The 57,671-nt window shown below is 62.2% G+C and carries 48 protein-coding genes and 2 pseudogenes (1 of these 50 running past the window's edge); 29 read left to right on the top strand and 21 right to left on the bottom strand.

The window, feature by feature from the left end; genetic code table 11:
* The 3 genes from EP237_RS05670 to EP237_RS05660 form a co-directional block, all read left to right on the top strand.
* Positions 1 to 111, top strand: partial view of a peptidylprolyl isomerase gene (locus EP237_RS05670; protein ID WP_127559008.1) — the end only. Its footprint begins 438 nt before the window's first position; 111 of the gene's 549 nt are visible here — the last part of the coding sequence; its start codon lies beyond the left edge, outside the window; it ends in the stop codon at positions 109 to 111.
* A gap of 312 nt (positions 112 to 423) precedes the next feature.
* The gene (locus tag EP237_RS05665) at positions 424 to 1,383 is read left to right on the top strand and encodes a DUF3179 domain-containing protein (RefSeq protein WP_127559006.1); all 960 of its coding nucleotides are present in this window, start codon (positions 424 to 426) and stop codon (positions 1,381 to 1,383) included.
* Between the two features lie 113 nt (positions 1,384 to 1,496).
* The gene (locus EP237_RS05660) at positions 1,497 to 3,320 is read left to right on the top strand and encodes an ABC-F family ATP-binding cassette domain-containing protein (RefSeq protein WP_127559004.1); all 1,824 of its coding nucleotides are present in this window, start codon (positions 1,497 to 1,499) and stop codon (positions 3,318 to 3,320) included.
* Positions 3,321 to 3,501: 181 nt separating this feature from the next.
* Here the strand turns inward: EP237_RS05660 and EP237_RS05655 are convergent, their stop codons facing one another.
* The 3 genes from EP237_RS05655 to EP237_RS05645 are packed head-to-tail and all read right to left on the bottom strand — an operon-like array spanning position 3,502 to position 5,160.
* Positions 3,502 to 3,942, bottom strand: coding sequence for a DMT family transporter (locus tag EP237_RS05655; protein WP_127559002.1), 441 nt, complete (start codon positions 3,940 to 3,942; stop codon positions 3,502 to 3,504).
* Positions 3,943 to 4,002: 60 nt separating this feature from the next.
* A complete protein-coding gene (locus tag EP237_RS05650; protein WP_127559000.1) occupies positions 4,003 to 4,686 on the bottom strand; it encodes a hypothetical protein in 684 nt (227 codons plus the stop codon).
* A gap of 54 nt (positions 4,687 to 4,740) precedes the next feature.
* Positions 4,741 to 5,160 carry a PaaI family thioesterase gene (locus EP237_RS05645; RefSeq protein WP_127558998.1) on the bottom strand — a complete coding sequence of 140 codons (420 nt, stop codon included), beginning with the start codon at positions 5,158 to 5,160 and terminating at the stop codon, positions 4,741 to 4,743.
* A gap of 218 nt (positions 5,161 to 5,378) precedes the next feature.
* Here EP237_RS05645 and EP237_RS05640 point away from each other — a divergent pair, with 218 nt between their 5' ends.
* Positions 5,379 to 5,654 (top strand): hypothetical protein, encoded by a 276-nt coding sequence (locus EP237_RS05640; protein WP_127558995.1) that lies wholly within the window; start codon positions 5,379 to 5,381, stop codon positions 5,652 to 5,654.
* A 62-nt stretch (positions 5,655 to 5,716) separates the two neighbouring features.
* Here EP237_RS05640 and EP237_RS05635 read toward each other — a convergent pair whose 3' ends face one another.
* The 4 genes from EP237_RS05635 to parE form a co-directional block, all read right to left on the bottom strand.
* Positions 5,717 to 6,253 (bottom strand): hypothetical protein, encoded by a 537-nt coding sequence (locus EP237_RS05635; RefSeq protein ID WP_127558993.1) that lies wholly within the window; start codon positions 6,251 to 6,253, stop codon positions 5,717 to 5,719.
* 35 nt (positions 6,254 to 6,288) lie between these two features.
* On the bottom strand, positions 6,289 to 6,987 hold the full coding sequence (locus EP237_RS05630; protein WP_127558991.1) for a DUF5765 domain-containing protein: 699 nt from the start codon (positions 6,985 to 6,987) through the stop codon (positions 6,289 to 6,291).
* Between the two features lie 397 nt (positions 6,988 to 7,384).
* Positions 7,385 to 8,074, bottom strand: a complete 690-nt coding sequence (locus tag EP237_RS05625) for a hypothetical protein (protein WP_127558989.1) — start codon at positions 8,072 to 8,074, stop codon at positions 7,385 to 7,387.
* On the bottom strand, positions 8,067 to 10,028 hold the full coding sequence (gene parE, locus EP237_RS05620; RefSeq protein WP_127558986.1) for a DNA topoisomerase IV subunit B: 1,962 nt from the start codon (positions 10,026 to 10,028) through the stop codon (positions 8,067 to 8,069). Before parE ends, EP237_RS05625 begins: the two co-directional genes overlap by 8 nt.
* 216 nt (positions 10,029 to 10,244) lie before the next feature.
* Here parE and ppk2 point away from each other — a divergent pair, with 216 nt between their 5' ends.
* A complete protein-coding gene (gene ppk2, locus EP237_RS05615) occupies positions 10,245 to 11,183 on the top strand; it encodes a polyphosphate kinase 2 (protein ID WP_127558984.1) in 939 nt (312 codons plus the stop codon).
* A gap of 76 nt (positions 11,184 to 11,259) precedes the next feature.
* Here the strand turns inward: ppk2 and EP237_RS05610 are convergent, their stop codons facing one another.
* A complete protein-coding gene (locus EP237_RS05610; RefSeq protein WP_127558982.1) occupies positions 11,260 to 11,706 on the bottom strand; it encodes a hypothetical protein in 447 nt (148 codons plus the stop codon).
* Positions 11,707 to 11,898: 192 nt separating this feature from the next.
* Between EP237_RS05610 and EP237_RS05605 the strand changes: the two genes are divergently transcribed.
* The gene (locus EP237_RS05605) at positions 11,899 to 13,281 is read left to right on the top strand and encodes an MATE family efflux transporter (RefSeq protein WP_127558980.1); all 1,383 of its coding nucleotides are present in this window, start codon (positions 11,899 to 11,901) and stop codon (positions 13,279 to 13,281) included.
* A gap of 21 nt (positions 13,282 to 13,302) precedes the next feature.
* On the opposite strand, the gene EP237_RS05600 is transcribed toward EP237_RS05605, so the two are convergent.
* The gene (locus EP237_RS05600) at positions 13,303 to 14,688 is read right to left on the bottom strand and encodes a M20/M25/M40 family metallo-hydrolase (RefSeq protein ID WP_127558978.1); all 1,386 of its coding nucleotides are present in this window, start codon (positions 14,686 to 14,688) and stop codon (positions 13,303 to 13,305) included.
* 140 nt (positions 14,689 to 14,828) lie between these two features.
* On the opposite strand from EP237_RS05600, the gene EP237_RS05595 reads away from it, so the two are divergent.
* The 4 genes from EP237_RS05595 (at position 14,829) to ispG (ending at position 19,372) form a co-directional block, all read left to right on the top strand.
* Positions 14,829 to 15,413, top strand: coding sequence for a 5-aminolevulic acid synthase (locus EP237_RS05595; protein WP_127558976.1), 585 nt, complete (start codon positions 14,829 to 14,831; stop codon positions 15,411 to 15,413).
* Positions 15,414 to 15,598: 185 nt separating this feature from the next.
* Entirely contained in the window at positions 15,599 to 16,822 is a 1,224-nt protein-coding gene (gene hemA, locus EP237_RS05590) for a 5-aminolevulinate synthase (protein WP_127558974.1), read from the top strand.
* A gap of 162 nt (positions 16,823 to 16,984) precedes the next feature.
* A complete protein-coding gene (locus tag EP237_RS05585; protein WP_240661526.1) occupies positions 16,985 to 18,169 on the top strand; it encodes a RodZ domain-containing protein in 1,185 nt (394 codons plus the stop codon).
* A 78-nt stretch (positions 18,170 to 18,247) separates the two neighbouring features.
* The gene (gene ispG / locus EP237_RS05580; protein WP_127558970.1) at positions 18,248 to 19,372 is read left to right on the top strand and encodes a flavodoxin-dependent (E)-4-hydroxy-3-methylbut-2-enyl-diphosphate synthase; all 1,125 of its coding nucleotides are present in this window, start codon (positions 18,248 to 18,250) and stop codon (positions 19,370 to 19,372) included.
* A 207-nt stretch (positions 19,373 to 19,579) separates the two neighbouring features.
* Here the strand turns inward: ispG and EP237_RS05575 are convergent, their stop codons facing one another.
* Positions 19,580 to 20,614 (bottom strand): amidohydrolase family protein, encoded by a 1,035-nt coding sequence (locus tag EP237_RS05575; protein WP_127558968.1) that lies wholly within the window; start codon positions 20,612 to 20,614, stop codon positions 19,580 to 19,582.
* A gap of 188 nt (positions 20,615 to 20,802) precedes the next feature.
* Between EP237_RS05575 and EP237_RS05570 the strand changes: the two genes are divergently transcribed.
* From EP237_RS05570 to EP237_RS05555, 4 genes are all read left to right on the top strand, one after another.
* Positions 20,803 to 22,215 carry an FAD-binding oxidoreductase gene (locus tag EP237_RS05570; protein ID WP_127558966.1) on the top strand — a complete coding sequence of 471 codons (1,413 nt, stop codon included), beginning with the start codon at positions 20,803 to 20,805 and terminating at the stop codon, positions 22,213 to 22,215.
* The gene (locus EP237_RS05565) at positions 22,208 to 22,921 is read left to right on the top strand and encodes a VIT1/CCC1 transporter family protein (protein WP_127558964.1); all 714 of its coding nucleotides are present in this window, start codon (positions 22,208 to 22,210) and stop codon (positions 22,919 to 22,921) included. The genes EP237_RS05570 and EP237_RS05565 overlap by 8 nt, the downstream gene beginning before the upstream one ends.
* 83 nt (positions 22,922 to 23,004) lie before the next feature.
* Entirely contained in the window at positions 23,005 to 24,810 is a 1,806-nt protein-coding gene (gene edd, locus EP237_RS05560) for a phosphogluconate dehydratase (protein WP_127558962.1), read from the top strand.
* A gap of 76 nt (positions 24,811 to 24,886) precedes the next feature.
* Positions 24,887 to 25,528 carry a bifunctional 4-hydroxy-2-oxoglutarate aldolase/2-dehydro-3-deoxy-phosphogluconate aldolase gene (locus tag EP237_RS05555; RefSeq protein WP_127558960.1) on the top strand — a complete coding sequence of 214 codons (642 nt, stop codon included), beginning with the start codon at positions 24,887 to 24,889 and terminating at the stop codon, positions 25,526 to 25,528.
* Between the two features lie 6 nt (positions 25,529 to 25,534).
* Here EP237_RS05555 and EP237_RS05550 read toward each other — a convergent pair whose 3' ends face one another.
* Genes EP237_RS05550 through EP237_RS05540 form a run of 3 tightly spaced genes read right to left on the bottom strand, consistent with a single transcriptional unit; the run spans position 25,535 to position 29,254 of the window.
* On the bottom strand, positions 25,535 to 26,920 hold the full coding sequence (locus EP237_RS05550) for a pyridoxal phosphate-dependent decarboxylase family protein (RefSeq protein WP_127558958.1): 1,386 nt from the start codon (positions 26,918 to 26,920) through the stop codon (positions 25,535 to 25,537).
* A 35-nt stretch (positions 26,921 to 26,955) separates the two neighbouring features.
* Complete coding sequence (locus tag EP237_RS05545; protein WP_127558956.1) at positions 26,956 to 28,020, bottom strand: bifunctional transcriptional activator/DNA repair enzyme AdaA; 1,065 nt, start codon at positions 28,018 to 28,020, stop codon at positions 26,956 to 26,958.
* A gap of 49 nt (positions 28,021 to 28,069) precedes the next feature.
* Complete coding sequence (locus tag EP237_RS05540) at positions 28,070 to 29,254, bottom strand: pyridoxal phosphate-dependent aminotransferase (protein WP_127559397.1); 1,185 nt, start codon at positions 29,252 to 29,254, stop codon at positions 28,070 to 28,072.
* Positions 29,255 to 29,518: 264 nt separating this feature from the next.
* On the opposite strand from EP237_RS05540, the gene cysS reads away from it, so the two are divergent.
* From cysS to EP237_RS05500, 8 genes are all read left to right on the top strand, one after another.
* Complete coding sequence (gene cysS, locus EP237_RS05535) at positions 29,519 to 30,988, top strand: cysteine--tRNA ligase (RefSeq protein ID WP_127558954.1); 1,470 nt, start codon at positions 29,519 to 29,521, stop codon at positions 30,986 to 30,988.
* A gap of 67 nt (positions 30,989 to 31,055) precedes the next feature.
* Positions 31,056 to 32,678: a citramalate synthase gene (gene cimA / locus EP237_RS05530; protein WP_127558952.1), complete on the top strand. Its 1,623-nt coding sequence runs from the start codon at positions 31,056 to 31,058 to the stop codon at positions 32,676 to 32,678.
* Positions 32,675 to 33,445, top strand: a complete 771-nt coding sequence (locus tag EP237_RS05525) for a phytoene/squalene synthase family protein (RefSeq protein WP_127558950.1) — start codon at positions 32,675 to 32,677, stop codon at positions 33,443 to 33,445. The genes cimA and EP237_RS05525 overlap by 4 nt, the downstream gene beginning before the upstream one ends.
* 56 nt (positions 33,446 to 33,501) lie before the next feature.
* Positions 33,502 to 34,467 carry a GAF domain-containing protein gene (locus EP237_RS05520; RefSeq protein WP_206052253.1) on the top strand — a complete coding sequence of 322 codons (966 nt, stop codon included), beginning with the start codon at positions 33,502 to 33,504 and terminating at the stop codon, positions 34,465 to 34,467.
* A gap of 122 nt (positions 34,468 to 34,589) precedes the next feature.
* On the top strand, positions 34,590 to 36,110 hold the full coding sequence (gene exaC, locus EP237_RS05515) for an acetaldehyde dehydrogenase ExaC (RefSeq protein WP_127558948.1): 1,521 nt from the start codon (positions 34,590 to 34,592) through the stop codon (positions 36,108 to 36,110).
* 489 nt (positions 36,111 to 36,599) lie between these two features.
* Positions 36,600 to 37,769 (top strand): MerR family transcriptional regulator, encoded by a 1,170-nt coding sequence (locus EP237_RS05510; RefSeq protein ID WP_127558946.1) that lies wholly within the window; start codon positions 36,600 to 36,602, stop codon positions 37,767 to 37,769.
* Between the two features lie 29 nt (positions 37,770 to 37,798).
* Positions 37,799 to 38,338 (top strand): GNAT family N-acetyltransferase, encoded by a 540-nt coding sequence (locus tag EP237_RS05505; RefSeq protein WP_127558944.1) that lies wholly within the window; start codon positions 37,799 to 37,801, stop codon positions 38,336 to 38,338.
* 244 nt (positions 38,339 to 38,582) lie between these two features.
* Positions 38,583 to 39,614, top strand: a complete 1,032-nt coding sequence (locus tag EP237_RS05500; protein WP_127558942.1) for a GlxA family transcriptional regulator — start codon at positions 38,583 to 38,585, stop codon at positions 39,612 to 39,614.
* Here EP237_RS05500 and EP237_RS05495 read toward each other — a convergent pair.
* The 8 genes and pseudogenes from EP237_RS05495 to EP237_RS05460 form a co-directional block, all read right to left on the bottom strand.
* A complete protein-coding gene (locus tag EP237_RS05495; protein WP_127558940.1) occupies positions 39,592 to 40,524 on the bottom strand; it encodes a 3-hydroxyacyl-CoA dehydrogenase NAD-binding domain-containing protein in 933 nt (310 codons plus the stop codon). The genes EP237_RS05500 and EP237_RS05495 overlap by 23 nt on opposite strands.
* Complete coding sequence (locus EP237_RS05490; RefSeq protein WP_127558938.1) at positions 40,524 to 41,258, bottom strand: SDR family NAD(P)-dependent oxidoreductase; 735 nt, start codon at positions 41,256 to 41,258, stop codon at positions 40,524 to 40,526. Before EP237_RS05490 ends, EP237_RS05495 begins: the two co-directional genes overlap by 1 nt.
* Entirely contained in the window at positions 41,258 to 41,512 is a 255-nt protein-coding gene (locus EP237_RS05485) for a hypothetical protein (RefSeq protein WP_127558936.1), read from the bottom strand. The genes EP237_RS05490 and EP237_RS05485 overlap by 1 nt, the downstream gene beginning before the upstream one ends.
* Positions 41,513 to 41,522: 10 nt before the next feature.
* A complete protein-coding gene (gene kce / locus EP237_RS05480) occupies positions 41,523 to 42,455 on the bottom strand; it encodes a 3,5-dioxohexanoate:acetyl-CoA acetone transferase (protein ID WP_127558935.1) in 933 nt (310 codons plus the stop codon).
* On the bottom strand, positions 42,455 to 43,249 hold the full coding sequence (locus EP237_RS05475) for an SDR family NAD(P)-dependent oxidoreductase (protein ID WP_127558933.1): 795 nt from the start codon (positions 43,247 to 43,249) through the stop codon (positions 42,455 to 42,457). The genes kce and EP237_RS05475 overlap by 1 nt, the downstream gene beginning before the upstream one ends.
* A 135-nt stretch (positions 43,250 to 43,384) precedes the next feature.
* Positions 43,385 to 44,506 carry an aromatic ring-hydroxylating oxygenase subunit alpha gene (locus EP237_RS05470; protein WP_127558931.1) on the bottom strand — a complete coding sequence of 374 codons (1,122 nt, stop codon included), beginning with the start codon at positions 44,504 to 44,506 and terminating at the stop codon, positions 43,385 to 43,387.
* A gap of 359 nt (positions 44,507 to 44,865) precedes the next feature.
* Positions 44,866 to 45,795, bottom strand: coding sequence for a 4Fe-4S dicluster domain-containing protein (locus EP237_RS05465; protein WP_240661522.1), 930 nt, complete (start codon positions 45,793 to 45,795; stop codon positions 44,866 to 44,868).
* A gap of 174 nt (positions 45,796 to 45,969) precedes the next feature.
* Positions 45,970 to 46,239: pseudogene (locus EP237_RS05460) on the bottom strand (integrase core domain-containing protein); the annotation flags it as partial.
* Positions 46,240 to 46,389: 150 nt separating this feature from the next.
* On the opposite strand from EP237_RS05460, the gene EP237_RS05455 reads away from it, so the two are divergent.
* The 7 genes and pseudogenes from EP237_RS05455 to EP237_RS05425 form a co-directional block, all read left to right on the top strand.
* Positions 46,390 to 47,982, top strand: coding sequence for an alpha-amylase family glycosyl hydrolase (locus EP237_RS05455; RefSeq protein WP_127558927.1), 1,593 nt, complete (start codon positions 46,390 to 46,392; stop codon positions 47,980 to 47,982).
* Between the two features lie 11 nt (positions 47,983 to 47,993).
* The gene (glgB, locus tag EP237_RS05450; protein WP_240661520.1) at positions 47,994 to 50,186 is read left to right on the top strand and encodes a 1,4-alpha-glucan branching protein GlgB; all 2,193 of its coding nucleotides are present in this window, start codon (positions 47,994 to 47,996) and stop codon (positions 50,184 to 50,186) included.
* A gap of 12 nt (positions 50,187 to 50,198) precedes the next feature.
* On the top strand, positions 50,199 to 51,458 hold the full coding sequence (gene glgC / locus EP237_RS05445) for a glucose-1-phosphate adenylyltransferase (protein ID WP_127558923.1): 1,260 nt from the start codon (positions 50,199 to 50,201) through the stop codon (positions 51,456 to 51,458).
* Positions 51,455 to 52,879 carry a glycogen synthase GlgA gene (gene glgA, locus EP237_RS05440; protein ID WP_127558921.1) on the top strand — a complete coding sequence of 475 codons (1,425 nt, stop codon included), beginning with the start codon at positions 51,455 to 51,457 and terminating at the stop codon, positions 52,877 to 52,879. Before glgC ends, glgA begins: the two co-directional genes overlap by 4 nt.
* On the top strand, positions 52,876 to 55,008 hold the full coding sequence (glgX, locus tag EP237_RS05435) for a glycogen debranching protein GlgX (RefSeq protein ID WP_127558919.1): 2,133 nt from the start codon (positions 52,876 to 52,878) through the stop codon (positions 55,006 to 55,008). The genes glgA and glgX overlap by 4 nt, the downstream gene beginning before the upstream one ends.
* The gene (locus EP237_RS05430; RefSeq protein WP_127558917.1) at positions 55,005 to 56,636 is read left to right on the top strand and encodes an alpha-D-glucose phosphate-specific phosphoglucomutase; all 1,632 of its coding nucleotides are present in this window, start codon (positions 55,005 to 55,007) and stop codon (positions 56,634 to 56,636) included. Before glgX ends, EP237_RS05430 begins: the two co-directional genes overlap by 4 nt.
* Positions 56,637 to 56,727: 91 nt before the next feature.
* Positions 56,728 to 57,574: pseudogene (locus EP237_RS05425) on the top strand (IS5 family transposase); the annotation flags it as partial.
* Between the last annotated feature and the right edge of the window lie 97 nt (positions 57,575 to 57,671).

Genomic DNA, 57,671 nt, shown 5'->3' with positions numbered 1-57,671 from the left:
CAGGTGATCGAAGGGATGGAGATCGTGGACGCCATCAAGCGCGGCACGGGTCGCAATGGCGCGGTGATCGGCCAGCCGGATTACATCACCGCAATGCGCGTGACCGACTGATCGCAGCACATGACTGCGCGTTGCGGGCCTCTGCCATCCCGGTGGAGGCCCGTTTCTTTTTGACAGGGCCCGCGCTGGCAGGATGAGAGCAAGGAGCCTGTGCGGCCCTCGGCTGACGCGGATCTGGATGACCACATTCGGGTCGGGGCCGGAACACGGCCGCAAAGCCACGCCGAAAGGGATGCCGGTCCTTTCGGCGGATCGGACCCGCGATCTGTCCGCAATTGAGTGCTCACCCGCCATAACCATTGCGTGAGCGGGGCTGTCCAGCGTCGTCCATCTCTGCCAGCCTGCCCGGCAGGAGGATCCCCCATGCGCCTGATCACCGTACTGCTCGCCCTCTGCTTCGCCTTGCCCGCCGCCGCCAATCCCGACCTCTGGCGTGGTGAATGGCCCAATACCGATTTCACCCGGACATCCGTGTCCTTCGAGGAAATCCTATCCGGCGGCCCGCCCCGCGACGGGATCCCGGCGATTGACGATCCCGATTTCATCCCCGTCAGCGAGGAAACCCGCCTACGCCCGACGGAGCCGGTGATTGCTGTCGAATTTGATGGCGTCCCCCCGCGCGCCTACCCGATCCGCTACCTGACCTGGCATGAGATCGTGAACGACGTGGTGGGCGATATTCCCATCGCCGTCACCTTCTGCCCGCTCTGCAATTCCGCCATCACTTTCGATCGTCGCGTGGGCGGGGATGTGCTCACCTTCGGTGTCTCTGGCAAGTTGCGACACTCGGACATGATCATGTTCGACCGGGAAACCGAAAGCTGGTGGCAGCAAGCCATCGGCGTGGGGATTGTTGGCGATCATATGGGCTCCGAACTGACGACCCTGCCCACATGGATGGAAAGCTGGGAGGATTTCCAGGCCCGCAACCCCGAGGGCCTGGTGATGGACGAACCGGACGCCCCGCGCCCCTATGGGCAGAACCCCTATGTCCGCTACGACAGCTCGGTCCAGCCGTTTCTCTATAATGGTGAGATGCCGCCTCATGACATCCCGCCGCTCATGCGCGTCGTCCGTGTCGGAGACCGGGCCTGGCCGATGACGCGCCTGGCCGCTGAGGGTGAGATCACCGAGGCAGGTGTCACCATCAGCTGGACATCCGGCCAGTCCTCGGCGCTCGACTCGCGCGATATCGGCGACGGTCGTGACGTGGGCAATATCCGGGTGCGCGACGGGCAGGGCAGGGATGTGGCGCACGACCTGATGTTCGCCTTCGCCTTTCACGCCTTCTGGCCCGAGGGAGACTGGATGCTGGGCGAGTGAGGCGGGGCGGGACAAGGCGCTTCGAAGCGCCTTTTGACAAGCGGCTTCGAAGCCGCTTCCCCCCGGCCTCACTCCCTGCTTGACCTCCCGTCCCGGCAGCGCTAGCGGAGGCCATGGCACGCGCACCCCTTCTCCAGCTCAATGACATCTCGCTGACCTTCGGGGGCGACCCTGTGTTCGACGACCTGTCGCTTGTCGTCCATGAAGGCGACCGGGTGGCCCTGGTGGGCCGCAACGGATCGGGCAAATCGACGCTGATGAAGGTCATGGCGGGACTGGTCGAGGCCGATACCGGCAGCCGCATCCTGCCCCCCGGAATATCCGTGGGTTACATGGAACAGGACCCCGATTTCGCGGGCTTCGCGACGCTTGGCGACTATGCCACCAGCGGGCTGGACCCCGCCGACTCGTGGAAGGTGGAGGCCGCTGCCGAGGGGCTGAAACTGCGCCTCGATGCCGCCCCCGATGCGGCCTCCGGCGGTGAACGCCGCCGCGCCGCCCTGGCCAAGCTGCTGGCGGAAGCCCCGGAACTGATGCTGCTGGACGAGCCCACCAACCATCTCGATATCGAGGCGATTGGCTGGCTGGAAACCCAATTGAAGGACACCCGCGCGGGCTTCGTCCTGATCTCGCATGACCGGGCATTCCTCAATGCCCTGTCGCGCGCGACGCTCTGGATCGACCGGGGGCAGGTGCGGCGCAATGAACAGGGCTTTGCCAGTTTCGAGGATTGGCGCGACAAGGTCTGGGAAGAAGAAGACCAATACCGCCACAAGCTCAACCGCAAGATCAAATCCGAGGCCCGTTGGGCCGTGGAAGGCATCAGCGCCCGGCGCAAGCGCAATATGGGCCGGGTCAGGGCGCTTGGCGACCTGCGCGCCGAACGCGCCGGCATGATCCGCCGTCAGGGCACCGCCGCCATGGCGCTGGAGGAAGGCACCAAATCCGGCAAGCGGGTGGTCGAGGCGCAGAGCATCTCCAAATCCTTCGACGGCAAGACCATCTTCAAACCCTTCGACCTGCGCATCCTGCGCGGCGACAGGGTGGCCTTTGTCGGCCCCAATGGGGTGGGCAAGACGACGCTGCTGAATGTCCTGACCGGACGGCTCGCGCCCGATACCGGCAGCGTCACCCATGGCACCAATCTGGACATGGCGGTCTTCGACCAGACCCGCGCGGCGCTCGATCCGAATGCGACCCTGTGGGATGCGCTGGCGCTCGATCCCTCGATGGCCGTCTCGGGTGCGTCCGATCAGGTGATGGTGCGCGGCAGCCCGCGCCATGTGGTGGGCTATCTCAAGGATTTCCTCTTCGACGAACGGCAAGCCCGGGCGCCGGTCCGGTCGCTGTCGGGCGGCGAAAAGGCGCGACTTCTGCTGGCGCGGCTGATGGCGCGGGAATCGAACCTTCTGGTGCTGGACGAACCCACCAACGATCTGGACGTAGAGACGCTCGACCTGTTGCAGGATCTTCTGGGCGATTACCCCGGCACGGTGCTGTTGGTCAGCCACGACCGGGACTTCATCGACCGGGTGGCCTCGACCACCATCGCGATGGAAGGCGACGGGCTGGCCACGGTCTATGCGGGCGGCTGGTCCGACTACCGCGCGCAGCGAGCCGAGACCACGCCCGCGCAGGAGCCGGATAAACCGGGGAGACCGAAAGCACCCGCAAGCGCGCCCAGGGAAAAGCCTGCTGGCAAGACCAGGGGCGGATTGTCCTACACGGAATCGCACCGCCTGAAGGAACTGCCCGGCCTGATCGAGCGGCTGGAAGCGGAGATTGCCAAGCTGGAAGAGCTGATGTCGGATCCCGAGCTGTTCACCCGAGAGCCGGTGAAGTTCCGCAAGGCCAGTGAGGCCCTGAGCGAACGGCAGGCCAAGCTGTCAGACGCGGAAGAGGAATGGCTGATGCTGGAGGACAAGGCCGACGGCTAGGCGCGTCCGAGCCACCGGTCCGGGCCATCGGCGCAGGAATTTTCTTGGAAGAAAATTGGGGGCGCTGCCCCCGTCGCTTCGCTCCTCCCCCGAGGTATTTTTGCCAAGATGAAAGCAGCGTTTCGTCTGCACGCCCGGTGTACGGGGGGTGCACAGGGGGTGTACGGGGGGCACCCCCCTCTTATCGCGCCGCCATCTGGGTTAGGGCGACGCCTGCCGCCATCACCAGAATCCCGCCCGCGCGAATAAGGGTGAGCGGCGATTGCGCCGCTCCGAACAGGCCGAAATGGTCGATCATCGCGGCCGAGACAAGCTGGCCCAGAAGCACGAAGAAGACCGCGTTGCCAATGCCGAAATGGGGGGCCACATAGGTGATGGACAGCACGTAGAAGGCCACCAGAAGCCCCGCAAGAAACAGGTGCCAGGGCTGGCCTGACAATCGGGTCAGTGCCTGTGGCCCGGTCACCAGCATGACCACGCAAGTGGCTGAAACCGCAACGATAAACAGGATGAAGGCGGCTGCGGCGGGGGATCCGATATTGGCCCCGAGCCGGGCGTTGAGCGCGGCCAGAACCGGAATGCCGATGCCTGCGGCAAGCATGATCAGCGCGTGTTGGGTCATGTTTCTGCTCTCCTTCATCCGGCGCGCAGGCTGCGGCGGATCGGGAGGATGTGCAAGGGGCTATGAGCAGATGCCGGGCAGTTCCGCGTCTTCCCATGGCAGCCGGATGTCGGGGCGGCTGATGCGGTCATTGATGGGTGTAAGGTTCAGATAAGGCTGAAGAATCTCTTCCAGTCTTTGGGTCCGCGCGCCGCCCGGATCCAGCGCCCGGCAACAGACATATTCCTCGACCAGGCTGGCTTGCTGTTCATATCCATAGCTGAGGAAATCGGGCGTTTCCGATGGCACATCAAAGAGATAGGGATCATCGCTGACCCAATGTTCCGACGCGCCGCGCAGCGGGTGGTAGCCGGTCACTGCGCGCTGCTGCCATTGCCAGATATGGGTCATCTCATGGGCAAAGAACATTGCCGCCACCAGCCGCAGCTCGTCCGGGTAGCCCGCCAGATAGTCGTCCAGATAATAGTCCGGCGTGACCCAGATGCGCCTGAATGTGGCGATTCCGGCCGCGCGGCTTTGGACGGTAAGTCCTTCTGGCGGCGGAAAAATCCGTTCCCGGCAGGTGACGCGCGGGCGCACGGGGCGGGTATGGCTGCGCAGGCCCACGAGGGGCATTTCAACGATGCGGATCGGCGCCGGATCAAGCCCTGGCTGAAGCTCTGCCATGAAGGCGCGTTCCGCCTCGGTCAGCGGGCGACCACAGGCGGTCAGCAGAAGGAGAAGGGCGATGGTCCAGCGCAGCATGATCCCAGCCTAGCCGATCTGCGGGCCGTCGTCAGCACGGGGTTAAACGCGCGGTCACACCACGTAAAAGGTGGCTTGCGCGCGCGCCACGGCTTTGCCGGAGGGTTCGGCCACCATTTCCGCCTCGACAAAGGCCATGCTCTTGCCCGCCCGCACGATATCGGCTCGGCAGACGATCCAGTCGCCCACGCCCGGACGCAGGAACTGGCAGGTGAAATTCGTAGTGGCGACCGGGCGGAAAGACCCGAAGAACCCCGCCGTGGCCAGGACCATTGTCGTATCCGCCATCGTCATCAGGGCCTGGCCCGAGATGATCCCGCCAACCCGCGCCAGCCGGTCGCTATTGGGCATGCGCGAAATCGTGTGCGATTCGGTCACCTCGGTCACGTCCAGTGCCAGATCGCGCACCCAATCGGCGAAATGTTCGGTCAGAAAGCGGTTCAGATCGTCGGCGGTCAGGGCAGGGGCGGTCATGGCGCAGGGCCTTTCTTGTGTCGTGCATTACAAGGCTAAGCCCAAGGAAATGCAGGGGCAATCCTAGATCGGTTATCCGATAGCGCAAAGCTGTTCTTGGCTGACGGTGTGGCGATTTTGGATGACGGGGCCGGGTCTGTCAGGGTTGTCCTGTCGGCCCCTCCCATCCCGGCAAAACCTGATCCACCCAACCCAACTTGACCCAAGGAATTTGACCCATGAAGAAACCTGTTATGACCCTCCTCGCCGCGGCCCTGTCACTCGCCGCCATTGCCCCCGCCGCTTCGGCTGACATCATCGTGCTCGGCTCGCCGCTCCATGTGATCGAGGATGACGCAAAGCTGACGCCGCTGCCCGAGCCGCGCCCGCTGCCCTTCCCCTTCCCGGTGGTGCTGCCGATGCCGCGCCCGTTCCCGCTGCCGGACACCTGCCTGAGCTGCCCGCCCATGCCGCTGGATTACACCCCGATCTCGCGCATGGTGATCCTGCGCTGATCGGACAGTCCTGACTTTGTCATGCAACACCCCGGGGCTGCCACGCGCGCCCCGGGGGTATTTCAGTCGATATCCCTGAGCCCGATGGACCGCCTGAGCGCGTTCATCGCCTGCATATAGGCCTCGTCGATCTGGTAGTCCGTGGGCAACTCGTCGGGGGCGAACATCGCCTCCCAGGCTTCGTCCCACTCATAGCCCGCATGCACCCGCCGGTCCCCCAACTCATGGGCCACCACCGCGCGGATCTTGGCGTCTTCGCCCTGGCCCGTGAAGGTATGGAAACAGAGCTGCATGAACTCGAAATGCCGCTGGTAGAAATCCTCGGACAGCAGGTGGCGGTAGATATTCACCTCCCGATCCAGCCGCCGCTTGGTGGCGATCATGTCGGGGGGAGAGATGTCCTTCCAATAGCCCACCAGCCGCCGGAAACAGTAGATCCGGTTCATATCGGGCGCGATGCGGTCATAGATCTCCAGCCGTTTGGCCAGGATGGGCCGGTTCTGCCACAGCGCCTTGTCGATGGAGGCAAGCCGCCAGACAAGCGCCGCCGCCAGACCGGCGAAGGCAAGGGTAAACAGAACCTGCAACCACGGGGCCATGGCATCCTCCCTGTCGCCACGCTAGCAGATGCGGGTCATCCCGTCACCGTCCGGCGCACCCATGGGGTCATCGAGATCAGCACCAACCCGACCGAGAACAGGCACCAGATCGCGGGCATCTCATTTGGCGACTGCGCCAGCGTTGCGGCCAGGATCGGGCCGAGAAGCGCGTGGACCAGAGCGAACCGCCACGCGCCGTAAATCAGCGGGAAGACGAACACCGCGATCATGTAGTCCGGGAAGGGGATCCAGTGTCGGAACACATCGCCCCCGAACCGTCCTGCGAAATCCGACAGGGGCATGTCCCAGGCCAGATGCCACGCGCCCGACAGGGTGCACCATTGCGGCCCGCACAGCGTCGTGCCCGGAACGCATGCGCCCACCCACGCCATCGGCACCATCCGCATCAGCAAGAGGAGAGAGACCACCGCCGTCAGCCCCATGATGGTCCGCCACATGCGGGCCGACACACCGCCGACCAATGCCATGCCGAAGGCGTTGATGAACAGGGGTTGCAGCGCGATATGGACGTAGGACAGCAGCGCCGAGGCCTGATTGCCCGGCAATTCGCATTGGTCGATGGTCTGGTAGCCCCAGAATTGCAGCGCCTCCATCGAGGCAAAAAAGGCCAGCGTGATCGGAATCGCGGGCGGATCGCCGCGTTTCCAGGTGACGACCGTGGCAACGGCGCCGACGCCCACCATGGCCAGACTGGCCCCCTCGCTCCAACACATCGGCTGTCCCCCCGCTTGTGTGAGTCAACTGTTGCGGGTTGCGGGGGATGGGTCAAGGGATGTGATGGGCGGTCATGAAGTGCTGATCCCTGTCATCCCCGCGAAAGCGGGTATCTCAGGACGCACGCGCGAGTTGCGAGAGGTCCCCGCCTGCGCGGGGATGACAAGCGCACCGCTCAACCGGAGTACCCCGGCGCGGAATCAAGGCGAAGCCGCCGCGCCATCGCCGACGCGCCCCCGGCGGAGGCGATTTTGTTGGGTCTGGGAGAGACGGAGAGGGAGCACGGACTTGGCAGCCTTAAAGCGCGAGTCACAAAGCCCCGGATCGCCCCCGCGCGCGTCGTCGATGGCGCTTGGGGAGGCGAAGGGCGGGCAGAATTGCTCACCTAACGCTTGCTCAAAGCAGTTCAATAAAATCTTCAAAAATATCTCGCACCACAGCTTGAAAAACATCGAGTGAAGGAATGAAGATTAATAGGAAACCAAGTACCGAAAACACGAGGGTGACAACTCTCGTTTTCTGATAGGTGTTCATTTCGTTCAGAAACCATTCGTAAGCTATTTCGCGAAACAAGTCTTCATCTTCTTTCCGAAAGAGCTCTTCCTTGGTGCTGTAGTAACCTGATCGAAGCGTGTGCGGATAGCCTCGCTCGATGTTTTTTCTTTGGGCGCTAAGGAATAGAGTTCTTGGAGTCCAATCACGGTCGAATACGCTTTGTTCCATCGAAAAAAGCTCGGCAATAGTGTAGCTCGAAATGACGTGATTGGCGAAACTGAACTCGTCTTTGGCGTTTCGCAAAGCGGAAGGTTGAAATACTCGAAATAAAGAATTCGACACAAGAATCAGCACGCTTCCCAGGAATACTAGTTGAAGCTTGGTTTTGGCGGGCAGTACAAAATCTGAAACTTCTACATTCCTTGAGCCAGACAAGAAGCTGAACTCTATGTTCGCGATAATAGTATCGTTAAAAAGTATTAGGTAGCCAATCACCGGAATCGCAGCGATTAATTTGCTGAGGTTGCTATTTGATATCGGTTCAATAAAGTTCCAGAGCAGCCATTTCGGATCGCCCCTTGGTTCAAACATCCAACTCCTCCACAAACTGCGCATTCTCCTGGATAAACTGGAAGCGCAGTTCCGGTTTCTTGCCCATCAGGCGTTCCACCAGGTCTCCGGTTTCGCCGGGGAACTCGTCATCGATGGACACGCGGATCAGTTTGCGCTGCTCGGGGTCCATCGTGGTTTCCTTCAGGTCCTTGGCGTCCATCTCACCCAGGCCTTTGAAGCGGGACACGTCGATCTTGCCCTTGCCGCCGAGCCCCTTGGCCTGCCATTCGTCCCGTTCCGCCTCATCCAGACAATAGACGCGGCGGGAGCCTTGCGTCAGGCGATAGAGCGGCGGGCAGGCCAGATAGAGATGCCCCTGGTCGATCATTGGCCGCATCTGGGTGAAGAAGAAGGTCATCAAGAGCGAGGCGATATGGGCACCGTCCACATCCGCGTCGGTCATGATGATGATCTTGTCATAGCGCAGGTCGTCGATGTTGAACTTGGTCCCGATCCCCACGCCCATGGCCTGACAGAGATCGTTGATCTCCGCATTGGTGGTGATCTTGGAGCCTGCCGCCCCCAGAACGTTGAGGATTTTCCCACGCAGGGGCAGCAGCGCCTGTGTCTTGCGGTTGCGCGCCATCTTGGCGGAGCCACCGGCCGAGTCGCCCTCGACGATGAAAAGCTCCGTCCCTGCGCGGTTGGTGGCGGAACAATCCACCAGCTTGCCGGGCAGGCGCAGGCGTTTGGTGGCGGATTTCCGTTGCGTTTCCTTTTCCTGACGGCGGCGCAGACGTTCCTCCGCGCGCAGCACAAGGAAATCGAGGATCGCACCGGCGGCTTTGGTGTCGGCGGCCAGCCAGTTGTCGAAATGGTCGCGCACGGCGTTTTCAACGAGCCTTTGCGCCTCGCTTGTTGCCAGCCGGTCCTTGGTCTGGCCCACGAATTCCGGCTCCCGGATGAAGCAGGAGACCAGCGCGCAGCCCCCGGTGATCAGGTCATCGCGGGTGATCTGCGCGGCCTTCTTGTTGCCGACCAGTTCCCCATAGGCGCGGATGCCTTTCAGCACGGCGGCCCAGAACCCGGCCTCATGCGTGCCGCCCTCGGGCGTGGGGACGGTGTTACAGTAGGACTGGATGAACCCGTCGCGCGACGGCGTCCAGTTGATCGCCCATTCCACCTTGCCCGGCGTGTTGAACCGTTCCTTGAAATCGACCATGCCCGCGAAGGGCTGATCGGCATAGGTGGAGGCGGCCCCGAGCGTTTCCTTGAGGTAGTCGGCCAGACCGCCGGGGAAGTGGAAAGTGGCCTCCAGCGGCGTATCCCCGTCCTCGATGGCGGATTTCCAGCGGATTTCGACGCCAGAGAAGAGATAGGCCTTGGAGCGGACCATTTTCAGCAGCCGCGCGGGTTTGAACCGGTGGCTGCCGAAGATCTGGGCGTCGGGGTGGAAGGTCACCGTGGTGCCGCGCCGGTTGGGGGCGGCGCCGATGGCCTGCACGGGGCCTTGCGGGATGCCGCGCGAAAACTCCTGCGCGAACAATTCGCGGTTGCGCGCGACCTCGACCCGCAGATGATCAGAGAGGGCGTTCACGACCGATGCGCCGACCCCGTGCAACCCGCCCGAAGTTTCATAGCTGTCGCCCGAGAATTTGCCGCCCGCGTGAAGGGTGCAGAGGATTACCTCGAGGGCGGACTTGTCGGGGAATTTGGGGTGCGGGTCCACCGGCATGCCGCGACCGTTGTCGCGGATGGTGATGGAGTAGTCGCTATGCAGCTCCACCTCGATGCGGCTGGCATGACCGGCCACGGCCTCGTCCATCGAGTTGTCGAGGATTTCGGCCACAAGGTGATGCAAGGCTCGCTCATCGGTGCCGCCGATATACATGCCGGGGCGTTTGCGGACAGGCTCCAAACCCTCCAGAATCTCGATCGAAGAGGCGTCATAGCCCCCATTGTCCACCGCAGGGGAAAGAAGATCGTCGGCCATGCCCATCTGCTCTTTGCTTTGTGCTTTTGATTGGCTGGCAGGGTATCGCAGGGGCAGGGCAGCCGACAAGGGGCAACGCAGGATTTTGTGGGGCCGCTGGCGCGGGCCACTATCCACGGGTTTTCCGATGTTTTGTGTCAGATTCTTGACACCGATCAAGGCAACTTGCCGCGATCTGTGGCAGACGGTGCGCAGGACAATCAGAAGGAGACCGCAATGACCGCACCCGCCGCCACCGATGCCCAGGCCGAAACTGTTGAGACAAGCCAGCCGAACGGTGCCGACAAGGGCTTTCCCACGGTGACCACGGATGACATCCGCCATGCGTTTGAAACCGGCGAATACCCGTATTCCGACAAGCTGCCGCGCAAGGCCTACGAGACCGAGAAAGCGCGCATTCAGGCGGAGCTTCTGAAAGTTCAGCTTTGGGCGCAGGACACGGGGCAGAAATTCGTGATCCTGTTCGAGGGTCGGGACGCAGCGGGCAAGGGCGGCACGATCAAGCGGTTCACCGAACATCTCAACCCGCGTTTCGCGCGTGTCGTGGCGTTGAACAAGCCCACGGATGAGGAACGCGGCCAGTGGTTCTTCCAGCGCTATATCGACCATCTGCCAACGGCCGGTGAAATGGTGTTCTATGATCGCAGCTGGTATAACCGCGCGGGCGTGGAACGGGTCATGGGCTTCTGCGAGCCGCATGAATATCTTGAATTCATGCGCCAGACCCCGGATCTGGAACGGATGCTGGTGCGCTCGGGCATCCGGCTTTACAAATACTGGTTCTCGGTCACTCAGGAAGAACAGCGCGCCCGGTTTGCCAGCCGCGAAACCGACCCGTTGAAACAGTGGAAGCTGAGCCCGATCGACAAGGCGAGCCTTGGAAAATGGGATGCCTATACCGAGGCGAAGGAGGCGATGTTCTTCTACACCGACACCGCCGATGCGCCCTGGACGATCATCAAGTCGAACGACAAGAAGCGCGCGCGCCTGAATACAATGCGCCACTTCCTGTCGACGCTGGATTATCCGGGCAAGGATCATGACATCGCGAAGGCGCCCGATCCGCTGATCGTGGGCCATGCCAGCCATGTGATACATGCCTCGGACCATATCCTTGGGGCGTCCCTGCACCCCGACCAGCGGCGCAATCGCTGACCGAAAAAACGGCGCCCGTTGGGGGCGCCGTTTCTTTCAGACCAGACCGATCCGGGGCAGACAGATGGAGCGTGGCCTAGTAGGTCGAAACCAGATTGACGTCGTCCGCGCTGATGATATTGCGCTGCACGCCGACGCTGGCCATGGCGACGAGCAGGGCAATATCCTCATCTGACAGATCGCCATCGTTATAAGCCAGAATGCCTTCCTCGATTCCGGTGAGGATCGTGGCATTGGTCATGGCGTTCGCAATGTCGAACATGCTTTCCGCGCCGTCTTCGTCGATCACGCCGGCATCGTAGAGCGCGTTGAAATGTGCGGCATGGAACACGACGAACGCATCGCTGACCTGCTGCGTCCGAAGTTGAGCTTCCAGATCCGAGGCGAGAGAGGAAATCCCGTCCTCGATCATCGCCGTCGCAGCCAGCGCCATACCGGCAACCGCAGCGGTCAGAACCGTCCAGTCCACCGAAACGGCCCCACTTTCGGACGTCAGGAAATTATGCCAACTTTCGTGTTGCATTCTTGTCATTTCTGCTCGCTGTTTACGCAGATGCTTATCTCGTCAAAAAATGTGGCGTGAATGTGGCACAGAGGGGGGTGAGCTGAGCAACAATGCGGTTCCAATCTGGAAACGCGCACCCATTTTCTTGGGTATTTTCAAACAATTACAAAGCCGCTTGTCAAGGGGCCTTGTCGCAGAAGAGTACCAGCAATGACACCTTTCCGCCATCACCTCGGGGCTGTTTTTTTGCTTGGTCTTCCCCTGGCAGGCAGCCATCTTGCCCAATTATCCATCGGAATTACCGACACGGTCATGTTGGGCTGGTACGGGGTCAGCGAACTGGCCGCGCAGTCCCTGGCGTCCTCGTATTTCTTCGTGATCTTCCTTCTCGGGTCCGGGTTCGGCATCGCGGTCATGCCGATGGTGGCCGCCGCGATCGCCAATGAAGACAGGACACAGGTGCGCCGGGTCACGCGCATGGGGCTGTGGCTGTCCTGTCTCATCGGATGTGCCTCGATGCCACTGTTCTGGTTCAGCGGCCCGATCTTCGTGGCCCTCGGGCAGGACCCGGACCTGTCGCAGCTGATGCAGGATTATCTGCGCATCGCGGGCTGGTCGATGCCGCTGTTCCTGGTCGCTGTGGTGTTCAAAAGCCACCTGTCAGCGCTTGGTCACACCCAGATCGTGCTGTGGGCGACATTGGCCGGAACCGTGGTGAATATCGGGTTCAACTGGCTGCTCATCTTCGGCAATCTCGGCGCGCCGGAACTGGGAATTCAGGGCGCGGCCATCGCGTCGCTTGGCACGAATGCGTTGATTCTGGTGTTGCTCGGCGCCTATGCGGCGCTGGCGCGGGACTTGCGTGACTATACCATCCTGGCCCGGCTCTGGAGGCCGGACTGGGGCGCGTTTGGCGAGGTGTTTCGCCTCGGGATGCCGATCGGGCTGACGATGCTGGCCGAAAGCGGTCTGTTTACGGCAAGCGCCATCATGATGGGCTGGATCGGGGAAGAGGCGCTGGCCGCCCATGGCATCGCCGTGTCCATCGCGGCAGCGACCTTCATGGTGCATCTGGGCCTGAGTTCTGCCGCCACGGTGCGCGCGGGCTATGCCTGGGGCCGCAAGGACCTGCCCAATCTGCGCATGGGGGCACTGGCCGCGCTGGTGCTGTCGCTTGGCATGGTGGCGATCACCATTGCGGCCTTCCTCGGCATTCCGGAGCTGCTGATCGGCCTGTTCCTCGATCCGGCAGAACCGAACCGGGCAGCCCTGATCGCCACCGGCACGGTGCTGCTGGCCACGGCGGCGCTGTTTCAGCTGGCCGATGCGGTGCAGGTCATGGCGCTTGGCTTTCTGCGCGGGGTGCAGGACACGAAGCGTCCCATGATCTACGCGGTGGTCAGCTATTGGGGCATCGGCGTACCGTCGAGCTACGTGCTCGGCTTTCCGCTTGGATTGGAGGGGGTTGGCATCTGGCTTGGCCTGGCCCTTGGGCTGTCGGTGGCGGCGGTTCTGATGATGACCCGGTTCTGGACGGGGCCTGCGCGGTCTGCCCTTGCCTTCGTGCCGGACACGCCCCCGCCCGACGCCTGAGCACCGGGCAGGGGCAGGGGGTCAGCGCGTCAGCGCATGCAGGATACGCGCCCAAGACCGGATGCCCTTGTGAAAGCTGTCGAGGTCATATTTTTCGTTCGGGGAATGGATCGCGTCATCGTCATTGGCGAACCCGGTCAGGAGCGCATCCATGCCGAGCACGTCCTTGAAGAACCCGGCAATCGGGATCGAGCCGCCCATGCCGATGAAAACCGCCTCGCGCCCCCATTCATCGGACAGCGCCTGCCGGGCCTTTTCGAACTCGGGCCGGTTCACATTCATGACCGGCGCGGGGGAGCCTTCGAGATCCTGGTTCCACTCCACGCTCAGATCGGGGCCAAGCCGGTCGGCCACATGTTTGCGGATCTTCACGCGCAACGCATCGGGGTCCATGTCGCCCACCAGACGGCAGGTGATCTTGCAATGCGCCTTGGAGGGTATCACGGTCTTGGTCCCGGCCCCCTGATAGCCGCCCCACATGCCGTTCACCTCCAACGTCGGGCGCGCCCATTGCTTTTCGAGGCAGGAATAGCCCTGTTCGTAATGGGACACGGTATAGCCTGCCTCGGACAGATAGTCCGCCTCGTCGAAGCCCGACATGTTCCACTGGCGCAGGATATCCTCGGGCACCTCATGGACGCCCTCATAGAATCCCTCGACCGCGACGGCCCCGGTCTCGGGATCATAGAAACTGTCTACGATCCGGGCCATTTCCCGCAGCGGGTTGAGGCCGGGTCCGCCGTAATGGCCCGAATGCAGGTCGATGCGCGGGCCGGTCAGGGTGAACTCATCCTTCACCATCCCGCGCAGCTGCGTGGGGATCGACGGCACGCCGGGGGCGACCATAGACGTGTCGCAGATCAGCGCGATATCGGCGGTCAGCTCGGCCGCGTTTTCCTGCATGAAGGGCACCAGCGAGGGCGAGCCCGATTCCTCCTCCCCCTCGAAGAAGAGCGTGATCTTGCCCGGCAGGCTGCCATGCACCGCTTTCCACGCGCGGCAGGCCTCGACAAAGGTCATCAGCTGCCCCTTGTCGTCAGACGCCCCGCGCCCTCGGATCACCTTGCCTTTGGGGGTGTCCTCGATCGAGGGCTCAAAGGGCGGCGTGTTCCACAGGTTTAGCGGATCGACCGGCTGCACGTCGTAGTGGCCGTAGAACAGCAGATGCGGGCCATCCGCGTCGGCATTGACATGCGCCACAACCATGGGGCGGCCCGGTGTCGCCCGCTTGGTGGCGTCAAAGCCCAGACCTTTCAGGTCCTCGACCAGCCAGTCGGCGGCCCGGTCGCATTCATCATTGTAGGCGGGATCGGTCGAGATGGAGGGGATTCGCAGAAGCTCCATCAATCGGTCGGTGGCTTCCTCAAGATTTTCGTCAATACGGGCAAGAACGGCGTCGAGCGACATGGGGGGTCCTTTCACATTCGCGTGTTGAGGCGGAGCCTATCAGCCAGCACGTCCCTGTCCAGATGTTGCCGAAGGGCAGGGGACACGGTATTCCCTGTTAAGGTTTCAGACATCCGGCCCAAAGAGAGCGGAGTTTTTTCATGCGCGCGACATCCTTTCTTCGATCCTCGGGCCTGGCCCTGGCCCTGGCGGCCATCGGTCTGCCTGCGCTTGCACAGGAGCTGCCCAACCTGCGCGAAGCGCGTCGTCTGGTCTTTGCCGAACGCGGCGCGGTCGAGGTGGAGGTGATCGACCATGACAGCTTGTCGGACACCGACCGGGCCATCCTGCAATCGCCGCAACTGTCCGGCGCGGTCAGCTATTACGGGGCGATCGCCATTGCGCCAGGCATGGGGCTTGCTTCCGAGGCGACGGTTGCCGCTGCCAATTTCCATGACGAAGAGAATGCGCGCCGTGTCGCACTGGACGGCTGCGAAGCGCAGCGCAGCTCCGGCCCCGCCTGCATCGTCGTGCTGGTCGTGCGCCCGGAAGGCTGGGAACCGGGCCGCAGCCTGCAACTGAATACCGAGGCCACCGCCGCCCTGCGCGGGGACTATCGCCGGCTTGGCCGATCCCGCGCCATGGCCATTTCCGAGGCAACCGGCCAATGGGGAATCGGTGCAGACGAGGAAACAGCCGTCGCCAATTGTGGACAGGACGACTGTCGCGTCGTGGTTTTGAACTGATCTTACGGCTGGTCCGTTGATCCATGTCAAAGTAACCTGCGCGTCAATTTGTAACTTGCGAGGGGAGGGCCTCAGGGCCTAGATCACCCAAATCTTCGGGCATTCAAGGAAACGCATCCGTCCGAAGCCTTGCCAGCCGTGTCTTTCGGGCCCCCGCGAACGGGTCCGGAAAAAGGAGACCGCCAGTGAACTACGATGCCGCGCTTGATGCCGCCCTGAACCGTCTGCACGAAGAAGGGCGTTACCGCACCTTCATCGATATCGAGCGTCGCCGCGGTCAGTTCCCCCATGCAGTCTGGAAAAAGCCCGACGGAACCGAGCAGGACATCACCGTCTGGTGCGGCAATGATTACCTTGGCATGGGCCAGCATCCGGTCGTGCTGGAGGCAATGCACAAGGCGCTGGAAGACACCGGCGCGGGCTCCGGCGGCACCCGGAACATTTCGGGCACCACGGTCTATCACAAGGAGCTGGAGGCGGAGCTGTCCGACCTTCACCAGAAGGAAGCGGCGCTGCTCTTCACCTCGGCCTATATCGCCAATGACGCAACGCTCAGCACGCTGCCGAAGCTGTTTCCGGGCCTGATCATCTATTCCGATGCACTGAACCATGCCTCGATGATCGAGGGCGTGCGCCGCAATGGCGGGGCAAAGCGCATCTTCCGCCACAATGACGTGGCCCATCTGCGCGAGTTGCTGGAAGCCGATGACCCCGAGGCACCGAAGCTGATTGCCTTCGAGTCGATCTATTCCATGGATGGCGATTTCGGCCCTATCGGGGAAATCTGCGATCTGGCAGCCGAATTCGGCGCGCTGACCTATCTCGATGAGGTTCACGCGGTCGGCATGTACGGCCCCCGTGGGGCCGGCGTGGCAGAGCGTGACAACCTGATGCACCGCATCGACATCATCAACGGCACCCTTGGCAAGGCCTTTGGCGTGCATGGCGGCTATATCGCGGCCAGCGAAAAAATGTGTGACGCCGTAAGATCTTACGCGCCGGGATTCATTTTCACCACCTCTTTGCCGCCGGTCGTGGCAGCGGGGGCTGCGGCTTCGGTCCGGCATCTGAAAACAGATCAGGCACTGCGCGATCTGCATCAGGAACGCGCCAAGGTGCTGAAACTGCGTCTGAAGGGCATGGGCCTGCCGATCATCGACCATGGCACCCATATCGTGCCGGTCATGGTGGGTGATCCGGTCCACACCAAGAAGATCTCGGACATGCTGCTGTCGGATTACGGAATCTACGTGCAGCCGATCAACTTCCCGACCGTTCCGCGCGGGACGGAACGTCTGCGCTTCACCCCGTCGCCGGTGCATGATCCCAAGATGCTGGATGGCCTGGTTTGGGCAATGGACGCGCTGTGGAACCACTGTGCGCTGAATCGTGCCGAAATGAGTGCCTGACGCAAGTTCCGCAGGTGCAAAATAACCTCATGTTGTGTTAACACGCTCCTAAGACCGGCGATTTTGGGGAATCACCGGGATGGAATGGGGATGTCTTCGGTCGGTAGATCGGAAAACCGTCAAAGACCGTAGTCGAAACGCGGGGCACAGGGCCGCATGGGCATGAACACAGACACGTCGAAGGATGGCAGCTTGCCATTTGACGAGCTTGATACGCTTGACGTGCCTCTGGGTGACCTGATGCGCGGGGAACGCGCGACGCTCGGCAAATCCCTTCTGGATGTGGAACGAGAGCTGAAGATCAAGGCCTCTCACATCGCCGCCATCGAAAATGCCGATCTCTCCGTCTTCGCGACCAAGGGCTTCGTGGCCGGTTACGTGCGATCCTACGCGCGCTATCTGGGCATGGACCCGGAATGGACCTTCCGCCGCTTCAGTGCCGAGGCCGGGTTCCACGGCGTTCACGGTGATTCCGCGGCACAGGCCCGTGGGGCAAAGCGCGCCTTCGGCGATGCCCCCAAGCGCCTGAATCCCAATGATGTGATGTCCACCGCCCGCGTGTCTTTCGCCCCCGAACGCGAAAGCATGTTCAGCCGCCTCGAACCGGGCGCGCTTGGCTCTGCCGCTGTTCTGATCGCGCTTGTCGGCGTCATCGGCTACGGCGCATGGTCGGTGCTGACGGAAATCCAGCGGGTGCAGTTCGTTCCCGTGGACGAGGCCCCGCAGACCGTCGCGGCGCTTGACCCGGTCGAAGCAGCGGGCGTCATGTCGATGGCGCAAACGGAACTGCCCGATGCCACCACGCCGCGCCTGCCCACGGTCGACCCCATTGACCGGCTATATCGCCCGCAGGCGCTGGACACCCCCGTCCTGACCCCACGGGACGAGGCGATTGCCACGCTGGACCCCGATACGGTTGGCGAATTCGCTCAAGTCCCCGGCCTTGCCCGGCCAAATGCGCCCGAAGACAGCTTTGAACTGGCTGGTGCCGTTCAGGTGACCGAAGCGCCGACGGCCGATGAGGTCGTGCTCTTTGCCGTGCGTCCGTCCTGGATTCGAGTCAGCTCTGCCTCCGGCACCGTCCTGTTCGAGGGCACGCTCGATGCGGGTGACAGCTATACCCTGCCCGAAGGGGCCGATCTGCCGACCCTGCGGGCGGGTAATTCCGGCTCGCTCTATTTCGCGGTGAATGGCGTCACGCTCGGCCCTGCCGGTCCCGGCACCTCCATCGCGCGGGACGTTGTGCTGACCGCCGATGCGCTGTCAGATAACTATGTGATGGCCGATGCGGCCGCCGATCCCGACCTGCCGCGCGTGGCGGCCCTGGTTCTGTCTGACGACAACTGACGCACCCCCGTTGCCGTGCCCGGGCACAGGGGCTATCTGACAGGCAGAAGCGTTTGATCAGGCCATAGGCAGACTGACATGTCCCACAATCCCATTCGCCCCTGGCGCAATATCGACCGCCGCCACAGCCGCCGCATCATGGTGGGCAATGTGCCTGTGGGGGGCGGTGCCCCGATATCCGTTCAGACGATGACCAACACACTGACCACCGATGTGGCGGGCACCATCGCACAGGTGCAGGCCTGCGCCGAGGCGGGGGCCGATATCGTGCGCGTGTCGGTGCCCGATCAGGCGTCGTCCAAAGCATTGAAAGAGATCGTGGCGGAAAGCCCGGTGCCGATCGTGGCCGATATCCATTTCCACTACAAACGCGGGATCGAGGCGGCAGAGGCGGGCGCGGCCTGTCTGCGGATCAACCCCGGCAATATTGGCGATGCCAGTCGCGTGGCCGAGGTCGTGAACGCCGCCCGCGACCATGGCTGTTCCATCCGCATCGGCGTGAATGCCGGGTCGCTGGAAAAGCACCTGCTCGACAAGTACGGAGAGCCGTGCCCCGACGCGATGATCGAAAGCGGGCTTGATCACATCCGTATCCTGCAGGATCACGATTTCCACGAGTTCAAGATCAGCGTGAAGGCGTCGGATGTCTTCATGGCCGCCGCCGCCTACCAGGGTTTGGCCGAGGCCACGGACGCGCCCATTCACCTTGGCATCACCGAGGCGGGCGGTCTGACGACGGGCACCGTGAAATCCGCGATCGGCCTTGGCAACCTTCTGTGGATGGGCATCGGCGACACGCTGCGCGTGAGCCTTTCGGCCGATCCGGTCGAAGAGGTGAAGGTGGGCTACGAGATCCTCAAGGCGCTCGGGCTTCGGCACCGGGGGGTCAACATCATCTCCTGCCCGTCCTGCGCGCGGCAGGGTTTTGATGTGATCAAGACGGTGGAACTGCTGGAGGACCGGCTCGCGCATATCAAGACGCCGATGAGCCTCTCTGTGATTGGCTGCGTGGTGAACGGGCCCGGTGAGGCGCTGCTGACCGATGTGGGGTTCACCGGCGGCGGGGCCGGGTCGGGCATGGTCTATCTCGATGGCAAGCAGGCCCATAAGCTCGCCAATGACGGCATGGTCGATCACATCGTCGAACAGGTGGAACGCAAGGCCGCCCAGATTGAAGCCGCCCGCGCCGACGCGGCGGAATGACCTGCGCTTAACCTTTTCTTCGTCTCTTCCTGTCAGGCTGTGCCGGACTCCGGTCAGCCCCTGCCGCGATGTTTGGGTGCGGTGCGACAGGGGCTTTCCTTCAGTGCCTTCGGCAGTCGGATCGCTTGGGCACGTGAAGAAGAGTACGGTAAGAATTCTTGCGAAAGGGTTAACGGTGCCTGCGTGCTATTGGCGCGCAGCGAGAGATCACTCCGCAGCCATTGGTATGGGGTTGCCCGGTTGTCCGAAACGCGCCGCCAGACCCCGCGTCGCAAAACACAAGCGCCCCTTTGCGATTGTGGCCACAACCGCGCGGGTGGTTTCATCGACGATCACCAGATCGGCCCGTTTACCATGTTCGAGCGTGCCGCGGTCGGCCAGACCGATGATCTCAGCCGGTTTGGACGAGATCAGCGCCCATGCGGCTGGAAGGTCTTTCAGCGCGCCATTGGCCAGAACCCAGGCTGCTTCTGCCATTGCATGGGGCGCGCCATTTGACACAAGCGCATCGCAAAGCCCCTGCGCCACCAGCCGGGCTGTTCCGGCTGCGTCACCAATGCCGGCGGCGGGGCAAAGGTCCGCGGCGGAGGCAAGCACGCAATCGCCCATGGCATGCGCAGTGGCCGCCGCGGCCCGGTTGCGTGGCAGTTCGGCAATCCGTGCCCCGAGCATCCGGTAGTATTCCCGTGTTTCGGCATCGGTATCGCCAAGGCTGCCATAGGGAATGCCTAGCGAGTCGAGACATTCCGCCATCTTACAGAGATCGCGGGGAAAGCTGGGGGCGCCGGAGTCTGCCGTCGTGATCCGGGCGCGGGACGTGAACGAGGCAAGGTCCAGACGTTGCTCTTCCAGCTGCCGCAGCCGGTCCGGGCTGAGACGCGCATCCGGCGTCAGGATCAGCTTGGCCCTCAGGTCGATTCCACCGCGAATGGCGGCCAGCCTGTCCAGAACCTGCCCGATCAGCGGTTCGGGGTCGGACGAAACGGTCAGCCAGGCCGTTGTGATGCCATGTGCGGCCAGACGAGACTTGATTGCGGGCAATGCACCGATCCGCAACGGTCCGGGCAGGGCCAGATGCAAGTCGACGATGCCGGGCAGCACCAGGTATCCGCTCAGGTCGACCTCGGGCAGGGGGCCCTTGGTGATCCGTCCGCGCGCAAGCCCGAGCGACCGGCGCTGAAGCTGGCCACTACGCAAGATCCGGGCGCCGGTCAGGCGCAGGGGCGGCAGGTAGAGAGACATTGTGAAGACCGCTCAAGCCAAGGTTTTCAGCAAAACTAGGCCCGATCTGTATCGCCCGGATGACAACAACCCGGAAAAACACGGGTAACAGGCGGAATTACCGCCCGCAGCGACCATGGCGGCAATTGCACCGACGTGACGAGGGGCCTAGGGTCTGCCCGTTGGGTGCTGATGGGAAGGTGGTCGCCATGGCCGAACTGATGGAAATGCCGCGCAATGACGAGGGAATCGGAACGGCTGTGGCGCTTTTGAAGCAACGCTTCGCAGAGCGGTTGGAAACTGGCCAATCCATCCGGGACCAGCATGGCCACACCACGACATGGATCGAGACCCAGCCCCCCGATGCGGTCGTTTTCGTGGAAAGCACGGAGGAGGTGCAAGAGGTGGTGCGCATCTGCGCCGATCACCGCGTGCCGATCATCCCCTTTGGCACCGGCACGTCTCTGGAGGGTCATGTGAACGCCCCTGCCGGTGGCATCAGCGTGGATTTCAGCCGCATGGACAAGATCCTTGCCGTGCATCCCGAAGATATGGACGTCGTCATTCAGCCCGGCGTGACCCGCGAGGCGCTGAACACCTATTTGCGCGACACGGGGCTGTTCTTCCCGGTCGATCCGGGCGCCAATGCCTCGCTCGGTGGCATGGCCGCGACACGCGCCTCCGGCACCAACGCGGTGCGCTACGGCACGATGAAGGACAACGTGCTGGCCCTGAAGGCGGTGCTGCCCTCGGGAGAGATTGTCAAGACCGGCAACCGCGCCCGCAAAAGCAGCGCCGGATATGACCTGACGCGGCTGATCGTGGGCTCGGAAGGCACGCTTGGGCTGATCACCGAATTGACGCTGAAACTGCAGGGCATCCCCGAGGCGATCTCGGCGGCCACCTGTTCCTTCGCGACCGTCGAGGACGCCTGCAATGCGGTGATCATGACGATCCAGATGGGCCTGCCGGTTGCCCGGATCGAGCTTCTGGACGCGCTGTCCGTCAAGGGGGTGAACGCCTATTCCAAGCTCGATCTGCCGGAACAGCCGCTGCTGTTGCTGGAGTTCCACGGATCTGAAAACTCCGTGAAGGAACAGGCGCAAACCTTTGGCGACATTGCAGAAGATTTCGGCAGCCAGGGCTTTGCCTTCACCACGAAACCGGAGGATCGCAATCGGCTCTGGCAGGCGCGCCACGATGCCTATTGGGCGTCGCTGGCGCTGCGTCCGGGGGCCAAGGGCATTTCCACCGATTGCTGTGTGCCCGTGTCCCGCCTTGCAGAATGCGTGACCGCCGCACAGGCCAAGGCCGACGAATTGGGCCTGATCGCCCCGGTCGTGGGCCATGTGGGCGACGGCAATTTCCACACCCTGCCGCTGATCATGATGGATGACGCCGAAGAGGTCGCCCGCGCGCGCGCCTTCGTCAGTTGGCTGAACGATTTGGCGATTTCCATGGATGGCACCTGTACCGGCGAACACGGGATCGGGCAGGGCAAGGCGAAATACCTGATGGGGGAACTGGGCGAAGGCGCCCTGACCATGATGGCGGCAGTAAAGCGCGGCGTCGACCCGTTCAACATCTTCAACCCCGGAAAGATCCTTTTGTCCGATGTCTGATCTCACTGACCAACCCTCCGCCCACGAAGAACCGCATCTGTCCTTCCGCACCGGCTGGCTGCGTGCCGCCGTGATGGGGGCCAATGACGGGATCCTGTCCACCGCCTCGTTGATTGCCGGTGTTGCCGCCGGTGGCGGCGACCGGGTGGCGATTGTGCTGGCCGGAACAGCAGGGCTGATGGCGGGCGCGATGAGCATGGCGGCAGGGGAATATGTCTCGGTCTCCAGCCAGGCCGATACCGAGGCCGCCGACACGGAGCGCGAAAAATACGAACTGGAGCACAACCCGGACTCCGAGCTGGAAGAGCTGGTCGCGATCTATGAATTCCGTGGCCTGTCGCCCGATCTGGCCCGCAAGGTCGCGGTGGAACTGACCGAGAAGGATGCGCTCGCCGCCCATTTGCGCGACGAGATCGGCATCACCGACCTGTCGCCGCCCGCCCCGGTTCAGGCCGCTGTCGTATCGGCCCTGACCTTCGCCGTCGGAGCCGCCGCGCCGTTGTTGGTGGCCATGTTCGCGCCGCTGACGGGTCTGGTCTGGTCCGTGGGCCTTGCCACGATTGTGGCTTTGGCCGCCCTCGGGGCCCTGGGGGCGCAGGCGGGCGGGGCACCCAGGACACGGGCTGCCATGCGCGTCGTCATCTGGGGCGTTCTGGCCATGGCCGCCACCTCGGCCATCGGGGCGCTCGTGGGGACAACGCTCTAGCGGGTCCGGTTCCAAATTCGGGACTGGTAATGTTAGCGCTAACGGATTATAGAATGCCGTAACACGCAGCCAAGGAGTCTCCGATGTCGCTCAATGCCCGGATTGCAGAGGTCACGGACCGGATCATCGCCCGGTCGGCGGACAGCCGCAGAACCTATCTTGACCGGATGCGCCGCGCCGCCGATCAGGGCCCGGCGCGCGCACACCTGACTTGTGGAAATCAGGCCCATGCCTATGCGGCCATGGGGCAAGATCAGGGGGCGCTTGCCGAAGGGCGTGCGCCCAATATCGGAATCGTGACCGCCTATAACGACATGCTCTCGGCCCATCAGCCGTTTGAACGGTTTCCGGCGCTGATCAAGCACGCCGCCCGCGCCCGTGGCGCAACGGCACAAGTCGCGGGCGGCGTTCCCGCCATGTGTGACGGTGTGACTCAAGGCCAGCCGGGGATGGAGTTGAGCCTCTTCTCGCGCGACGTCATTGCGCTCGCTGCCGGTGTGGCGCTGTCGCATAACTGTTTTGATGCGGCCATGTATCTGGGGGTCTGCGACAAGATCGTGCCCGGCCTGATCATTGCCGCCGCCACATTCGGCCATATCCCGGCGGTTTTCGTGCCGGCGGGTCCGATGACCAGCGGCCTTCCCAACGACGAAAAATCCCGGGTGCGCCAGCAGTTTGCCACCGGTGAAGTGGGCCGCGACAAGCTGATGGAAGCCGAGATGGCCTCCTATCACGGGCCGGGCACCTGCACCTTCTACGGCACCGCCAACAGCAATCAGATGCTGATGGAATTCATGGGCCTGCACCTGCCGGGATCGTCCTTCGTCAACCCCAACACGCCGCTTCGCGATGCGCTGACCATTGCGGCGACCGAACGGGCGATCGGCATCACCGCGCTTGGCAACGACTACCGTCCGGCGGGCGAGGTGCTGGACGAGAAGGCCTTCGTGAATGGCATGGTCGGGCTGATGGCGACGGGCGGCTCCACCAACCTTGTTCTGCACCTGCCCGCCATGGCGCGGGCGGCGGGCATCGTGCTGGAACCCGCCGATTTCGCCGATATCTCTGCCGTCACCCCGTTGATGGCGCGCGTCTACCCCAATGGGCTGGCGGATGTGAACCATTTCCACGCGGCGGGCGGGCTTGGCTACATGATCGGTGAATTGCTGGATGCGGGACTGTTGCACGAAGATGCGGTAACCGTTGCGGGCGATGGCCTGTCACGCTACCGGCAGGAGCCGAAACTGCAAGAAGACAAGGTGATCTGGACCGACGGTGCCGGAACCAGCCTGAACGAGAAGATCCTGCGCCCCGCATCCGATCCCTTCCAGGGCACTGGCGGTCTGGCGGAACTGACAGGCAATCTCGGGCAGGGAATCATGAAAGTCTCTGCCGTGGCGCCCGAGCGCCATGTGATCGAGGCTCCTGCGGCAATCTTTCACGAGCAGGGCGATGTGAAAAAAGCCTTTCAGGCCGGTCAGTTGAACCGCAACGTTATCGTTGTCGTCCGGTTTCAGGGACCGCGCGCCAACGGGATGCCGGAACTGCACAGCCTGACCCCGGTCCTGTCGGTGTTGCAGGATCGCGGCCACAAGGTGGCGCTGGTCACCGATGGCCGCATGTCCGGCGCATCCGGTAAGGTGCCCTCGGCCATTCATGTCTCCCCCGAGGCACTGGATGGCGGGCTGATGGCGCGGATTCAGGATGGCGATCTGATCCGGGTCGATGCCGTCAAGGGAACGCTCGACGTCCTGACCGAAGGCGTCGCAGACCGCACCCCTGTCACCCCTGATCTGTCGGCCAACAGCCATGGCATCGGCCGCGAATTGTTCGAGGTCTTCCGCCGCACCGCAGGCCCCGCGACCTCGGGGGCGGGCGTGGTCGTCTGATCTTCTTCTTGGCCCAAATACTCCCGCCGAAGGCGTCCTGACCCCGCCACCGGCACCGATCCGAAGGACATAAGCGATGACCCCGCAACAAGCCTCTCTTCATGCCCGCGAGATCGCGGCGCTTGCACCGATCATCCCCGTACTGGTCGTCGATGACGTAGCCCACGCCCGGCCGCTTGCCGAGGCTCTCGTCGCGGGCGGGCTGCCGGCGCTGGAGGTGACCCTGCGCACCCCCGCCGCGCTCGACGTGATCCGCGAGATGGCCAAAGTGCCCGGCGGGGTCGTGGGGGCAGGCACGCTGCTGACGCCCGAAGATGTGCAGGCCGCGAAGGAGGCGGGCGCGACGTTCGGTGTCTCGCCCGGCGCGACCGACCGGCTTCTGGATGCCTGCGAGGAGGCGGACCTGCCGCTTCTGCCCGGTGCCGCCACCGCGACCGAGGCCATGCGCCTTCTGGAACGCGGCTACACGATGCTGAAGTTCTTCCCGGCGGAAGCCTCCGGCGGGGCCCCCGCGCTCAAATCCATCGGCGCCCCTATCCCGCAGATTTCCTTCTGTCCCACGGGTGGGGTCAGCATGAAAAATGCAAATGATTACCTGAGCTTGCCGAACGTTCTTTGTGCGGGCGGATCCTGGGTTGCGCCGAAAGACGCGGTCGAGTCTGGGGATTGGGCGCGCATCGAAACCCTCGCACGCGAGGCCGCCGCTCTGCCACGATGAGCCCGTCTATCCAAGCATCTCTCGCAGGACCGTTTCCACCATCATCACGTCCTCCCGTGTGCAGTCGAAACTGCCCGCCGTCATTCGGATGACGAAGCGGCCCTCGTGGCGGGTCTGGGTCAGGTAGACGCGGCCATCGGCGTTGACCTTCTGGATCAGCGCCTCGGTTGCCGCATCCCCGTCCTTGTGGGCGAAAGAGAAAAGCGCCAGCCGGGGCGCGGTCACGATCTCCAGCCCCGGGATCGCGGCCACACGCTCCGCCAGTTCCGCCACCCAGGCGACGTGGTTGCGCAGCCTCTCGCGCAGCCCCTCCAGCCCGTAGGCGCGCAGCACGAACCACAGTTTCAGTGCCCGGAAGCGGCGGCCAAGCGGCACGGTCCATTCGTTGAAATCGGTGATATCGCTGCTTTCCAGCGTCTCCAGGTAGTCAGGGCGCAGCCCGAGCGTGCGGATTTGTGGGGCGGGATCGCGCAGGAACTGGATGGAACAATCGAACTGCACGCCGAGCCATTTATGGGGGTTGAAAACGATCGAGTCGCAGGCCTCGGCCCCAGACCAGAGCGGCCGGAATTCCTCGCAGATCATCGCCGACCCGGCCCAGGCTGCGTCCACATGGGTATAGAGCCCTTCGGCCTGCGCCACGGGCAGGCAGACGGCGATATCGTCGAAGGCCCCGACGGAGGTTCCCCCCGCACAGAAGACGACACCGGCAGGCACCATTCCTGCCGCCCGGTCCTCGGCGATGGCCTTGGAAAGCGCCTCGGGGTCCATCGACAGGTCGTCCCGCGTGGGGATCTTCACCAGGTTCTCCTGCCCGATCCCCGCAAGCCGCACCGCCTTGTCAACGGAACTGTGGGTCTGGGCCGAAGCGTAGATGCGCAGGCGCGGCAGCCCTGACAGCCCCTGCGACAGCCCCTGCCAATCCAGCGCCCGTTCGCGCATGGTCAGCACCGCCGATAGCGTCGCCGTTGTCGCGCTGTCATGGATCGTGCCGGTGAAGCCGTCCGGCAGGCCGAGGCCTGCGCGCAGCCATTGCACCATGCGTTCCTCGATCTCGGTCGCGGCGGGCGAGGTCTGCCACAGCATGCATTGCGCGCTGATCGCGTTGGCCAGCTGCTCGGCCAGCATCGAGGCGGGCGAGGCGTTCGCGGGGAAATAGGCAAAGAAGCGGGGGTGCTGCCAATGGGTCATGGCGCCGGGCACGATGCGTTCGAAATCGGCGAAGATATCGTCCATCGGTTCAGCATGTTCGGGTGCCGCTTCAGGTAGGGCCTCGCGTATCGACCCCGGTGTCACGGCGGGGCGGACCGAGCGATCTCGCAGGGTGGCGTGATAGTCCCGCGCCCATGCAGCGGCCTTGGCGGACCATTTCGGCAGATCATCGTGGTTCATGTCGGCATCTCCCTTCACCGGAAATGCTTATCATGTTAAGCGGTTTCCGCAAGCCCGGTGTAGTGACGTTCGATATCGATCAAACGCCGTTTGCGCCAGAGCCCGCCGCCATAGCCCGTCAGGCTGCCATCGGCGCCGATCACCCGGTGGCAGGGGATCAGGATCGCGATGCGATTGGCGCCATTGGCGCGAGCAACGGCACGGGTGGCCTCGGGGCGGCCGATCCGGGTGGCGAGGTCGGAATAGCTGCGGGTTTCGCCCGCCGGAATACGCTGCAGCGCATCCCAGACCTGTCGCTGGAAGGGCGTGCCACCGGGGGCAAGCGGCACGGTGAAGCGGGCGCAACTGCCGTCCATGAAGGCCGTCAGTTCCTGCGCGGCACGCTCGGTCGGGGCAGGGCGGCCAAGCCCCAGATCGCCTTTCGCGTCCCGCCAAAGGGCCTTCAACTCGGTCGGCAGGGCCTTGCGGTCGGCAAATTCCAGTAGGTAAAGCGCCTTTTCATCGCTCACCGCCACCATGGGCCCAAGCGCCGTGTCGATCCAGTCCGCTTGCAACCGCGCGCCCGCCTTCAGGCTGCCCGGCGCAACCCCCAGAAGCCGGGCGAAACTGGCGCGAAAGGCGGAGGGGCTTTCGAACCCGGCATCGAGCTGCGCCTCGGTGACGCTGCCGGTGTTGCCAAGCGCGGTGAAGCCTTCGCGCAAGCGCCGCTGACGGGCCATGTCCAGAAAGCTCATCCCGAAATGCCGCTTGAAGGCGCGGCGCACGGTGGATGGGTCATGGCCCATGGCCAGCAGATCGGCCTCGCGCCAGCGTCGGGCCGGATCGCGGTCGAGCGCCGCCAGCAGGGTTTCGACCAGCGGATCGCCGCTCTGGTTCAGGGGGTGGCAGCGCTTGCAGGGGCGAAATCCAGCCTCCAGGCAGGCGCCTGCCGTGGCATGGAAGGCACAGTTTTTGCGCAAGGGTTTCCGCGCGGGGCATGTGAAGCGGCAGAAAATGCCCGTGGAGCGCACCGCCACATAGGCGCGCCCGTCATAGGCCGGGTCCTTCGCGCAAAGCGCGGCATAGAGCGTGTCGGGGTCGGGCAGGTCGAAAAGGGTCATGACGCGACCCTATCCGATTCCCCCCACCCGTGACGCCGGTTTTCGGGCGTCAATCCTGCAGCGCCCCGGCCCGTTCCCGGGCGAAGTCCAGCAAGGTCGCCACCGCCGCGCGCAGCCGATCGTCCTCCACCGTCAGGGCCACGCGGATATGCCCCGCAGCCGCCTGACCGAAGCTTTCGCCCGGCATCACCGCGATGTGGTGCTGTTTCAGCAGGGCAAAGGCGAAATCCTCGCCGCTGAGCCCCGTGGCGCGGATATCGAGCATCGCATACATCGCCCCCTGCGCCGGGATCGCGCGGACCACCTGCTGACCCGAAAGCAGATCGAGCACCAGCCCGCGACGGCGGCGGAAGGGCTCGGCGATCCGGGCCTCGAAATCCTCGCCCAGTTCCAGCGCGAAAAGCCCCGCCGACTGCACGAACCCCGCGACGCCGTAGTTCGTGTTGGTGGCCAGTTGGATCAGGTTTTCCGTCACCTCTTCAGGCGCCACGATCCAGCCGCAGCGCGATCCGGTCATCGCGTGGCTTTTCGACAGCGACCCGATCTGCATCGTCCGATCCGCCATGCCGGGCAGAGTGCGCGGGCTGATATGCGGCCCTTCCCAGACCTGCGTGTCATAGACCTCGTCCGAGATGAGCCACAGGTCATGATCCTGCACCACGCGAGCGATCCCGGTCATGGTTTCCGTGCCATAGACCGCGCCGGTGGGGTTGTTGGGCGAGTTGATCAGGAGCGACCTTGCGCCGGGTGCTGCCTTGGCGATTTCGCCCGGGTCGGGCTGGAAGCCATGGGCCGAGCGCGCCTTCACCGCCACCGGCACCGCGCCCACGGACCGGATCGTGCCGGGGTAGGTGGCATAATAGGGGTCGATGAAAAGCGCCCGGTCGCCCTCGTCACAGGCCGCGTGATGGGCCATGAACAGCGCCGCCTGACCGCCCGGCGTGATCATCACGTTGTCGCGCGTCGTCTTCAGGCCGGATCGGTCCGTCACCCGCTCCGCCACCTTGTCGCGCAGTGCGTCGATGCCGGGGATCATGGCATAGCCGGTGTTGCCCCCCTTGGCGGAGGCATGCATCGCCTCAAGGATCTGGGCATCGGTGCGGATGTCATGCTCGCCGATGGTTAACTCGGTCACGTCAACACCCGCGTCGATCATCCGGCGTGCCTCTATGAACAGGCCCCAGCCATCGTCGCCATCCCCGTTCAATGTCGAAATACGCCGTGATTGCCGCATCGCCGCACCTGTCCGTCTGATCGTGATTCCAAGGCCCCGAGAGGCGCACGCCAATTCCAGTTTGTCAACGCTGCCCCCGGCAGTTTGTCGGAAGGGCTTGGCAGCGCGGCGGAAGCGGGCTAGGGTCGCGCTCATGAACGACCGCATCTGCATCATCTGCTGCATTAATACCGGCTGACATCGTCAGGGCGGACCGTTCGTTGCTTCCAAAACAATACAGAAGTTGATAGGCCCGCCCGCGAGCGCCCCTCGTGAGGAACAGGCATGACTACGATCAGGTTTCACAACACCCGCACCCGCAGGAAAGAGGTTTTCGAGCCTATCGATGCCAGCAACGTGCGCATGTATGTCTGTGGCCCTACCGTCTATGACCGCGCCCATATGGGCAACGCGCGGGCGGCGGTGTCTTTCGACATGGCCTACCGGCTGCTGCGCCATGTCTATGGGGCCGATCACGTCACCTATGTGCGCAATTTCACCGACGTGGATGACAAGATCAACGCGAAGGCCGCGGAAACCGGGCGGCCCATCAGCGACATCACGGCGGAAACCACGCAATGGTATCTCGACGACATGGCCGCTTTGGGCGTGCTGGAGCCGAACGAGATGCCGCGCGCCACGCAATATATCGGTCAGATGGTGGCAATGATCGAGGAACTGATTGCCAAGGGCCATGCCTATGCCGCCGAGGGGCATGTTCTGTTTTCGGTGAAGAGCTACCCGGACTATGGCAAGCTCTCGGGCCGGTCGGTCGATGACATGATTGCCGGCGCGCGGGTGGAGGTGGCCCCCTACAAGCGCGACCCGATGGATTTCGTGCTGTGGAAGCCCTCGTCCGACGATCTGCCGGGCTGGGACTCGCCCTGGGGCCGGGGGCGGCCCGGCTGGCATATCGAATGCTCGGCCATGGCCTATGAATTGCTTGGCGAAACCTTCGACATCCATGGCGGCGGCAACGATCTGATGTTCCCGCATCATGAAAACGAGATCGCCCAAAGCTGCTGCGCCCATCCCGAGGGCGGCTTCGCGCGCTACTGGCTGCACAACGAGATGCTGCAGGTCGAGGGCAAGAAGATGTCCAAGTCTTTGGGCAACTTCTTCACCGTCCATGACCTGCTGGAGCAGGGCATTCCGGGCGAGGTGATCCGGTTCGTGTTCCTGCAGACCCATTACGGCAAGCCGATGGACTGGACCGCGAAGAAGGCCGAAGAGGCGGAGAAGACGTTGCGGAAGATCGCTCAGCTTTTTGCTGCCCCGATCCTTTCGAAGCCGTGGAGTGGCAATTCGACCATCGACCCACCTCAAGAGGTCGTGGATGCGCTGGCCAACGATCTAAACACATCGCTCGCGCTTACACACGTTCGGACCTATCTGAAGAACGGTGAAGAACCCAAACTTGCTGCATCATTGCGGCTATTGGGCTTTGAGCCAACTTTGCTTGTGGAGAAATTCGCTTCACTTCAAATGAGGTCTAAATCCAGTGACGCCCGTTTAAGTGTGGGAGTTGATGCAAAAGGCGATGCAACTTCCTTGAACGGAGATGCATTGATGAAGGTCCAAGAAAAACTTCAAATTGAGCGCCAAATAGCGTTGAAGACAAAGGATTTTTCAGAGGTGGACCGGCTTAAAGCCGCTTTGTTAGATGCTGGGGCCGAAGTGCGTATGAGCAAGGACGGTGTGGAAGTTTTTGCGGGAGCCGACTTCGATGCCTCTAAGCTGGAGGGGCTCGCATGAAGAATTTTCCTGAAAATTCTTCCGATCCGAAAAATCTTCCAGAAGATTTTTCTTGTGGAGGCGCCAGATGACCACATCCCGCCTCTACATCTACGACACCACGCTGCGTGACGGGCAGCAGACGCAGGGCGTGCAGTTCTCCACCGCCGAGAAGCAGACCATCGCGAACCTGCTCGACAAGCTCGGCGTGGACTATATCGAGGGCGGCTGGCCCGGCGCGAACCCCACTGACAGCGCCTTCTTCGACGCAGCCCCCAAGACCCGCGCCACCATGACCGCCTTCGGCATGACCAAGCGCGCGGGCCGGTCGGCCGAGAATGACGAGGTTCTGGCGGGCGTCCTGAACGCGGGCACGGAGGCCGTCTGCCTCGTCGGCAAGACACATGATTTCCACGTGGAGACCGCGCTTGGCATCACCTTGCCGGAAAACGTGGACAACATCGCGAAATCGGTGGCGCATCTGGTGGCGCAAGGGCGCGAGGCGCTGTTCGATGCGGAGCATTTCTTCGACGGCTACAAGGCAAACCCGCCCTATGCGCTAGACTGCCTGCGGGCTGCACTCGACACTGGCGCGCGCTGGATCGTGCTCTGCGACACCAATGGCGGCACGCTGCCTGCGGAAATCGGGCGCATCACGGGCGAGGTCATCGCGGCGGGCATTCCGGGCGAGCGGCTCGGCATCCACACCCATAACGACACCGAAACCGCCGTCGCGGGCAGCTTGGCGGCGGTCGAGGCGGGCGCGCGGCAGATTCAGGGCACATTGAACGGGCTTGGCGAGCGCTGCGGCAACGCGAACCTCACCACGCTTATCCCGACGCTGCTGCTGAAGGACCCCTATGCCAGCCGCTACGAGACCGGGATCCCGCTGGACGCGCTGACCGGGCTGACCAAGATCAGCCGCACGCTCGACGATATCCTCAATCGCGTGCCCATGCGGCAGGCGCCCTATGTGGGCAGTTCCGCCTTTGCCCACAAGGCGGGGCTACATGCCAGCGCCATCCTGAAGGATCCCACGACCTACGAACACATCGACCCCGCGACCGTGGGTAATGCGCGCATCATCCCGATGTCGAACCAGGCCGGGCAGTCGAACCTGATCCGCCGCCTTGCCGAAGCGGGGCTGACTGTCGAAAAGGGCCACCCGGCGCTTGGCACCATCCTTGAGGAGATCAAGGCGCGCGAGGCGGAGGGCTACTCCTACGACACTGCGCAGGCCAGTTTCGAGCTGCTGGCGCGCCGGGCGCTCGGGCAGTTGCCGAGTTTCTTCGAAGTGAAGCGCTACAAGGTCACCGTTGAGCGGCGCAAGAACAAGTATAACCGCATGGTCAGCCTGTCGGAGGCCGTGGTTGTGGTGAAGATCGGGGACAGCAAAATGCTGTCGGTCAGCGAAAGCATGGATGAAACCGGCGCCGATCGAGGGCCGGTGAATGCACTTTCCAAGGCGCTGGCCAAGGATCTCGGCCCCTACCAGTCATATATCGACGATATCAAGCTGGTGGACTTCAAGGTGCGCATCACCCAGGGCGGCACTGAGGCCGTGACGCGCGTGATCATCGACAGCCAGGACAGCACCGGGCGGCGGTGGTCCACGGTCGGCGTATCGCCCAATATCGTCGACGCGAGCTTCGAGGCGCTGCTTGACGCGGTGACCTGGAAACTGGTGCGCGACGGGGCACCGGCAGCATGAGCCTTCAGGCCTGCGCGGCACTGGTGGAGCGTGGTGATCCCGACCGGTTCCTGGCCACCATGGCCGCGCCGCCAGACGCACGCTCCGTGCTCTTTCCGCTCTACGCCTTCAACCTGGAGGTCGCCCGCGCGCCCTGGGTCGCGTCAGAGCCGATGATTGCCGAGATGCGCCTGCAATTCTGGCGCGATGTGGCGGAGGAGATCGGGCAGGGTACTCCGCCCCGTGCCCATGAGGTGGCGGAACCGCTTTCCCAGGCCATCCGGGCCGCGGATGCGGAGCTCCTTGATACGCTTGTCGCCGCGCGCCGGTGGGACATTTACAAGGATGCCTTCGAAGACGAGGCGCATTTTGACGACTATATCGACGCGACCTCGGGCAATCTCGCATGGCTGGCGGCACGGGTGTTTGGTGCGCCAGACAGTTCAGAACGGGCTGTGCGTGATATCGCCTGGGGCGGCGGCGTCGCGGGGTTTCTGCGGGCCGTGCCGGAGCTGGAAGCGCGGGGCAGGGTGCCTCTGCTCGATGGCAGGCCGGAGGGCGTGAAAGCCTTGGCAGACCGGGCGCTGACCCGTTTCCGGCAAGGCAAGGCTGCCCAATCCGCCATCCCGGCTGCTGCGAGACCCGCGCTTTATGCCTTCTGGCAGGCAGAGCCGATCCTGAAAGCCGCCCTTGCCAATCCTACCCGCGTCGCGGACGGCGCCTTGGCTGGAAGCGAATTTGCCCGCCGCGCACGCCTTTTGCGGGTGTCGTTGACCGGCAGGCTCTGAGCGATCCTGTTCCCACGCGCAGCGCTTTGCCCTAGGATGGCCTAGGGAGGAGCATCATGGCCAAGGCCGATCACCACATCATCCGCGTTGTTGAAACGGCAAGCGATCCGGGCGCTGCAGCGCGGTCGCGGCTTGCGGCCTCGTGGCGACGGTCGCTCGATTATCACGGGCTCGATCCGGGCCAACGGGACGGGGTGCAGCGGATCACCGATACGGAGCTGTCGCAGCGGCGTGAAAAGGCCGAGGCGATGCGGCGCATCGCGACGCCGAAGCTCGATACGCTCTACCAACTTGTGGGCAGTTCCGGCTGCGGTGTGCTGCTGACCGACGCGGAAGGGGTGGTGCTGGACCTTCGCGCCGCCGATGGCGACCAGTCGGTGTTCGACACCTGGGGGCTGACGCCGGGATCCGACTGGTCCGAGGCGTCGGAAGGCACCAATGGAATCGGCACCTGCATCGCCGAAACCCGGCGCGTCATCATCCACCGCGACGACCATTTTCACGCCCGCAACACGGGCATGAGCTGCATCGACGCGCCCATCTTCGGGCCGGAAGGCGAGCTGATCGGGGCGCTCGATGTGTCCTCCGCGCGGGCCGATCAGACCGAGGCGTTCAACCGCCTCATCGCCGCGCAGGTGGCCCAGACCGCGCGACAGATCGAGGTGGACAGTTTTCGTGCCGCCTTTCCCAAGGCGCGCATCATCGTGGCCGACAATGACGACAGCGAGGCGGCGATGCTGCTGGCGGTGGACCGCGACGACATCGTACTTGGGGCCACGCGCGGGGCCCGCAAGGCGTTTGGGCTTGGCGCATCGGGTCCGATCCGATCGGTACCTGCATCCGATCTGTTTGGCCGGGACGAGGGGCCGACGGGGTTCGAAAAGGCCGAACGCGCCGCCGTGATTCGGGCCCTGTCGCGGGCCGGTGGCAATGTCTCTCAGGCCGCCCGCGCGCTCGGCGTGGGCCGCGCGACGCTTTATCGGCGGATGAAACGGCTCGGGATCGGGGAAAACCCCGGCTGACCTGTCTCAGGACTGAGACAGGTGCAAGACACCCTTCGCTGCCCCCCGGCTGACAGGGCGCGGTGCAGACCGCAGGTTGCTTCCATTCCCGGCGGAGGACCGGGACGAATGGAGGACACCCAATGAATGAAATGACCCAAGTCTCGGGCGGCTACACCTCGCCCTTCAAAACCCGCTACGACAACTTCATCGGTGGCCGCTTCGTTGCCCCCGTGAAGGGCCAGTATTTCGACAACATCACGCCGATTACCGGCGCCAAGGTCTGCGAAGTGGCCCGGTCGAGCGCCGAGGATGTGGAGCTTGCGCTCGACGCCGCCCATGCCGCGAAAGATGCCTGGGGCAAGACCTCGGCCGCCGAACGCTCCAACCTGCTGCTGAAGATCGCCGACCGGATCGAGGAAAACCTCGACCTGATCGCGACCGCCGAAACCTGGGACAATGGCAAGCCGATCCGCGAAACCACGGCCGCCGACATACCGCTGACCGTCGATCACTTCCGCTATTTCGCCGGGGTCCTGCGCAGCCAGGAAGGCAATATGAGCGAGATCGACCACGATACCGTGGCCTATCACTTCCACGAACCGCTCGGCGTCGTGGGGCAGATCATCCCGTGGAACTTCTCGGTCCTGATGGCCGCGTGGAAACTGGCGCCTGCGCTCGCTGCTGGCAATTGCATCGTCCTGAAACCGGCCGAACAGACCCCCGCCGCAATCATGGTGCTGGTGGAAGTCATCGCCGACCTGCTGCCCGCCGGTGTCCTGAACATCGTGAATGGCTATGGCGCAGAGGTCGGCGCGGCGCTGGCCCGCAGCCCGCGCATCGCCAAGATCGCCTTCACCGGCTCCACCGAGACCGGCCGCAAGATCATGCAGGCCGCAACCGAAAACCTGATCCCGGTCACGCTGGAACTGGGCGGCAAGTCGCCCAACATCTTCTTTTCCGACGTGATGGCCGAGGATGACGCGTTTCTCGACAAGGCGGTCGAGGGCTTCGTCCTTTTCGCCTTCAACCAGGGCGAGGTCTGCACCTGCCCAAGCCGCGCGCTGATCCAGGAAGACATCTACGAGGAGTTCATCGCCCGCTGCATCGCACGTGTAAAAGCCATCAAGCAGGGCGACCCGCGAGAGATGGAAACCATGGTCGGCGCGCAGGCGAGCCGCGAACAGCAGGACAAGATCCTGTCCTACCTGACCATCGGCGTCGAGGAAGGTGCCGAGGTGCTGACAGGCGGCGACGCGGCGCGGTTCAACGGTGATCTGGCAGAAGGCTTCTACATCCAGCCGACGATCCTCAAAGGCCATAACAAGATGCGCGTTTTCCAGGAGGAAATCTTCGGCCCCGTCGTGTCGGTGACCACCTTCAAGACCGAGGAAGAGGCGCTCGCCATCGCCAATGACACCATGTACGGCCTCGGCGCCGGGGTCTGGACCCGTGACGGCACCCGCGCCTATCGCTTCGGCCGCGATATCGAGGCGGGCCGTGTCTGGGTCAACAACTACCACGCTTACCCGGCGCATGCGGCCTTCGGCGGCTACAAGCAGTCAGGCATCGGGCGCGAGACCCACAAGATGATGCTCGATCACTACCAGCAGACCAAGAACATGCTGGTCAGCTACAACCCCAACAAGCTTGGGTTCTTCTGAGCCCGGAAGAGCATCGCCAATGACAGTTGCCGACTGGGTCCCCTGGTCGGCAATTTTCGTATGCGGGCACGGCGTGCGCGATGCCGTTCGCCGGTGCCGCGAAACCTGATCCCGGAGCTGACCACCAGCGCAGTCAGTGGCCCGTCGGCGCGACGATGGATCTGCACCTTGAGGGTCGATGGTCCGCCTGAGCGGCAGCGTGATCAGCACCGTGATCGACAGGCGGAGCTGGATTGCTGCAATGGGGAAGACCGGCGGGCACCCCTGATGTGGCACGCAGAGTTCTCGGCTGACCAGTTCGGCTTGCTCAAGCCGCCCGTGTAATCGCGTGGGTTCGAGACGTGACTCCTTCACGGTGAGGGTTCTGCAACTCCGCCGTCTGCTGGAAGAAGGCGACTTTTGTCACCACCCAAGCTTGACCTGTCTATAGCTTCACAGTTTAGGGCAGTCTCGACAGTCGAGAATCGATGTGAGCGGACAAGGCGGCGGATGTATCAGATATCGGAATTGGCGGAGAGCGTAGGGCTCTCGCGCACGACGCTGCTATATTACGAGAAGCTCGGGCTGGTGAAGGGCAAGCGCCAGGCCAACGGCTATCGCGTCTACACCGACGCCGACCGACAGCGGCTGCGCCTGATGCAGCAGCTTCAGGCGGGCGGGCTGAGCTTGCAGGAATGTCAGGCCTGCCTCGATGGAAAGCTCGACCGCGAGATGCTGGGCAAGAGACTGGCCGTGCTGGACGCGGAAATCGCCGAGAAGACACGGTCGCGCGACCTGCTGGCGGCGCTTCTGGGGCACGGCAGTCTCAAGGACTGGCACGAAGAGGTCGAGCGCGTCGCGCCCGATCTGCACCGCGCCTGGCTGATGTCACAGGGCTTTTCCAGCACGGAGGCGGGGCTGGTCGCGCTGGTGTCCAAGGACATGAACGCCCATGACGCATACATGGCCGGGTTCATGGAGGTCTTCGCCGAGCTCGACTGGTGGGGCCCGGGCGCAGCCGAGGCGACACGCCGGGCGCTGACAATGGTGCCCTTCGAGCCCGAGACGATCCTCGAAATCGGCTGCGGACCCGGCATGGCGACGATGGCGCTGACTGAGGCGACCAAAGCTCGGATCACGGCCACCGACACAGCCAAGGTCGCGCTCGACAAGCTCAGGGCGCGGATCGCGGCGCGCGGGGTCGCTGACCGGATCGAGGTGCAGAACGTCGATATGGCCGCAATCCCGGCCCCAAAGCGTCCCTGGGATGTGATCTGGTCCGAGGGCAGCGCCTATATCCTCGGCGTGGAAAAGGCGCTTGTGGACTGGCGGACGCTGCTGCGCCCCGGTGGCGTTCTCGTGTTCTCCGACATGGTCTGGCGGACCGACACACCCGACGACGAGGTCCGCGAATTTTGGGCCGCGGAATACCCCGCGATGACGACGCCCGCGACCCGCGTCGCGCAGGCGAAGCGCGCAGGCTACCGCGTCATCGGCCACTTCGACATGGGGCGCGAGGCGATGGACACCTACTACCGCCCGCTCTCCGCGCGGCTCGAGGCCTTGGAATTTGCCCTCGCGGGGAGCCGTGTCCTAGATGACCTGCGCCGCGAGATTGCCGTGCATGAGGCCGGGCGCGGGCAGTTCAGCTACGAGATGTTTGTGCTGGAGCGGGCCTGACCCTGCGTGACGCCAGAAAGGATAGAGACATGGACTACTCAACCGATTACACCACCCACGCCGAGGCGATTGCGGACCTCTTCGCGGCGACGTTCGGCGACTCCGAAGGCGCAGAGGAAGGCGCACTGATCGGCGCCCTCACGCGCCGCCTGATCACGGAGACGCCCGCCGAGGACCTGCGTGTGTTCACCGCCTGGGAGGATGGCACATTCCTCGGCGGCATTATCTTCACGCGCCTCACCTACGAGAACGATCCGCGCATGGTCTTCATGATGTCCCCCGTGGCGGTGGCGACGGCGCATCAGGGCAAGGGCGTCGGGCAGCGGCTGATCGCCCACGGCCTCGACACGCTCCGGCAGGAGGGCGTGGACATCGCCGTGACCTATGGCGATCCGGCCTTCTATGGCCGCGTCGGGTTCGAACCCGTTACCGAGGCCGACTTGCCCGCGCCGCAACCACTGGGCCAGCCGCAGGGCTGGATCGCGCAATCCCTGACCAAGGCGCCGCTGACGCCGCTCAGCGGCCCCGCGCGCTGCGTCGCCGCCTTCGACGACCCCGCGCTCTGGTAGGCCGATGGTCCGCGACTGCTCCGCCTTCCTGCCGGGCGCCGCACCCGCGCGACGCCCAAGGCGATGGTGATGCCGAACTCCGGTGGCAGCCATCCCTCCTATCCGCTTGTAATGCGTCCAAAGCACCACAAGGCTGCTTGTTGTCGCTGGCAAGCCATCGGTTTTGAGCCTCCAGAACGTGCCAAACAAGCGAATGCGACGCAATCGGTTTGACAATCTTGGACCAAACTTTACAAAATTGGCCATGGTGGGAGCAGTTAATCAAACGTTGGGCATCCTTGTTCTGGTGAGTCCGCATTTCAACGTTTCGGCAACGACATCTTTCATCGACCCCTTTAGAGTTGCGAACTACCTGTCGGGATCTGTGCGGTTTTTCTGGACCTATGTTTCGGAGGCCGGTGGTCACATCGAATCCAGCAGTGGCCTGGTCGTGGATACGGTTCCATTGGCAGAGGTGGTCAGGGTCAAGCCTTGGCTCGTTCTCGTAAGTACAAGCTGGACGCCTGAACGCCACGGAACGCGCCAGTTCAAGGCGGCTCTTCACAACTGGGATGCAGGCGGTGCACTTGTTGGCGGGTTGGACACGGGCGCAATTGTGCTCGCGCGGGCTGGGTTGCTAAGGGGAAAAACTGCGACGGTCCATTATGAGCACATCGATGCCTTCGCCGAGATTGCCCCAGACACGACGGTATCTGAAAACATGTTTGTAACCGATGGCAGGATCTTCACCTGTTGTGGAGGATCTGCGGCAACCGATCTCGGCCTCAGATTTGTCCATTCCGTCGCTGGCGAAAACATCGCGAACGCCTCTGCGCGATACCTGTTTCACCATGATGTGCGTGGGGAAGGGCAGTCACAAAACCCCAAGGATGTGGAGCCGCTTGGGTATGTCACATCTGGCGTTGTCCGGGATGCGATCGACCTCATGGAGGCGCATCTGGAGGCCACGTTGTCGATTCCCGCGATTTCGCAACGCTTAGGCGTTTCGCAGCGGCAACTGGGCCGATTGTTCCGGCAGTATGTCCAAAAATCACCAGTCGAATACTACCGAGACATCCGGCTTGATCGTGCGCGTGGTCTGGTGACACAGACAGAGCTGAAATTCAGCGAGATTGCAGAGGCGTCGGGGTTCAACGGCCAGGCGCATTTCAGCCGCGCTTATCGCAACCGGTTCGGCCTGACGCCCACTGCTGATCGCATTGAAGGGCGCGTGCCGTTCGAGTTTCGCGCCTGGCCGATGTTCAAGCCCGACTTCAAGTCCGTAGGTGTCTCGTAGCCTTCTGCAAAGCTGTGAGCATCTGATCGCGCCGCGCTGACAGTTCCTCGGTGCTTTGCCCTTGCGCATGCGCTGTTATGCCATCGACCAGTTTCTTGATCACATCATCGTCCAGGCGCGGATCACCCAGATCGTCCCACCAGCCGTTGAACGTGTCCTTGAAGTGATCACAGAAAGCCTGCAGACCGCCTGCGCCCGCGCCCAGGTGAAAAAGCGTGGTCGGCCCCATTGCGGCCCAGCGCAATCCCGGCCCGGCCCACATCGCCTTGTCTATGTCTTCGACGCTGGCCACACCTTCAACGGCCATATGAACGGCCTCACGCCAAACGGCGGCCTGCAACCGGTTGGCTACATGCCCCGGCATGCCTTTCTTTATGCGGATCGTGACTTTCCCGATCTCATCGTAGAACGCTTCTGCGCGGTCCAGAATGTCTGGTCCGGTGGCCTTGTTCGCGGTCAGTTCCACCAGCGGGATCAGATGCGGCGGGTTGAACGGGTGACCCAGAATCAGCGGTGCGGGATCGCGCCACCCGTCCTGGAGCGCTTCGAGCGTCAGACCCGATGTCGAGCTGGAGACGATTGCGTCAGCAGCCAGCGCGGGCTCAATCTCCGCATAGAGTGCATGCTTGATGGGCAACCTTTCGGGCACGTTTTCCTGAATGAATTGCGCGTCCCTGACGGCCTCGGCAGCAGTCGACACAAAGGTGATGGCGTCAGGTGTCGCGTGGTCGGTCAGCCCCAGTTCTTCCAAGGCTGGCCACGCGTTTTCAATGCAGGACCGAACGGCGTTTTCGGCAGTTTCGTCAGGATCAAAGACAGTTACGGCCCGGCCCGAGGCGAGGAACAATGCGGCCCAGCTTGCCCCGATCACGCCGGCCCCAAGAACGGCAGTTCTTTCAATCCGCAACATCAGAACAACCCCGGATTAAGAGGAGAGGCCGCTGTCATGCCGCCGTCAACAGTGAACAATTGGCCCGTCGCAAACGAGGCTTCGTCAGAGGCCAACCACAAAGCGATCGCCGCAATGTCAGCAGGTTTGCCAAAGCGTTTGACCGCGTGCCGCGCCAATGCGTCGGCCTTCGCTTTCTGAGGGTCCTGGGCAAGCTCGAACCCTGCATCCAGCATGCTGGTTTCAATCCAGCCCGGACAGATCGCATTGCAGCGAATTGCCGGTCCGTGATCCACAGCGATGGACCTGGTGAGCCCGTGCACAAAAGCCTTTGACGCATTGTAGAGAGCCATTGACGGGTCCGCGACATTGCCCGAGATCGAGCCGATGTTGATGATGGAACCACCCTCCTGCATTTGCGGAATGAGTGCACGGCAGACGTTGAAAACGCCCTTTGCATTCACGCCCATGACCAAATCCCAATCCGCGTCAGTGCTGTCCACAACGGTTTTTTCAACCTGAACGCCAGCATTGTTTACGACGATGTCCAAAACGCCCAGCTCTTGCGCGACTTCAAGAACGGCGGCGGCATCAGACACATCCAAGGAAATCCAATTTGATCCCAGGCCATCCGGTTTTGGCCCCCGACCACAGGTCACGACTTCCGCACCCTCGGTCTCGAAGGTCTCAACAATAGCGCGGCCAATGCCCTGCCTGCCGCCTGTGACGAACGCACGTTTGCCAGCCAACCGCATCAGTGCGTGCCCATCACATGGCGCGTGACGGTATGAGCGTCCGAGGCGTAGATCGACATATCACACCCAATGCCAGCGCTCTTCATCGCGGCCCCAGGCATTTCAGCTGCGGCAACGCCATGCGTGTTCACCCAGGGAATGCCATTACGCAACTTCAAAGACATCCGCATCGCGCGAATGGCTGGGTTCACGACAGAGATCGGCGCGCCGCCCCCTTTCAGCATTTCTCCATTGATCGACATGCTTGTCTGCATGTGCTCCTCCCTAAAACCCAACCTGATCGCCACCTTTCAGCTGGAGGCGTTCGCGCGCCTCGGCCGGTGTTGCAACTGTCAGGCCAAGATTCTCTATGATTGTGCGAATGCGGGTCACTTGTTCGGCATTCGATTTGGCCAGTTCGCCCTTGCCGATGAAGAGACTGTCTTCGAGCCCGACACGCAGATTGCCACCGCGCATCACGCTTTGTGTTGCAAAAGGCATCTGATGTCGTCCTGCTGCCAGTACGGACCATTCATAGTTTTCGGCGCCAAAAAGCTTGTCCGCCGTATTGTGCATATGGGTCAGGTGATCAGGGTCGGCACCAACGCCCCCCAGGATGCCAAAGACCATCTGGATGAAGAATGGCGGCTTGATAAGCCCCTGATCCACAAACCATTTGACGTTGTAGAGATGGCCCAGGTCATAGCATTCAAACTCAAACTTGGTGCCATGATCGCCGCCCAGTTTCTCAATTGCATATCGAATGGTCTTGAACGTGTTGGGAAAAATGAAGTCTTCCGTCATTTCAAGGAATGGACGTTCCCAGTCATGCTGAAATTCGGTGTATTTCTGAAGCATCGGGAAGATGCCAAAGTTCATGCTGCCCATGTTGAGCGAAGCCATCTCCGGGCTCGTCGACGTCGCGGCCAGAAGGCGTTCATCCATCGACATGCCCAATCCGCCGCCGGTTGAGACATTTATCACGGCATCAGTGGACTGTTTGATCACGGGCAGAAATTGCTGAAACAATGCGGGCCTGGGATCCGGCTTGCCGGTCTCGGGATGTCGCGCATGCAGATGGATGATCGACGCGCCAGCCTCTGCCGCTTCAATGCTGGCTGCTGCGATTTCGACAGGTGTGATCGGCAGGTGGGGCGACATTGACGGCGTGTGAATTCCGCCCGTTGGCGCGCAGGTGATGATGACTGACTTGGGCATCACAGTTTCATCTGTTGCACTTGCGCAGACAGCCCCCCGTCCAAAACCCAAAGCTGACCAGAGGCATAGCGCGCCTCGTCGCTGGCCAGCCAGTTGACCAGATTGGCAATGTCCGTTGGCGTCCCGTAGGTGCGCATCGGGTGCACATCCCGGACAGCTTGTTGAAGCGTTTCGATGTTGCCACCGCCGCCGCCAGACCCGTCACCGTTGAAGAAGCTTTGCAGCATCGGCGTATCGATATAGCCGGGACAGACCGCATTGACGCGGATGCCCTCGGGGCCGTGATCACAGGCCATTGCACGGGTCAGCGCATGCACGGCCCCCTTGGTTGCACAATAGGCAGCAAGGCCGGGATCTGCGATGAACCCGTCGTAGGACCCAAAGTTGATCAGGCTTGCGCTGCTGCCGGATTTCGCGGCCTCGCGCATCAAGGGAATGGCGTATTTCGAGGTCAGAAACGTACCCGTGCAATTCACCGCAAAGCTTTGGTTCCATTCCTCCAGCGTGGTGTCTTCGACCGTCTTTTCAATCTCGATCCCGGCAGCGTTCACCAAGATATCAAGCTTGCCATGCGCGTTGCGGACCTGATCCATCACTGCGATCGCGTCTGCTTCCTGCGTGACGTCGAGTTTCACGAAAAGGCTGCCGTCATCGTCATGCCTGTCCAGTGACCCTTCGGGCGTCAGGTCGGCGGCGTAAACCGTCGCGCCTTCTTTGAGGAAACGCGCGACAATCGCACGTCCGATCCCACCGCGTGCCCCTGTGACAAGGGCGACTTTTCCGTTAAGCATCATGGCCTTGGTCCTTCAATGAGGAATATCGGAAGCTTTTGGCCTCTAGCGGCCAAGCCATACTCATGATGACCGGACAGGCGCCCTTGTCGTGCGGGGCCAATCGGTCGCACATGATCACACGGATTTTTGGCCGCATCACGCTGCACCCTTGGCATAGGCATCCAGCACCAGCCCATGAAAGTGATGCACTGCATGTTCGGATTTGCCCGAGCCATCCGGGTCGTTGACGATCCGGCCTTGGGTGAAGGCCGGTGTGCTCATCCCGCGCTGCACGGATTCGACGAGACTGATGTCTTCAACCTGCAGCACCTCATCCAGATAGCGTATGGCATCCAGCTCCATCGCGTCGGGCTCTGACGTTTCGAGGAAAAAGTCATAGGTCTCCAACGTCCGGTCCGGCCCGACGGGGATGATATTGAGCACGATCATGCTGGACCGACCCGGATAACGCATCAAGCAGGTCGTCGGATAAAGCCACCAAACCGCATGGGTTCTGACCGTGGCGTTCGACACGTCATATGCGGCATTGGGGCTGTTTCCCGCATCGGCCATGTGACTGGAATAGATGCCATAGGTCGTGACCTTGTACGTCTCCATATCCACAAGATCGCAGAAATCCTTATGGGCCGTCGGGCAGTGATAACACTCTAGAAAGTTATCAACGACGTTCTTCCAGTTTGATTTGATGTCATAGGTCAATCGGTGCCCGAAGGTGAGTTGATCAACATCCGGTGCCCAATGGCGCACTTCCGTTTCCAGGTTGCCAGACTGCTGAGCCAAAGCGGGGGCCTTCGGGTCCAGATTGACGAAGACAAACCCGCAGAACTCTTCGACCTGCACCGCGTCGAGGCAGATCTCATCCGTGCGAAAATCTTCAAGGTTCTCCGTGTGGGGGGCGCGGACCAATTGCCCGTCAAGCTTGTAGACCCAAGCATGATAAGGGCACATTATCCGGCTGGTGGAGCCTTCACCCGTCAGCAACTCATGCGCACGGTGTTTGCAGACATTGTAAAAGGCACGAAGCACGCCCTCTTTGTCGCGCACAACGGCTATGGGCTGTCCGGCGATTTCGACGGTCACGTAGGACCCCGGCTCGCGTGTTTTTTCCACATGGCACACCCATTGCCACGTTCTCGAAATGATGGATTTCAGGTCAGCGTCAAACCACTTCTCTTCCGTGTAGGCCTCCGCTCGTAGCGAACTGGAACGCGAAGGGTTGGGGTCATAGCCCAGAGAGATCGAATCAGAACGTGTCATGTGGTGCCTCCCAAAGTCGGGACAGAGTAGTCCACCTGCGAAGCTGAGTTATGCAAAAATGGTCAGCGCTTTGATGTTTTTGGGTGGGATGCGATCCACTGCAATCAGGTTCGAGATATCATGTCCCTATGCGGATCTGGGTGTCACTTGTGGATTCGGAGTGCTCGTTCGTTCGAACCGCGGCATCAGGCAATCTGGGCTCGTCCATCACCTTCGCGGCGTTTGTAGGGGTGACGGGTCTGAGATGTGGCGACATTCGCTGCACGGTACATGACCTGGTAAGATGCGGGACGAGGTGAGTGTTCGCTTTGGGGGGGCGCAAAAGCCCGCTTTCAGGACGCGACTCCAGTGACGACCGATCAATCAGCGGCCGAGCGTTCTGCCCGGCGTGCCAGCTTTGCCGCAAGGTTGACGCCAACACCCGGTCTTGACCAGGGGCAAACGGCGATACAGATCGCGCAGCCGTGGGTCTGGTTGAAGAACGGCAGGCACCTGTCGAAATCGACGTACCATTTTCGGACGCCGCGCACGACTTGTTTCTCGGCAGACAGCGCTTCTGGTGGGCAGGCATCTTCGCAAATTCGACAGTTTTGGCAAAAGTCGTCCACACCATGCGACCGGGTAGGTGTTACTGCAAACGGAGCATCCGTAAGCACCGCCGAGAGCCTGAATGAGGCTCCGAACTCCGGGTTGATGATCGAGCCGTGCTTGCCAAGTTCCCCGAAGCCGCAGGCAAGCGCGGGCGGGATCATCGTCAAGGATCCGGTCATGGGTCCGGTGACCGCCTCCGCTTCCCAGCCTTGGGTTCTGATCCAACCGGCCACGATCTTCGCCGCTCTGGCCGCACGGATGTATTGATCAACGACCTGCAGTCCAGCTTCGACCTCGGGAGCCTTTGCGATTGCATCATAGTTGTGGTGTACGCCAAGCATGATCACGCGGGATTGGGCGATGTGATATCCTTCAAATACCCATTCGGGCTTCATCTCCGCGACACCAGTCATGTCGCAGACATGTGACGCGACGAACTGATCGAGTTCGCCGGTCCACTCCACCGGGGTCGCCTGTCGCTTCTGTTCGGCCAGCGGCGGCAAAGGCGCCTCGGCAATTTCCATCCGTTGCGCCCGTTTTTCGCCGAACTCAGGCACCTTCGCGGATTGCTGGTAGAAATAGCCCTGCATTTCGCCGTGCGGAATCTCGCTCGGATCAGGCGCCCAATACACCATTCGCGGACGCCGAGGGGTCGGATCATTCAATCCGTTGATCTCGTTTCCACTGATCGCCGGCATCCTTGCGACTTGGGCGGGATCGGGTGTGAAGGGGCGATACTTGCTCTGACGGGGCATCCTCAAACTATAAGCGCAGAAAGGCGCCACCGCATAGCTTATTCAGGCTTGTATTCCGCACCTGATACATGGGTCTCGATGGCAGCAGGGTATCCGACATGGGCCCAGTATCCTCGGTTAGGTGTTCAGTCCCGGCATCTGGTGGATCGGATTGACGATGAATCTGTCCGACTCTGGAGTCCAGACCTTGCAGACATAGTCGTATGGCGTGAGGCCGCTGAGGGTCTTCAGCCTGCGGGCGAAATTGTAGGCTGCCATGAAGTCCTCGAGGTGCGTCCGAAGTTGATCGTGGCTGTCGTAGTGGAAGCGTTTGCCGGTGGCGTCCTTGATCGTGCGGTTCATGCTTTCAACCTGGCCGTTGGTCCTAGGGTGGGTCGGCTTGGTTATCCATCATCATTTCGACAATTGATGCAGGCCGGGCACAGCTTGCCCTTCCTACACGTTTCATGGGTTGAATCGGTTGAAGTGATGCGGCTCGGGACCTAGAACGGGTGGAAATGTTAGGGCTAACATTCTTTGTTTGGAAGGGCTTTGTGAATGACGAGCAAGCAGGACTGGTGGCGCGGGTCGGTGACCTATCAGATTTATCCAAGGTCCTTCATGGACTCCGACGGCGATGGGATCGGCGATCTCAAGGGCATCACGGAACGCCTTGATCATATTGCTGCGCTCGGCGTCGATGCAATCTGGCTCAGCCCCGTCTTTCCCTCTCCGATGGCGGATATGGGATATGATGTCTCGGATTATTGCGGCATCGATCCGACCTTCGGTACGATGGACGATTTCGACGCGATGCTGGACAGGGCCCATGCGCTCGGTCTCAAGGTGATCATCGACCAGGTCCTGAGCCACGCATCAGATCAGCACCCCTTTTTCGTTGAGAGCCGGCAGAGCCGCGACAACCCGAAGGCCGACTGGTTCGTTTGGGCGGATCCCAAGCCTGACGGGACGCCGCCCAACAACTGGCTGGCGATCTTCGGGGGGGCGTCCTGGGAATGGGACGCGCGGCGGCGGCAGTACTATTTTCACAACTTCCTGCGGGAACAGCCTGACTGGAACTTTCACAATCCTGAAGTGCAGGATTACCTGCTGGACTGCGTCCGCTTCTGGCTCGATCGGGGGGTGGACGGCTTCCGGCTCGATACCGTGAATTTCTACGTGCATGACAAGATGCTGCGCGACAATGCCGCCAATCCGCTTCCCTGGGCGCAGCAGGCCGTGCGACCGTTCGAGATGCAGTACACGCTGTTTTCCAAGAACCAGCCCGAGAACATCGCGTTCCTGGAAAGGCTGCGCGCGCTTCTGGATGAATATGACGAGCGCACAATGGTGGGCGAGGTGGGCGACAGCCACCATTCGATCGACCTGATGGGGGAATACACCTCTGGTTCCAAGCGCCTGCACATGGCCTATAGTTTCGAGTTGCTTGGGCCCGATTTCTCACCCGGGCATTTTCGCAGCCGGATCGAAGCCTTTTTCAAGGGCGCGCCCGATGGTTGGCCGTGTTGGGCCTTTTCCAACCATGACGTTCCGCGCCATGTTGGGCGCTGGCTCGACCACTCGGAAGATCAGGACGAACTGGCCAAGCAGGCGGCAGCGCTGCTGCTGAGCTTCGAGGGCTCGATCTGCATTTATCAGGGCGAAGAGCTTGGGCAGGTCGATACGGTGCTGACCTTCGAGGAACTGACCGACCCCGAGGGCATCAACTTCTGGCCTGAGAAAACCGGGCGAGACGGCTGTCGAACCCCGATGGTGTGGGACAGGGATGCGCCGAATGGCGGGTTTTCCAAGGCAAATCGCACATGGTTGCCGATAAAGCCGCCGCAACAAGCGCGCGCGGTCTCGACCCAAGGCGAAAACAGCGTGCTGGCTTTCTACAAGGAGATGCTGGCCCTGCGCCGGGCCGAAGCGGACCTGCGGGACGGCAAAACAGTGTTTCTCGATTTCCCCGAACCGGTGCTAGGGTTTCGCAGAGGGGACGACATGGTCTGTATCTACAATCTCTCTGCCACGCCGATTTCGGTGGAATTGCCGATCGACATTCGTTCCGTCCTGGATCAGGCAGCCGCAATCGAGGGCAGGGCTTTGCACCTGGGCGCCAACGGGTTTGTCATTGGTCGGGTGTCTTGATGGTGGGCAAGATGGACAGCTCCCGGTCACCTGCGATGCCGCCCCATATGATTCGGGCGGATGTGGAGGCGTTGCTGTGCGCGCGCCATGACCGCCCCTTCGATGTATTGGGGGTTCACAAGACCGGGCGCAAAGCCTGGTGCGTCGCGCTGCTTCCGGATGCAACGGAAGTGACGGCGACGGTCGGGCGCAAGACAGTGCCGCTCTTGCGGTTGCAGGGGCCGATTTTTGCGGCGCAGGTGCCGAATTCCAAATTCGCGCATCGCCTGACAGCCACCTATGCCGACGGCAATATCTGGAGCTTTGAAGATCCCTACAGGTTCGGGGAGGTCCTGCGGGACATGGATCAATACCTCATCGGCGAAGGCACGCACCGGCAGCTTTGGCACGCGCTTGGTGCGCATGTGACCGAGCTTGATGGCGTGGCGGGTACGCATTTTGCGGTCTGGGCTCCGAATGCGGTGCGCGTATCCGTCGTGGGGGATTTCAACGTCTGGGATGGGCGGCGTCACCCGATGCGCCGGGTCGGTGTCACGGGAGTGTGGGAGATCTTCCTGCCCGGGCTCGGCGATGGTGATCTCTACAAGTATGAAATCGCTCCAAGCGTGGGGGCTCCGTTCCTGAAGTCTGATCCGGTTGGCTTCGGGGCACAGCATCCGCCCGAGACATCGTCCGTCGTGCGCGATATTTCCAGCTACGCCTGGGAGGATGACGCCTGGATGGCGAACCGCCAACAGGCACAGCAGCGCGACAAGCCGATTTCGGTCTACGAGGTGCATCTTGGATCGTGGCGACGGGCAGAAGGCAACCGCAAGCTCAGCTACCGGGAACTCGCCAAGGAGCTTGTTGACTATGCCAAGTGGATGGGGTTCACGCATCTCGAATTCCTGCCGATCAGCGAGTTCCCGTTCGATGGGTCCTGGGGCTACCAGCCGATCGGCATGTATGCCCCCACCATCCGCTTTGGACCGCCCGACGACTTCCGCGCACTGGTCGAGGCGGCGCACAAGGCTGGTCTCGGCGTAATCCTCGATTGGGTGCCGGGGCATTTTCCGTCTGACACCCACGGATTAGCGACGTTCGACGGCACGCATCTTTATGAGCATGCGGACCCGCGTGAGGGCTTTCATCAGGACTGGAACACGCTGATCTACAATTACGGGCGCAACGAGGTAAAAAACTACCTGACCGCCAATGCGCTCTTCTGGTTCGAGGAATATCACGTGGACGGGCTGCGCGTGGATGCGGTGGCCTCGATGCTTTACCGTGACTATTCACGTGCCCATGATGCCTGGATTCCGAACCGGGATGGGGGGCGCGAAAACTACGAAGCGATTGATTTTCTGAAAGAGATGAACACCGTCTGCTACGGGCAGGTCGATGGGATCATGACGGTTGCCGAGGAATCCACCGCCTTTCCCGGCGTATCGACACCGGTCGATGCGGGCGGGCTTGGCTTTGGGTTCAAGTGGAACATGGGGTGGATGAACGACACCTTGCGCTACATCGAAAAGGACCCGATCCACCGCAAATATGATCACCACCTGATAACATTCCCGATCGATTATTCGTTCTCGGAAAACTTTGTGCTGCCGATCAGCCATGACGAGGTCGTGCATGGCAAGGGCTCGATGATCGCGAAGATGCCCGGCAACGAGTGGGAGAAATTCGCCAACCTGCGCGCCTATTACGGCTTCATGTGGGGGCATCCCGGCAAGAAGCTGCTGTTCATGGGCTGCGAATTTGCGCAGTGGTCGGAGTGGAACCATGACGAGTCCCTGGACTGGGACGCGCTGCACGGGCCTCTTCAACAGGGCATTCAGGCGCTGGTACGCGATCTTAACCATCTCTACCGCGATACCCCCGCTTTGCACCGACGCGATTGCGACCCGAGCGGGTTTCGCTGGATCGCCAATGACCCGGACCTGTCGCTGACTGCGTTCGCCCGGTTCGGCGATGACGGCGATGCGCCTTGCGTCGTGGTGTGCAATTACACCCCGGTCGAGCGTCACTGGCGTATCGGGGTGCCCGCGCCGGGAGCTTGGGAAGAGGTCCTGAACACGGATTCCGCGGCCTATGGCGGAGGTGACAGAACCAATGGCGGCACGATCCACAGCCGGGAGGGCGATTGGGACGGGCTGCCGCAAAGCGTCGAAATCAGGGTTCCGCCGCTGGCGGCGCTCATTCTTCGGCATCAGAAATAGGGAGGGTAGGACATGGTGGACGTTACGAGACTATCGCAAAGATCCATGGCGTTCGTGCTGGCCGGGGGTCGCGGGTCGCGTCTCAAGGAGCTTACGGACCGGAGGGTCAAACCGGCGGTCTATTTCGGCGGCAAAACCCGGATCATTGATTTCGCGCTGTCCAACGCGGTCAATTCGGGCATCCGGCGCATGGCGGTTGCGACGCAGTACAAGGCCCACTCACTGATCCGCCACTGTCAGCGCGGCTGGAACTTTTTTCGCGCTGAACGCAACGAGTTCATTGATATCTTGCCCGCGTCGCAGCGTGTGTCAGAAGACATGTGGTATCGCGGAACGGCAGACGCGGTCACGCAGAACATTGATATCGTGGACAGTTACGGCATCGAATACATCGTGATCCTTGCGGGTGACCACATCTACAAGATGGATTACGAAATCATGCTGCGCCAGCATGTCGAGGCCGGGGCTGACGTAACTGTCGGCTGTCTGACAGTCCTGCGCGAAGATGCGAGTGCCTTCGGCGTGATGGCCGTCGATACCGAAAGCCGTATCACGTCGTTTCTGGAAAAACCCGCCGATCCGCCGGGCACACCCGAGGACCCGACCAAGGCGCTGGCCTCGATGGGCATCTACGTCTTCAACTGGGCCTTCCTGCGCGAATTGCTGCTGAAGGACGCGGCGGATCCCAATTCTTCCCACGATTTCGGAAATGACCTGATCCCGGAGATCGTAAAGAACGGCAAGGCTATCGCGCACCGCTTTGACGACAGCTGCGTCCGCGCGGATGGCGCGCCGAGCTACTGGCGCGACGTCGGAACGATCGACGCCTTCTGGGAGGCGAATATCGACCTTACCGATTTCGTCCCCGAGTTGGATCTGTGGGATCAAACATGGCCGATATGGACCTATTCAGAAAGCGTTCCGCCAGCCAAGTTCATCCATGACGAGAAGGATCGGCGCGGGGTGGCGATTTCGTCGATGGTTTCGGGGGGCTGCATCATTTCCGGAACCGAAGTGCGCAATTCGCTCCTGTTCACCGGGGTTCACACGAATTCCTACGCGGTGCTCGACCATTCCGTGGTGCTGCCCGACGTGATCATCAACCGCTCTGCACGATTGCGGAAATGCGTGATCGACCGTGGCGTGGAAATTCCGAAAGGGCTGGTCGTTGGCGAGGATCCGGTGGAAGATGCCAAGTTCTTTCGGGTGTCGGAAAAGGGCACGACGCTTATCACGAAGCCGATGGTTGAAAGGTGGCTGGACGCGCAATGATCAAGGTTCTCTCTGTCGCTTCGGAATGCGCGCCCCTTGTCAAAACAGGGGGGCTCGCCGACGTGGCAGGGGCGCTACCTGGCGCTCTGGGCGGGCACGGGGTCGAGATGCGCAGTTTGCTGCCCGGTTACCCGGCGGTGATGGCCGCGCTTGAGAATGCGCAGACCGTGGCAGAGGTGGAAAACTGCTTCGGTGGGGATGCTCGCCTGTTGTCAGGGACGACTGCGGGTCTCGATCTTCTGGTTCTGGATGCGCCGCATCTCTACGATCGGGCCGGCAGCATCTACCTCGAGCCCGATGGCCGTGACTGGCCGGACAACGCCGAACGCTTCGCGGCCCTGTGTATGGTCGGTGCCGATGTCGCGGCCGGTCGCCTGGGTGATTGGCAGCCTGACCTTGTGCATTGCCATGACTGGCAGGCGGGGCTTTTGCCGTACTACCTCAAGCGCGACGGGGTGCCGGTTCCAAGCGTTCTGACGATCCACAACGTTGCGTTCCAGGGTCTCACGCCAATGACGCAGGCGGGAAAGCTGGGGATCGCGGCGGGCGATCTGACCTCCGAACGGGCGGAATATTGGGGACAGATCTCGACCCTGAAACTGGGGCTGGTCTGTGCCGACAAGCTGACCACGGTGTCACCCACCTATGCCCAGGAACTGATGACGCCAGAGTTCGGCATGGGCCTGGACGGTGTGCTACGGGCCCGGCGCGATGACCTGAGCGGAATCCTGAACGGCATCGACCTCGAGGTCTGGTCTCCCGAAAATGACGACCTGATCCAGACCTACAAGACGCCGCGTGGCAAAGGTGCAAACCGCGCTGCCCTGCAATCGGAGCTGGGGCTGCCACAGGCCAAGGGTCCGCTTTGCGTTGTCGTGTCACGGCTGACCGAGCAGAAGGGGCTGGACGTTCTGCTTGAAGCACTGCCGGTCCTATTGGCCCGTGGCGGGCAACTTGCCTTGCTGGGGTCAGGCGACCCGGCACTGGAAGCCGCGTTTCAACAGATCGATGATCCCAATGTCGCTGTGCGCATCGGCTATGACGAGGCGCTGTCACATCGCATGATCGCGGGGGGTGACGCGATCCTGGTCCCCTCACGGTTTGAACCCTGCGGGCTGACCCAGCTTTACGGGCTGCGCTATGGCACGATTCCGGTGGTGGCGTTGACCGGAGGTCTCGCGGACACGGTCATTCCCGTATCGCCCGCGACGATGGCACGGCAGGTGGCGACCGGCGTGCAGTTCCATCCGGTGAACGCCGACGCACTCTCGCATGCGTTGACGCAGCTCTGCGATCTGTACGAGACCCCCAAGCTGTGGTCGAAGGTTCAGCGGAACGCGATGGCGCATCCCGTTGGCTGGGACCCGTCGGCGTCCGCTTATGCCGCGCTTTACACTGAGCTTCTTGAGGCCGCCGAATGACCCATTTTCAACTGAGTGCGGGGCGACCAAACCCGCTCGGGGCGACTTTCGATGGCGAGGGGGTCAACTTCGCTGTCTTTTCTCAACACGCAACCCGCGTGACACTGTGCCTGTGTGACGAAAAAGGGCGTGAAACCTACCTCATCGATCTGGCTGAGCGTGAAGGCCATATCTGGCACGGCTACATTTCAGGCCTGCGGCCCGGGCAGCAATATGGCTACCGCGCTCATGGCCCGTATGCGCCGGACGAGGGGCATCGCTTCAACCCGCACAAGTTCCTGCTTGATCCCTATGCAAAGCGGATTGCGGGCCACCCGGTCTGGAACGATGCGCTCTATGGCTACGAGATCGGCCATGTCGACGAGGATATGAGCTTTGACACCCGAGACAGTGCCCCTTACATGCCGCGCTCGGTCGTCGTGGACCCGTCCTTTACCTGGGGTCGTGGCGAACGCCTTCGGCTCGATACACCGTGGAACGAAACGATCCTCTACGAAGCGCATGTCAAGGGCCTGACAGCTCAGCGCGTGGACATCGAGCACGCCGGGCGGTTCCTTGGCATGGCATCGGGACAGATGCTGGATCATCTCACCGACCTGGGCGTGACCGCAATCGAGCTGCTGCCGGTGCAGGCATCGGTTGACGACCGGTTTCTCGTGGATAAGGGGCTGCGAAACTACTGGGGCTATATGACCTACGGGTTCTTCGCACCGGAGCCGCGCTATCTGAGCAATCAGGACATCTCGGAATTTCAGCAGATGGTCGCACGATTTCACTCAGCCGGAATCGAGGTGATCCTCGATGTTGTCTACAATCACACGGCCGAGGGCGACCAACGTGGTCCCACCCTCAGCTTTCGCGGCTTGGACAACGCGAGCTATTACCGGCTGACCGACAACATGCGGTTCTACGTCAATGACACCGGATGCGGGAACGCGCTGGATCTCGATCATCCCTTCGTGCTGCGCATGGTGATGGACAGCCTTCGGTATTGGGTCGAGGTGATGCATGTCGACGGCTTCCGCTTCGACCTTGCATCGACGCTTGCACGCACCTCTGGCGGGTTTGACCGGGACGGGCCGTTCTGCCGAGCCATCCGACAGGACCCGGTGTTGAACAAGGTCAAGATGATTGCCGAGCCCTGGGATGTCGGCCCCGGCGGTTACCAACTGGGCGCTTTCCCGTCGCCCTTTACCGAGTGGAACGACAAGTACCGCGACAATGTGCGGAAGTACTGGCGCGGGGATGCCAGCATAACCCGAAAACTGGCCGGAAACATCACAGGTTCGGCCCTGCGCTTCGATCATGATGGACGCCCGGCTACATCGTCGATCAACTTCATCACGTCCCATGACGGTTTCACGCTGATGGATACGGTCAGCTACAATCACAAGCACAACGAGCCCAATGGCGAGGACGGCGGGGACGGGCACGATCACAACTTTTCTGACAATTGCGGTCATGAAGGGCCGACAGACGATCCAGCCATTCTCGCCCTGAGGGCTCAGAGGCGGCGCAATATGTTCGCCACGCTGATGCTGAGCCAAGGCACCCCGATGATCCTGGCAGGCGATGAGCTCGGCAATTCCCAGATGGGCAACAACAACGCCTATTGCCAGGACAATGAAGTCGGCTGGGTCAACTGGGACGAAGCCGACCCGGATTTCCTCGCCTTCTGCCGCCTGCTGATCGCCTTTCGCAAGGCGAGCCCGATCCTGCGCCAGAAACGGTTCCTGCATGCGCGCAAGCGCGCCGTGGATGGTAAACCGGATGTCTTCTGGCGCCGTGCAGACGGTGCGGCCGTGACAGAAGACGACTGGTGCCAGCCTGACCTAAAGTTTCTCGGGGTCGAAATGCGCATGGCGCGCGGCACACCGGCTTATGAGCCTCGTCTTGGTGCGATCTTCCTGATGTTCAACGCAGGTGGAAAAACAACGGCGTTTCTGCCTGAAACCCTGCCGGGACATCGCTGGCAACGCGTGATCGACACGTCCGGGCAAAGCGCAGCGGCACCACGCCATGGCAAGGTGGATGTCGCCGAGAACAGCGTCGTGGCGTTTGAACTGCGTCCGGTTTCGGGCAGGCCAATCGTGGGCGAAGCCAAGCAAGCAAGAAAGGCCATGATATGACCGTTCAGACGATTGCGACGACACCGATCGCTGATCAGAAACCAGGCACCAGCGGCCTGCGCAAGAAGACGCGCGTCTTCATGCAGCCAGCGTACCTGCAGAACTACGTTCAGGCGATTTTCGATGGGATCGGCGGTGTCGCCGGCAAGACTCTCGTGATCGGGGGGGACGGGCGCTACTATAACGATAGTGCCATCGGGATCATCCTGCGCATGGCGGCAGCCAACGGGGTGGCAAGATGCATCGTGGGACAGCATGGTCTGCTGTCGACGCCGGCTGCCTCGCACCTGATCCGCAAACGTTGCGCCGATGGCGGGCTGATCCTGTCGGCCAGCCACAATCCCGGCGGCGTGGATGCGGATTTCGGTCTGAAATACAACGGCCCCAATGGTGGCCCCGCGACGGAAGCTGTAACCGCGCAGATCTTTGCCCGAACCCTAGACATAGCCTCCTATCGCATCCTTGGTGCCGAGCCCGGTTCTCTCGCTGACCTCGGAGAGAGCCGTCTTGGCGAAATGGCCGTCGAGATTGTCGATCCGGTGGCAGATTACGCGATGCTGATGGAGGAGCTGTTCGACTTCGACGCAATTTCCGGCCTGTTCAACGGCGGCTTCCGTATGTGCTTCGATGCCATGCATGCGGTCACTGGCCCCTATGCGCGCGAGATCCTGGAGCACAGGCTCGGGGCCCCAGCCGGAACCGTCATCAACGGCATCCCAAGCCCTGATTTCGGCGGTGGTCACCCGGACCCGAACCCGGTCTGGGCCAAGACACTGATGGACATCATGCATGGTCCGAACGCGCCCGATTTCGGCGCTGCCTCGGATGGTGACGGTGACCGGAACATGATCGTCGGGGCGCATTGCTATGTCAGCCCCTCCGACAGTCTTGCTCTATTGACCGATCTCGCGCATCTGGCACCGGGCTATTCCGGAGGTCTGGCTGGTGTCGCCCGGTCCATGCCCACCTCCTCCGCAGCGGATCGGGTGGCCGAGGCCAAGGGCATCGCGCATTTCGAAACGCCGACCGGCTGGAAGTTCTTCGGCAACCTGCTCGATGCAGGCAAGGTCACGATCTGCGGCGAGGAAAGCGCTGGCACCGGATCCGACCATGTGCGGGAAAAGGATGGGCTATGGGCGGTTCTTTTATGGCTCAACATCCTGGCCGCAACCGGAAAGTCCGTGGCACAGCTAATGGCAGAGCATTGGGAGCGATACGGGCGGAACTACTATTCGCGCCATGACTACGAATCCGTGGACATCACCGTGGCCAACGCTCTGATCGACAATCTGCGAACCCGCCTGAAACGGCTGCCGGGTCAGGTTTTTGCCGGCGTGACGATCTCGGGTGCAGACGAGTTCTCCTATGACGATCCCGTGGATGGCTCGATATCGACAGGGCAGGGGATCCGTATCTATTTCGAAGGCGGCGGCCGTGCCGTATTCCGCCTGTCTGGAACCGGAACAGAGGGGGCAACCCTACGCGTCTACCTCGAACGGCTGGAAACCGATCCGGTTGCGCTTGCACAGGACCCACAAGTGGCGCTGGCCTCGATCATCGCTGCGGCCGATACCGTCGCGGAGATAGCGAACAGGACCGGTAGAACCACACCAGACGTGATCACCTGAACTGAGCAGGCGGTATCCAACTGATTTCTGGTTGACATGGCTTTTTGCACACATCCCTCTCGGGATTCACGTCATGAATCCAGCATGATAGCTGGAAGGCTTAAGCAGTTGGGCCCCTACGAAGGACAAGACCGGGAACTGGCCTTCGTACAACACAGCGCTGAAGCAACGCGGATCGCTTTCGATTTGGTTTGATCTGGAGATGACCTGGACGCCGCCGCCAACGGGCAAGCGTGGGCGACAGCAGGAGTTCAGCGATGCGGCGATCCAGGCCTGCCTGACGGCTGCCCGGCAGGGCATTGCAACGCAATGTCCCGAGAGGGGATGAAGCTTCTGTTTGGTATGCCGCTCCGGCAGACCACGGGTTTCGTCGAGAGCTTGCTGCGGTTGGTCGGTTTGAACTGGACAGTGCCGGATTTCAGCACCCGATGCCGCCGCCAGAGAACGCTGAACGTGAGCCTGCCGTATCGTGGCGGAACCGGCCCGCTGAACCTCTTGATTGATAGCACCGGCATCAAATCTGAGGGTGAAGGCGAATGGAACGCCCGCAAGTCCCCTCACACATGCAAGGCATGTGGTGCCGAGCAACGGCGGCTCCATGCGGCGCATTTGGCGCAAGATTCACATATGGATCGAAGAGGAAACGTTGGAGATGCGGGCATTTGGAGTCACGACCAGCACTGTAGGCGATGCTCCCATGCTACTCGAGTTGCTGAACCAAGTTCCGCCTGATCAGAACATCGGTTTGGTCACAGCCGATGGCGCCTATGACACGCGCAAATGCCATGACGCGTTTGCCGCCTGTGGCGCTCATGCCGTCATCCCATTCCGAAAAAAATGTAAAGCCATGGAAGCCGACGAGCGCCAGGGCCATCGCCAGAAACGAAGCAGTCAATGCATCGCGACACCTGGTTCGCGCCTTGCGGCGACCCTTCTCAGCAGCATCCTGCGGATGCGTCTACCGAGCAATGGATGAAGCGGATACCACTGCCGGATCCGCGGCGAGGCCTCTAGGCTCTGGACTTCGGTAACGGG

Origin of the sequence: Nioella ostreopsis (assembly GCF_004000255.1) — a bacterium.
GTDB classification, from domain to species: Bacteria; Pseudomonadota; Alphaproteobacteria; order Rhodobacterales; family Rhodobacteraceae; genus Nioella; species Nioella ostreopsis.
This window is presented reverse-complemented; position numbering and strand designations above follow the sequence as displayed.

Bases quoted from the DNA above. Each gene is read 5' to 3' on its own strand.
- EP237_RS05665 (WP_127559006.1), top strand. From the start codon at position 424: ATGCGCCTGATCACCGTACTGCTCGCCCTCTGCTTCGCCTTGCCCGCC.
- EP237_RS05660 (WP_127559004.1), top strand. From the start codon at position 1,497: ATGGCACGCGCACCCCTTCTCCAGCTCAATGACATCTCGCTGACCTTC.
- EP237_RS05655 (WP_127559002.1), bottom strand. From the start codon at position 3,942: ATGACCCAACACGCGCTGATCATGCTTGCCGCAGGCATCGGCATTCCG.
- EP237_RS05650 (WP_127559000.1), bottom strand. From the start codon at position 4,686: ATGCTGCGCTGGACCATCGCCCTTCTCCTTCTGCTGACCGCCTGTGGT.
- EP237_RS05645 (WP_127558998.1), bottom strand. From the start codon at position 5,160: ATGACCGCCCCTGCCCTGACCGCCGACGATCTGAACCGCTTTCTGACC.
- EP237_RS05640 (WP_127558995.1), top strand. From the start codon at position 5,379: ATGAAGAAACCTGTTATGACCCTCCTCGCCGCGGCCCTGTCACTCGCC.
- EP237_RS05635 (WP_127558993.1), bottom strand. From the start codon at position 6,253: ATGGCCCCGTGGTTGCAGGTTCTGTTTACCCTTGCCTTCGCCGGTCTG.
- EP237_RS05630 (WP_127558991.1), bottom strand. From the start codon at position 6,987: ATGTGTTGGAGCGAGGGGGCCAGTCTGGCCATGGTGGGCGTCGGCGCC.
- EP237_RS05625 (WP_127558989.1), bottom strand. From the start codon at position 8,074: ATGTTTGAACCAAGGGGCGATCCGAAATGGCTGCTCTGGAACTTTATT.
- parE (WP_127558986.1), bottom strand. From the start codon at position 10,028: ATGGCCGACGATCTTCTTTCCCCTGCGGTGGACAATGGGGGCTATGAC.
- ppk2 (WP_127558984.1), top strand. From the start codon at position 10,245: ATGACCGCACCCGCCGCCACCGATGCCCAGGCCGAAACTGTTGAGACA.
- EP237_RS05610 (WP_127558982.1), bottom strand. From the start codon at position 11,706: ATGCAACACGAAAGTTGGCATAATTTCCTGACGTCCGAAAGTGGGGCC.
- EP237_RS05605 (WP_127558980.1), top strand. From the start codon at position 11,899: ATGACACCTTTCCGCCATCACCTCGGGGCTGTTTTTTTGCTTGGTCTT.
- EP237_RS05600 (WP_127558978.1), bottom strand. From the start codon at position 14,688: ATGTCGCTCGACGCCGTTCTTGCCCGTATTGACGAAAATCTTGAGGAA.
- EP237_RS05595 (WP_127558976.1), top strand. From the start codon at position 14,829: ATGCGCGCGACATCCTTTCTTCGATCCTCGGGCCTGGCCCTGGCCCTG.
- EP237_RS05585 (WP_240661526.1), top strand. From the start codon at position 16,985: ATGAACACAGACACGTCGAAGGATGGCAGCTTGCCATTTGACGAGCTT.
- ispG (WP_127558970.1), top strand. From the start codon at position 18,248: ATGTCCCACAATCCCATTCGCCCCTGGCGCAATATCGACCGCCGCCAC.
- EP237_RS05575 (WP_127558968.1), bottom strand. From the start codon at position 20,614: ATGTCTCTCTACCTGCCGCCCCTGCGCCTGACCGGCGCCCGGATCTTG.
- EP237_RS05570 (WP_127558966.1), top strand. From the start codon at position 20,803: ATGGCCGAACTGATGGAAATGCCGCGCAATGACGAGGGAATCGGAACG.
- EP237_RS05565 (WP_127558964.1), top strand. From the start codon at position 22,208: ATGTCTGATCTCACTGACCAACCCTCCGCCCACGAAGAACCGCATCTG.
- edd (WP_127558962.1), top strand. From the start codon at position 23,005: ATGTCGCTCAATGCCCGGATTGCAGAGGTCACGGACCGGATCATCGCC.
- EP237_RS05555 (WP_127558960.1), top strand. From the start codon at position 24,887: ATGACCCCGCAACAAGCCTCTCTTCATGCCCGCGAGATCGCGGCGCTT.
- EP237_RS05550 (WP_127558958.1), bottom strand. From the start codon at position 26,920: ATGAACCACGATGATCTGCCGAAATGGTCCGCCAAGGCCGCTGCATGG.
- EP237_RS05545 (WP_127558956.1), bottom strand. From the start codon at position 28,020: ATGACCCTTTTCGACCTGCCCGACCCCGACACGCTCTATGCCGCGCTT.
- EP237_RS05540 (WP_127559397.1), bottom strand. From the start codon at position 29,254: ATGCGGCAATCACGGCGTATTTCGACATTGAACGGGGATGGCGACGAT.
- cysS (WP_127558954.1), top strand. From the start codon at position 29,519: ATGACTACGATCAGGTTTCACAACACCCGCACCCGCAGGAAAGAGGTT.
- cimA (WP_127558952.1), top strand. From the start codon at position 31,056: ATGACCACATCCCGCCTCTACATCTACGACACCACGCTGCGTGACGGG.
- EP237_RS05525 (WP_127558950.1), top strand. From the start codon at position 32,675: ATGAGCCTTCAGGCCTGCGCGGCACTGGTGGAGCGTGGTGATCCCGAC.
- EP237_RS05520 (WP_206052253.1), top strand. From the start codon at position 33,502: ATGGCCAAGGCCGATCACCACATCATCCGCGTTGTTGAAACGGCAAGC.
- exaC (WP_127558948.1), top strand. From the start codon at position 34,590: ATGAATGAAATGACCCAAGTCTCGGGCGGCTACACCTCGCCCTTCAAA.
- EP237_RS05510 (WP_127558946.1), top strand. From the start codon at position 36,600: ATGTATCAGATATCGGAATTGGCGGAGAGCGTAGGGCTCTCGCGCACG.
- EP237_RS05505 (WP_127558944.1), top strand. From the start codon at position 37,799: ATGGACTACTCAACCGATTACACCACCCACGCCGAGGCGATTGCGGAC.
- EP237_RS05500 (WP_127558942.1), top strand. From the start codon at position 38,583: ATGGTGGGAGCAGTTAATCAAACGTTGGGCATCCTTGTTCTGGTGAGT.
- EP237_RS05495 (WP_127558940.1), bottom strand. From the start codon at position 40,524: ATGTTGCGGATTGAAAGAACTGCCGTTCTTGGGGCCGGCGTGATCGGG.
- EP237_RS05490 (WP_127558938.1), bottom strand. From the start codon at position 41,258: ATGCGGTTGGCTGGCAAACGTGCGTTCGTCACAGGCGGCAGGCAGGGC.
- EP237_RS05485 (WP_127558936.1), bottom strand. From the start codon at position 41,512: ATGCAGACAAGCATGTCGATCAATGGAGAAATGCTGAAAGGGGGCGGC.
- kce (WP_127558935.1), bottom strand. From the start codon at position 42,455: ATGCCCAAGTCAGTCATCATCACCTGCGCGCCAACGGGCGGAATTCAC.
- EP237_RS05475 (WP_127558933.1), bottom strand. From the start codon at position 43,249: ATGATGCTTAACGGAAAAGTCGCCCTTGTCACAGGGGCACGCGGTGGG.
- EP237_RS05470 (WP_127558931.1), bottom strand. From the start codon at position 44,506: ATGACACGTTCTGATTCGATCTCTCTGGGCTATGACCCCAACCCTTCG.
- EP237_RS05465 (WP_240661522.1), bottom strand. From the start codon at position 45,795: ATGCCGGCGATCAGTGGAAACGAGATCAACGGATTGAATGATCCGACC.
- EP237_RS05455 (WP_127558927.1), top strand. From the start codon at position 46,390: ATGACGAGCAAGCAGGACTGGTGGCGCGGGTCGGTGACCTATCAGATT.
- glgB (WP_240661520.1), top strand. From the start codon at position 47,994: ATGGACAGCTCCCGGTCACCTGCGATGCCGCCCCATATGATTCGGGCG.
- glgC (WP_127558923.1), top strand. From the start codon at position 50,199: ATGGTGGACGTTACGAGACTATCGCAAAGATCCATGGCGTTCGTGCTG.
- glgA (WP_127558921.1), top strand. From the start codon at position 51,455: ATGATCAAGGTTCTCTCTGTCGCTTCGGAATGCGCGCCCCTTGTCAAA.
- glgX (WP_127558919.1), top strand. From the start codon at position 52,876: ATGACCCATTTTCAACTGAGTGCGGGGCGACCAAACCCGCTCGGGGCG.
- EP237_RS05430 (WP_127558917.1), top strand. From the start codon at position 55,005: ATGACCGTTCAGACGATTGCGACGACACCGATCGCTGATCAGAAACCA.